Origin of the sequence: Ciceribacter thiooxidans (assembly GCF_014126615.1) — a bacterium.
Taxonomy (GTDB): domain Bacteria; phylum Pseudomonadota; class Alphaproteobacteria; order Rhizobiales; family Rhizobiaceae; genus Allorhizobium; species Allorhizobium thiooxidans.
Genome location: NZ_CP059896.1, coordinates 1686469 through 1743318 on the forward strand (window position 1 = coordinate 1686469; position 56850 = coordinate 1743318).

53 protein-coding genes and 2 pseudogenes (2 of these 55 cut by a window edge) are annotated in these 56850 nt (G+C 63.2%); 23 read left to right on the forward strand and 32 right to left on the reverse strand.

What is annotated here, in order from left to right:
* Positions 1–881, reverse strand: the 5' portion of a protein-coding gene (locus H4I97_RS07985; protein WP_148154618.1) for a two-component system sensor histidine kinase NtrB. Its footprint begins 259 nt before the window's first position; 881 of the gene's 1140 nt are visible here — the first part of the coding sequence; it begins with the start codon at positions 879–881; its stop codon lies beyond the left edge, outside the window.
* Entirely contained in the window at positions 881–1864 is a 984-nt protein-coding gene (gene dusB, locus H4I97_RS07990) for a tRNA dihydrouridine synthase DusB (protein ID WP_182307363.1), read from the reverse strand. The genes H4I97_RS07985 and dusB overlap by 1 nt, the downstream gene beginning before the upstream one ends.
* A 192-nt stretch (positions 1865–2056) precedes the next feature.
* Here dusB and H4I97_RS07995 point away from each other — a divergent pair, with 192 nt between their 5' ends.
* Together H4I97_RS07995 and H4I97_RS08000 are read left to right on the forward strand one after the other, a co-directional pair.
* Positions 2057–3268 carry a bifunctional 2-C-methyl-D-erythritol 4-phosphate cytidylyltransferase/2-C-methyl-D-erythritol 2,4-cyclodiphosphate synthase gene (locus H4I97_RS07995; RefSeq protein ID WP_182307364.1) on the forward strand — a complete coding sequence of 404 codons (1212 nt, stop codon included), beginning with the start codon at positions 2057–2059 and terminating at the stop codon, positions 3266–3268.
* Positions 3265–3768, forward strand: a complete 504-nt coding sequence (locus tag H4I97_RS08000; protein WP_182307365.1) for a CinA family protein — start codon at positions 3265–3267, stop codon at positions 3766–3768. The genes H4I97_RS07995 and H4I97_RS08000 overlap by 4 nt, the downstream gene beginning before the upstream one ends.
* A gap of 17 nt (positions 3769–3785) precedes the next feature.
* On the opposite strand, the gene H4I97_RS08005 is transcribed toward H4I97_RS08000, so the two are convergent.
* From H4I97_RS08005 to eno, 12 genes are all read right to left on the reverse strand, one after another.
* Positions 3786–4235, reverse strand: coding sequence for a type II toxin-antitoxin system RatA family toxin (locus tag H4I97_RS08005; protein ID WP_182307366.1), 450 nt, complete (start codon positions 4233–4235; stop codon positions 3786–3788).
* A gap of 9 nt (positions 4236–4244) precedes the next feature.
* Positions 4245–4817, reverse strand: coding sequence for a P-loop NTPase family protein (locus H4I97_RS08010; RefSeq protein ID WP_244658741.1), 573 nt, complete (start codon positions 4815–4817; stop codon positions 4245–4247).
* A gap of 72 nt (positions 4818–4889) precedes the next feature.
* Positions 4890–5855, reverse strand: coding sequence for a lipoyl synthase (gene lipA, locus H4I97_RS08015; RefSeq protein WP_182307367.1), 966 nt, complete (start codon positions 5853–5855; stop codon positions 4890–4892).
* Between the two features lie 92 nt (positions 5856–5947).
* Positions 5948–6196 (reverse strand): GlsB/YeaQ/YmgE family stress response membrane protein, encoded by a 249-nt coding sequence (locus H4I97_RS08020; protein ID WP_114363203.1) that lies wholly within the window; start codon positions 6194–6196, stop codon positions 5948–5950.
* A 66-nt stretch (positions 6197–6262) separates the two neighbouring features.
* The gene (gene lpdA, locus H4I97_RS08025) at positions 6263–7708 is read right to left on the reverse strand and encodes a dihydrolipoyl dehydrogenase (RefSeq protein ID WP_182307368.1); all 1446 of its coding nucleotides are present in this window, start codon (positions 7706–7708) and stop codon (positions 6263–6265) included.
* Between the two features lie 77 nt (positions 7709–7785).
* The gene (locus H4I97_RS08030; RefSeq protein ID WP_182307369.1) at positions 7786–8025 is read right to left on the reverse strand and encodes an HP1242/YdcH family protein; all 240 of its coding nucleotides are present in this window, start codon (positions 8023–8025) and stop codon (positions 7786–7788) included.
* Between the two features lie 91 nt (positions 8026–8116).
* Entirely contained in the window at positions 8117–8755 is a 639-nt protein-coding gene (locus H4I97_RS08035) for an SGNH/GDSL hydrolase family protein (protein ID WP_182307370.1), read from the reverse strand.
* A gap of 18 nt (positions 8756–8773) precedes the next feature.
* Positions 8774–10102: a pyruvate dehydrogenase complex dihydrolipoamide acetyltransferase gene (locus H4I97_RS08040; protein WP_182307371.1), complete on the reverse strand. Its 1329-nt coding sequence runs from the start codon at positions 10100–10102 to the stop codon at positions 8774–8776.
* A 15-nt stretch (positions 10103–10117) separates the two neighbouring features.
* Positions 10118–11509, reverse strand: coding sequence for a pyruvate dehydrogenase complex E1 component subunit beta (locus H4I97_RS08045; RefSeq protein WP_182307372.1), 1392 nt, complete (start codon positions 11507–11509; stop codon positions 10118–10120).
* Positions 11510–11526: 17 nt separating this feature from the next.
* Positions 11527–12576: a pyruvate dehydrogenase (acetyl-transferring) E1 component subunit alpha gene (gene pdhA, locus H4I97_RS08050; protein ID WP_182307373.1), complete on the reverse strand. Its 1050-nt coding sequence runs from the start codon at positions 12574–12576 to the stop codon at positions 11527–11529.
* A gap of 144 nt (positions 12577–12720) precedes the next feature.
* Positions 12721–13041 (reverse strand): FtsB family cell division protein, encoded by a 321-nt coding sequence (locus H4I97_RS08055; protein WP_182307374.1) that lies wholly within the window; start codon positions 13039–13041, stop codon positions 12721–12723.
* A gap of 144 nt (positions 13042–13185) precedes the next feature.
* Entirely contained in the window at positions 13186–14460 is a 1275-nt protein-coding gene (gene eno / locus H4I97_RS08060) for a phosphopyruvate hydratase (RefSeq protein WP_182307375.1), read from the reverse strand.
* Positions 14461–14760: 300 nt separating this feature from the next.
* Here eno and H4I97_RS08065 point away from each other — a divergent pair, with 300 nt between their 5' ends.
* Positions 14761–16758: a methyl-accepting chemotaxis protein gene (locus H4I97_RS08065; protein WP_182307376.1), complete on the forward strand. Its 1998-nt coding sequence runs from the start codon at positions 14761–14763 to the stop codon at positions 16756–16758.
* Positions 16759–16839: 81 nt separating this feature from the next.
* Here the strand turns inward: H4I97_RS08065 and kdsA are convergent, their stop codons facing one another.
* Positions 16840–17685, reverse strand: a complete 846-nt coding sequence (kdsA, locus tag H4I97_RS08070) for a 3-deoxy-8-phosphooctulonate synthase (RefSeq protein ID WP_182307377.1) — start codon at positions 17683–17685, stop codon at positions 16840–16842.
* Positions 17685–18581, reverse strand: a complete 897-nt coding sequence (locus H4I97_RS08075; RefSeq protein WP_182307378.1) for a VOC family protein — start codon at positions 18579–18581, stop codon at positions 17685–17687. Before H4I97_RS08075 ends, kdsA begins: the two co-directional genes overlap by 1 nt.
* 216 nt (positions 18582–18797) lie before the next feature.
* Here H4I97_RS08075 and lexA point away from each other — a divergent pair, with 216 nt between their 5' ends.
* On the forward strand, positions 18798–19511 hold the full coding sequence (gene lexA / locus H4I97_RS08080) for a transcriptional repressor LexA (protein WP_182307379.1): 714 nt from the start codon (positions 18798–18800) through the stop codon (positions 19509–19511).
* Here lexA and H4I97_RS08085 read toward each other — a convergent pair.
* The gene (locus tag H4I97_RS08085; RefSeq protein ID WP_244658742.1) at positions 19492–21984 is read right to left on the reverse strand and encodes a ComEC/Rec2 family competence protein; all 2493 of its coding nucleotides are present in this window, start codon (positions 21982–21984) and stop codon (positions 19492–19494) included. The two genes, lexA and H4I97_RS08085, sit on opposite strands and share 20 nt — an antisense overlap.
* Positions 21985–22262: 278 nt before the next feature.
* Between H4I97_RS08085 and gltA the strand changes: the two genes are divergently transcribed.
* Positions 22263–23552 (forward strand): citrate synthase, encoded by a 1290-nt coding sequence (gltA, locus tag H4I97_RS08090; RefSeq protein WP_182307380.1) that lies wholly within the window; start codon positions 22263–22265, stop codon positions 23550–23552.
* A 58-nt stretch (positions 23553–23610) separates the two neighbouring features.
* On the opposite strand, the gene H4I97_RS08095 is transcribed toward gltA, so the two are convergent.
* Positions 23611–26334, reverse strand: coding sequence for a cation-translocating P-type ATPase (locus H4I97_RS08095; RefSeq protein WP_182307381.1), 2724 nt, complete (start codon positions 26332–26334; stop codon positions 23611–23613).
* A gap of 169 nt (positions 26335–26503) precedes the next feature.
* Between H4I97_RS08095 and H4I97_RS08100 the strand changes: the two genes are divergently transcribed.
* From H4I97_RS08100 to H4I97_RS08125, 6 genes are all read left to right on the forward strand, one after another.
* Positions 26504–28390: a peptidylprolyl isomerase gene (locus H4I97_RS08100; RefSeq protein ID WP_182307382.1), complete on the forward strand. Its 1887-nt coding sequence runs from the start codon at positions 26504–26506 to the stop codon at positions 28388–28390.
* Between the two features lie 22 nt (positions 28391–28412).
* The gene (gene trpD / locus H4I97_RS08105) at positions 28413–29435 is read left to right on the forward strand and encodes an anthranilate phosphoribosyltransferase (protein ID WP_182307383.1); all 1023 of its coding nucleotides are present in this window, start codon (positions 28413–28415) and stop codon (positions 29433–29435) included.
* 9 nt (positions 29436–29444) lie between these two features.
* A complete protein-coding gene (gene trpC, locus H4I97_RS08110; protein ID WP_182307384.1) occupies positions 29445–30260 on the forward strand; it encodes an indole-3-glycerol phosphate synthase TrpC in 816 nt (271 codons plus the stop codon).
* Positions 30257–30745 carry a cyclic pyranopterin monophosphate synthase MoaC gene (gene moaC / locus H4I97_RS08115; RefSeq protein WP_182307385.1) on the forward strand — a complete coding sequence of 163 codons (489 nt, stop codon included), beginning with the start codon at positions 30257–30259 and terminating at the stop codon, positions 30743–30745. The genes trpC and moaC overlap by 4 nt, the downstream gene beginning before the upstream one ends.
* Entirely contained in the window at positions 30746–31969 is a 1224-nt protein-coding gene (locus H4I97_RS08120; RefSeq protein ID WP_182307386.1) for a molybdopterin molybdotransferase MoeA, read from the forward strand.
* A gap of 212 nt (positions 31970–32181) precedes the next feature.
* Positions 32182–33390, forward strand: coding sequence for a Tad domain-containing protein (locus H4I97_RS08125; RefSeq protein WP_244658744.1), 1209 nt, complete (start codon positions 32182–32184; stop codon positions 33388–33390).
* Positions 33391–33402: 12 nt separating this feature from the next.
* On the opposite strand, the gene H4I97_RS08130 is transcribed toward H4I97_RS08125, so the two are convergent.
* The 5 genes from H4I97_RS08130 to H4I97_RS08150 form a co-directional block, all read right to left on the reverse strand.
* Positions 33403–33837 carry a hypothetical protein gene (locus tag H4I97_RS08130; protein WP_182307388.1) on the reverse strand — a complete coding sequence of 145 codons (435 nt, stop codon included), beginning with the start codon at positions 33835–33837 and terminating at the stop codon, positions 33403–33405.
* Between the two features lie 130 nt (positions 33838–33967).
* Positions 33968–35596 carry a CTP synthase gene (locus H4I97_RS08135; protein ID WP_182307389.1) on the reverse strand — a complete coding sequence of 543 codons (1629 nt, stop codon included), beginning with the start codon at positions 35594–35596 and terminating at the stop codon, positions 33968–33970.
* Positions 35597–35741: 145 nt separating this feature from the next.
* Entirely contained in the window at positions 35742–36215 is a 474-nt protein-coding gene (gene secG, locus H4I97_RS08140) for a preprotein translocase subunit SecG (RefSeq protein ID WP_182307390.1), read from the reverse strand.
* Between the two features lie 91 nt (positions 36216–36306).
* On the reverse strand, positions 36307–37077 hold the full coding sequence (gene tpiA, locus H4I97_RS08145; protein ID WP_182307391.1) for a triose-phosphate isomerase: 771 nt from the start codon (positions 37075–37077) through the stop codon (positions 36307–36309).
* 141 nt (positions 37078–37218) lie between these two features.
* Entirely contained in the window at positions 37219–38097 is an 879-nt protein-coding gene (locus tag H4I97_RS08150; RefSeq protein ID WP_182307392.1) for an alpha/beta fold hydrolase, read from the reverse strand.
* Here H4I97_RS08150 and H4I97_RS08155 point away from each other — a divergent pair.
* The 4 genes from H4I97_RS08155 (at position 38090) to H4I97_RS08170 (ending at position 42361) form a co-directional block, all read left to right on the forward strand.
* Positions 38090–38284, forward strand: coding sequence for a hypothetical protein (locus H4I97_RS08155; RefSeq protein ID WP_182307393.1), 195 nt, complete (start codon positions 38090–38092; stop codon positions 38282–38284). The genes H4I97_RS08150 and H4I97_RS08155 overlap by 8 nt on opposite strands.
* Positions 38285–38300: 16 nt before the next feature.
* Entirely contained in the window at positions 38301–40361 is a 2061-nt protein-coding gene (parE, locus tag H4I97_RS08160; protein WP_182307394.1) for a DNA topoisomerase IV subunit B, read from the forward strand.
* 228 nt (positions 40362–40589) lie between these two features.
* Complete coding sequence (locus H4I97_RS08165; RefSeq protein WP_378143300.1) at positions 40590–41789, forward strand: AI-2E family transporter; 1200 nt, start codon at positions 40590–40592, stop codon at positions 41787–41789.
* Between the two features lie 161 nt (positions 41790–41950).
* Positions 41951–42361, forward strand: coding sequence for a hypothetical protein (locus tag H4I97_RS08170; protein WP_182307396.1), 411 nt, complete (start codon positions 41951–41953; stop codon positions 42359–42361).
* A gap of 5 nt (positions 42362–42366) precedes the next feature.
* On the opposite strand, the gene H4I97_RS08175 is transcribed toward H4I97_RS08170, so the two are convergent.
* Positions 42367–43539 (reverse strand): DUF2336 domain-containing protein, encoded by a 1173-nt coding sequence (locus tag H4I97_RS08175; protein WP_182307397.1) that lies wholly within the window; start codon positions 43537–43539, stop codon positions 42367–42369.
* Positions 43540–43618: 79 nt separating this feature from the next.
* Here H4I97_RS08175 and H4I97_RS08180 point away from each other — a divergent pair, with 79 nt between their 5' ends.
* Entirely contained in the window at positions 43619–44359 is a 741-nt protein-coding gene (locus H4I97_RS08180) for an aldolase/citrate lyase family protein (RefSeq protein ID WP_182307398.1), read from the forward strand.
* Positions 44360–44367: 8 nt separating this feature from the next.
* Here the strand turns inward: H4I97_RS08180 and H4I97_RS08185 are convergent, their stop codons facing one another.
* Both H4I97_RS08185 and H4I97_RS08190 read right to left on the reverse strand, forming a co-directional pair.
* Positions 44368–44982 carry a flavin reductase family protein gene (locus H4I97_RS08185; protein WP_182307399.1) on the reverse strand — a complete coding sequence of 205 codons (615 nt, stop codon included), beginning with the start codon at positions 44980–44982 and terminating at the stop codon, positions 44368–44370.
* Positions 44982–45566, reverse strand: coding sequence for a nitroreductase family protein (locus H4I97_RS08190; RefSeq protein WP_182307400.1), 585 nt, complete (start codon positions 45564–45566; stop codon positions 44982–44984). The genes H4I97_RS08185 and H4I97_RS08190 overlap by 1 nt, the downstream gene beginning before the upstream one ends.
* A gap of 110 nt (positions 45567–45676) precedes the next feature.
* On the opposite strand from H4I97_RS08190, the gene H4I97_RS08195 reads away from it, so the two are divergent.
* Positions 45677–46621 carry a hypothetical protein gene (locus H4I97_RS08195; RefSeq protein ID WP_182307401.1) on the forward strand — a complete coding sequence of 315 codons (945 nt, stop codon included), beginning with the start codon at positions 45677–45679 and terminating at the stop codon, positions 46619–46621.
* A gap of 98 nt (positions 46622–46719) precedes the next feature.
* On the opposite strand, the pseudogene thrS reads toward H4I97_RS08195, so the two are convergent.
* From thrS to H4I97_RS08215, 4 genes and pseudogenes are all read right to left on the reverse strand, one after another.
* Positions 46720–48707: pseudogene (thrS, locus tag H4I97_RS08200) on the reverse strand (threonine--tRNA ligase).
* Positions 48708–48823: 116 nt separating this feature from the next.
* On the reverse strand, positions 48824–49243 hold the full coding sequence (locus H4I97_RS08205; RefSeq protein WP_182307402.1) for a DUF2267 domain-containing protein: 420 nt from the start codon (positions 49241–49243) through the stop codon (positions 48824–48826).
* A gap of 58 nt (positions 49244–49301) precedes the next feature.
* Positions 49302–49634, reverse strand: a pseudogene (gene yidD / locus H4I97_RS08210) (membrane protein insertion efficiency factor YidD); the annotation flags it as partial.
* 234 nt (positions 49635–49868) lie between these two features.
* Positions 49869–50315 carry an iron-sulfur cluster assembly scaffold protein gene (locus H4I97_RS08215; RefSeq protein ID WP_182307403.1) on the reverse strand — a complete coding sequence of 149 codons (447 nt, stop codon included), beginning with the start codon at positions 50313–50315 and terminating at the stop codon, positions 49869–49871.
* Between the two features lie 278 nt (positions 50316–50593).
* On the opposite strand from H4I97_RS08215, the gene folE reads away from it, so the two are divergent.
* The 3 genes from folE to H4I97_RS08230 all read left to right on the forward strand — a co-directional run bounded on the left by folE (position 50594) and on the right by H4I97_RS08230 (position 52753).
* Positions 50594–51199, forward strand: coding sequence for a GTP cyclohydrolase I FolE (gene folE, locus H4I97_RS08220; RefSeq protein WP_182307404.1), 606 nt, complete (start codon positions 50594–50596; stop codon positions 51197–51199).
* A gap of 28 nt (positions 51200–51227) precedes the next feature.
* Positions 51228–51689 carry a phosphoribosyl-AMP cyclohydrolase gene (hisI, locus tag H4I97_RS08225; protein ID WP_182307405.1) on the forward strand — a complete coding sequence of 154 codons (462 nt, stop codon included), beginning with the start codon at positions 51228–51230 and terminating at the stop codon, positions 51687–51689.
* A gap of 104 nt (positions 51690–51793) precedes the next feature.
* Positions 51794–52753 carry a patatin-like phospholipase family protein gene (locus H4I97_RS08230; RefSeq protein WP_182307406.1) on the forward strand — a complete coding sequence of 320 codons (960 nt, stop codon included), beginning with the start codon at positions 51794–51796 and terminating at the stop codon, positions 52751–52753.
* A 19-nt stretch (positions 52754–52772) separates the two neighbouring features.
* On the opposite strand, the gene H4I97_RS08235 is transcribed toward H4I97_RS08230, so the two are convergent.
* Together H4I97_RS08235 and H4I97_RS08240 are read right to left on the reverse strand one after the other, a co-directional pair.
* Positions 52773–53207 carry a CBS domain-containing protein gene (locus H4I97_RS08235; protein ID WP_182307407.1) on the reverse strand — a complete coding sequence of 145 codons (435 nt, stop codon included), beginning with the start codon at positions 53205–53207 and terminating at the stop codon, positions 52773–52775.
* A gap of 170 nt (positions 53208–53377) precedes the next feature.
* A complete protein-coding gene (locus H4I97_RS08240; RefSeq protein WP_342344137.1) occupies positions 53378–54130 on the reverse strand; it encodes a rhomboid family intramembrane serine protease in 753 nt (250 codons plus the stop codon).
* A 324-nt stretch (positions 54131–54454) separates the two neighbouring features.
* Between H4I97_RS08240 and H4I97_RS08245 the strand changes: the two genes are divergently transcribed.
* From H4I97_RS08245 to H4I97_RS08255, 3 genes are all read left to right on the forward strand, one after another.
* On the forward strand, positions 54455–55066 hold the full coding sequence (locus H4I97_RS08245) for a PilZ domain-containing protein (protein ID WP_182307408.1): 612 nt from the start codon (positions 54455–54457) through the stop codon (positions 55064–55066).
* Positions 55067–55523: 457 nt separating this feature from the next.
* Positions 55524–56135: a transglutaminase-like cysteine peptidase gene (locus H4I97_RS08250; RefSeq protein WP_182307409.1), complete on the forward strand. Its 612-nt coding sequence runs from the start codon at positions 55524–55526 to the stop codon at positions 56133–56135.
* Between the two features lie 270 nt (positions 56136–56405).
* Positions 56406–56850, forward strand: the 5' portion of a protein-coding gene (locus H4I97_RS08255) for a hypothetical protein (RefSeq protein WP_244658745.1). 353 nt of this gene lie beyond the right edge of the window; only the first 445 of its 798 coding nucleotides appear in the window; it begins with the start codon at positions 56406–56408; the stop codon falls past the right edge of the window.

Below are 56850 nucleotides of genomic sequence, written 5' to 3' on the forward strand. Positions count from 1 at the left end.
GGCAGCGAGATCTTTTCTCGCGAACCGGCGACCGAGAGGCGGATCCCCGGCCGATAGGCGGTCGTCAGCTGGATTTCTCCGTCGGCGCGGTCGCCGATCGCCTCGGCCGCGTTCTTGACGAGATTGAGGAACACCTGCACCAGCTGGTCGCGGTTGGCATAGACCGGCGGCAGCGACGGGTCGTAGTTCTCGGTGATCTTGATATCGCGGGCAAAGCCCGCTTTGGCGATCGCCTTCACGTGGTCGAGCACCGAATGGATGTTGATCGGCTGCCGGTCCACCGGTCTCTCGTCGGAGAAGACCTCCATGCGGTCGACCAGCGAGACGATCCGGTCCGTCTCGTCGCAGATGAGGCGTGTCAGCGCCCGGTCTTCGTCGGTCACCGAGCTTTCGAGAAGCTGTGCCGCGCCGCGGATGCCGGAGAGCGGGTTCTTGATCTCGTGCGCCAGCATCGAGGCGAGCCCTGTCACCGAGCGGGCGGCAGCGCGGTGGGTCAGCTGGCGGTCGATCTTGTCGGCCATCGAGCGTTCCTGGAATACAACGACCACGGAGCCCGGATCACTCACCACCGGAGCGACGTAGAGGTCGACCAGCTTGTCCTCGCCGAGGCGCGGTGAGCTCAGGTCGACGCGGTATTCGTTGACCGGCGCCCGCCGCTCCCGCACCTGGTCGATCAGGGCGAGCAGCGGGCTGCCGAAGGGAATCAGGCTCGCCACCTGATGGCGGGCGAGATGGCTGGCGCTCGCGCCGAAGAAGGATTCCGCCTCCCAGTTGGCGAAGGTGACGAAACCTTCGGCATCGACGAGGATCACCGGATTTTGGATGGCGTTCAAAACAGTCAGGGCCAGGCCGTTGTCCCGTGTTTCCTGCGGTTGCGACATCAGGCGGCCTCCTGCCGGTCGTTTCTCTCGCTCGCCGCCTCTTCGAGTGCGCAAGACAGAGCCGCGACGACGAAGCGGGGATCGCGGGCCGTCATGATCTCCGCCTTGCGGGCGGGCGCGAGATCCGGCGCGAAGCGTTCGAGATACCAGCCCAGGTGTTTGCGGGCATGGCGCAGGCCGACATCGGTCCCGTAATGCGCCAGCATCATCTCGTAGTGCTCGACGGCGATCGTGGCGATCTCGGCGGCTTCAGGTGCACGGGCGCCGGCGAGAACGCCGGCCAGCCACGGCCGCCCCTGACAGGCACGACCTATCATGACAGCATCGGCGCCGGAACGCCGCAGGATTTCCTCTGCGTCCTCGCGGGTCGAAACGTCGCCGTTGGCGATCAGCGGGATCTTGACCGCGTCGCGCACCGCGGCGATCGCATCCCAGTCTGCGCGGCCCTCGTAGAACTGCATGCGGGTGCGGCCGTGGATGGCGACGAGCTGAATGCCCGCCCGTTCGGCGCGCGCGGCGATCTCCGGCGCGTTGATCGAATTCTCGTCCCAGCCGAGCCGCATCTTCAGCGTCACCGGGACGCTCACCGCCTCAACGGTCGCCTCGATCAGCGAAAGCGCATGGTCGGGGTCGCGCATCAGCGCCGAACCGGAATAACCGCCGATCACCTTCTTGGCCGGGCACCCCATGTTGATGTCGATTACGTCGGCGCCGTTCGCCTCGGCGATGCGCGCGGCTTCTGCCATCCAGTGCGCCTCGCGCCCGGCAAGCTGGACAACGTGCGGCCGCGCCTCGCCGTCGCGCAGCCGCATCCAGGATTCGGCTGCATTCAGCACCAGTTCCCGGCTCGCTACCATCTCAGTGACGACGAGCCCCGCCCCGAAGCGCCAGGCGAGCTGGCGGAACGGCAGATCGCTCACCCCGGACATCGGCGCCAGCGCGACGCGATTGCGGACGGTCACCGGCCCGATCTGAAACGGCATGTGAAGTGCTCTGGATTGCAAATGATTATCTTTCAGGCACGGAACGGGTTTGCACTATTTTTAGCCAGCCTTGATCGGCTTGCCAAGCGAAAACCGCCGGACGGAACAAAAATTCGGCGCGCTCTGGAAATATTGGCGTCGACGCTCTACTGCTCCCTTACGTGTTAATTGTGTCAGGAACAATCTCCGCGAATGGCAAATCTCGGGGCCTTTTCAATCGCTGTCATCGTGGTCGCCGCCGGGCGCGGCGAACGGGCCGGCGCTTCCGCGGAAGGGCCGAAGCAGTATCGCCGCATCGGCGGAAAGCCGGTGATCGCCCATACACTTCAACGCTTTGTCGACTGGCCGGCAACGGGTCCGATCGTCGCAGTCATCCATCCTGACGACGAGATGCTGTTTCGCGAGGCGTGCCGGCACCTGAACGGCGGGCGGGACATCGTCGTCACCTTCGGCGGACGCACGCGCCAGCAGTCGGTGGAGGCCGGGTTGAAGGCGCTTGTCGGCCGCGACGTCACCCATGTGATGATCCAGGATGCCGTGAGACCCTTTGTCGATACGGCGATGCTGGAGCGCATCCGCGCAGCCTTCGCCGATGGTGCCGCGGCCGTTCTGCCGGCTATTCCGGTCACCGACACGCTGAAGCGCGGCTCGGCCGAAGGACTTGTGGTCGAAACCGTTCCGCGCGCCGGGCTCTACGCCGCGCAGACGCCCCAGAGCTTCAGCTATCCGGCAATCATGGCCGCACACGCGCGCGCCGCCTCCGAAGGGCGGGATGATTTTACCGACGATGCCGCCATCGCCGAATGGGCCGGCATCCCCGTCCGGCTGGTCGAAGGATCGCCGGACAATGTCAAACTCACCGTCCAGCGGGATATCGCCATGGCCGACGCCAGACTCTCGTCTTCCGCCCTTCCCGACGTGCGCACCGGCAACGGTTATGACGTGCACCAGCTCGAGGCCGGGGTCGGCGTCACGCTCTGCGGCGTCTTCATTCCGCACGACCAGAAGCTCAAGGGGCATTCCGACGCCGACGTCGCCCTGCACGCGCTGACCGATGCGCTGCTCGCGACCTGCGGCGCCGGCGACATCGGCGACCATTTCCCGCCCTCGGACCCGCAATGGAAGGGCGCGCCGTCCCGCATCTTCCTTGCGCACGCGGCGAAGATCGTCCGCGACAATGGCGGCACGATCATGAATGCGGATATCTCGCTGATTGCCGAGGCCCCGAAGGTCGGGCCGCACCGCCAGGCGATGCGGGAGAAGCTCTCGGAAATTCTCGGCATTTCGCTCGACCGCTGTTCGGTCAAGGCGACCACCAACGAGACGATCGGCTTTGTCGGGCGCCGCGAAGGGATCGCCGCGATCGCCACCGCGACCGTCGTCTACGGGGGTGCGAAAGCATGAGCCTCTTTCCGCCAGCGGTCGAAACACTGGCCTCACGTATCGTCAGTCAATTTACGCAACGTAATTTGACGGTCGCCACCGCGGAATCCTGCACCGGCGGGCTGATCGCCGGGGCGCTTACCGAGATTTCCGGCTCGTCGGCGGTAGTCGACCGCGGCTTCGTCACCTATTCGAACCGGGCGAAGGTGGAGATGCTCGGCGTCGATGAAAAGGTGCTCGGCTCCTTCGGCGCCGTCTCCCGCGAAACGGCGTTGCAGATGGCGGCCGGCGCACTTCGCCATTCGGGGGCGGATCTGGCGGTCGCGGTGACCGGCGTCGCAGGCCCGACCGGCGGTACAGCGGAAAAGCCGGTCGGGCTCGTCCACATTGCGGCAAGGCGCCGCGACGGTCGCCTCATCCACCGTGAAATGCGTTACGGCGATCTCGGCCGTGACGGCATCCGCATGGCGACGGTGACGACTGCGCTCGAAATGCTCCTGGACCTGGCTGCCAAAGACTGAGTGTACGATTGCCGCGGTCAGGCCGTGTAGATCTCGTCGGCACGCTTTTCGAAGGCTTCGGAAAACATCCTGAAGGCGCGGTCGAACATCGAGCCCATCAGCGCGCCGAGGATGCGGCTCTTGAATTCGTAGTCGATGAAGAAATGCACGGAGCAACCGCCCTCTGCCGCCGGTTCGAAACGCCAGCGGTTGTCGAGATAGCGGAACGGACCCTCGATATACTTCACGTCGATCGCGCGCTCGGTCGGCGCCAGAAGCACCTGTGTCGTGAACGTCTCGCGGATCGCCTTGTAACCGACCGTCATGTCGGCGACGAGCAGCGTCTTGCCGTCCCGCTCCCGCCGCGAACGGATCGCGAGCGCCTCGCACAGTGGCAGGAATTCCGGATAACGCTCGACATCGGCGACGAGCGCGTACATCCGGTCGGGAGAGTGCTTGACGATACGGCGGGTTTCGAACTGTGGCATAAGTTCGACTTAAGCGGGGATCCCTGCGAGATCAAGGAGCTTGGCCATCTCGCCGTGTGATTTCAGCGTCAGCACGGGGACAGCGGGTCCATGCGTCCGGAGTTCATGGACAACTCTCGGCGCGAAGCGGCTCTCGAAGTTCCAGATGTACGAAAGGAATTCCCGGTCCGGCCATCGTTCGACACAACCGTCTGCCATCTCCGGCCGGTGCCGCCCGACATAGCGACCCGCGCGGCGATAGACGCCGAGAAGGCAGCGCCAGCGAGGGAGCCGCACCCAGACGACGAGGTCCGTGCGTGGCAGGCGAATGTCGAAGCTTGATGGATTGGTCCCGTCCATCAGCCAACTGTCGGACTGGACGATCCGGGAAATGATTTGCCTCTGCTCGACCCTCGGTCGCTGGGCCCAGCCGGGAAGCCAGAAGACTTCTCGATCCATGGAGAGATAAGGAAGGTTCAGAGCAGCCGAAATCTTCTGCGACAGCGTCGACTTTCCACCACCGGAACAGCCAATTATGCAGATCCTTCGCGCTCTTGCCAGAAGCGACGCCGCGCGGTGCATGTCATTGATGAACTCGGGCAATGCGGACCTCCGGCATGAAGCAGCCGGAGCGTGATACGGCATTTCTACGCACGCCAGAAGTGCAAAAAATCCTCAGCGCGCGGCCTGAAGCTTCTCCCGTGCCGCCCTCAGCCGCGCGAAGTCGTCGCCGGCGTGATGGGACGAGCGCGTCAGCGGGCTTGCCGACACCATCAGGAAGCCCTTGGAATAGGCGACCGTCTCGTAGGACTTGAATTCGTCGGGCGTGACGAAGCTCATAACCTGATGGTGCTTGCGGGTCGGCTGCAGGTACTGACCGATGGTCAGGAAATCGACGTCGGCGGTTCTGAGGTCGTCCATGAGCTGGAGGACCTCGTTACGCTCCTCGCCGAGGCCGACCATGATGCCGGACTTGGTGAACATGGTCGGGTCGAGTTCCTTGACCCGCTGCAACAGCCGGATCGAGTGGAAATAGCGCGCACCGGGACGGACCGTCAGATAGTTGCCGGGCACCGTTTCCAGGTTGTGGTTAAAGACGTCCGGCTTGGCGGCGACGACGCGCTCCAGAGCGCCCGGCTTCTTCAGGAAGTCCGGCGTCAGGATTTCGATCGTCGTTTCCGGCGAAGCGGCGCGGATCGCCCAGATCACCTTTTCGAAATGCTCGGCGCCACCGTCCTCCAGGTCGTCACGGTCGACGGAGGTGATGACGACATGGGTGAGGCCCATCTGCTTCACCGCCTTGGCGACATTCTCGGGCTCGTCCGGATCGAGCGCGTTCGGCTTGCCGGTCGCGACGTTGCAGAAGGCACAGGCGCGCGTGCAGATCTCGCCCATGATCATGAAGGTGGCGTGCTTCTTGTCCCAGCATTCGCCGATGTTGGGGCAGCCCGCCTCCTCGCACACCGTGACGAGCTTGTTGTCCTTCACGATCGAGCGGGTCTCGGCATAGCCCTTCGAGGTCGGCGCCTTGACGCGGATCCATTCGGGTTTGCGCAGCACTTCCGTGTCGGGCCTGTGGGCCTTCTCCGGATGCCGGACGCGCTTTTCCTCAGGGGTCATCCGGTCGAGGATCGTAACCATGTCTACCTGCCTTTTGCCGCTCCGGGCGGCTCCGAAACCCTTACTGCGACCCGGCACGCCACCATGATGGCGGCAGTGCCGGCGTCACCGTGTCAACGCCTGACGAGCTTGACGACGAACAAGAGGAGACTTGCGCCGAGGAAGCCGGTGATCAGATAGCCGAGCGCACCGCCGGCCACCGAGATGTGAAACTGCGCAAGCACGGCATTGGCGACCACCGAGCCGACGATGCCGAGCACGATGTTCATCAGGATGCCGAAGCGTGCGTCCATCAGCTTGCCCGCGAGCCAGCCCGCAAGACCGCCGATCACGATCGTCAAAATCCAACCCAAACCCTGCATTGCCCCAATTCCCTTATCGGTCAATATCGACTTTCATATACGATGCCGTCGCCGGCATCACAACACTCAGGCGTTCAACGCCCGGCCATAGGCATCGAGAACGCTTTCCTTCAGCGTTTCCGAAATGGTCGGATGCGGGAAGATCGTGTGCATCAGCTCTTCTTCGGTCGTCTCGAGGTTCATCGCGACGACGAAGCCCTGGATCAGTTCGGTCACTTCGGCACCGACCAGGTGCGCACCCAGCAGTTCCCCGGTCTTCTTGTCGAAGATGGTCTTGACGAGACCCTGGTCCTCGCCGAGCGCGATCGCCTTGCCGTTGGCGACGAAGGGGAAGCGGCCGACGCGGATGTCGCGGCCCTCGGCCTTCGCCTTGGCCTCGGTCAGGCCGACGGAGGCGACCTGCGGGTGGCAATAGGTGCAGCCGGGGATCTTGGCCTTGTCCATCGGGTGGACGTTCGGCAGACCGGCGATCTTCTCGACGCAGATCACCGCCTCATGCTCGGCCTTGTGGGCCAGCATCGGCGGACCGGCGACGTCGCCGATCGCATAGATGCCCGGCACGTTGGTGCGGCCATAGCCGTCGATCTGGATGAAGCCGCGGTCGGTCTTCACGCCGAGCGCCTCGAGGCCGATGTTCTCGACATTGGCCTGCACGCCGACGGCCGAAATCATCCGGTCGGCGGTAATCCTCTCGATCGAGCCGTCCTTCTTCTCGACATGAGCGGTAACGGAATTCGCGCCCTTCTCGACCTTGGCGACCTTGGCTTCGAGCAGGATCTTCATGCCCTGCTTTTCGAACTGCTTCTTGGCGAGCGCGGAAATTTCCGCATCCTCGACCGGCATGACCTGGCTCATCACCTCGACGACGGTGACCTCCACACCGAGCGTGCGGTAGAAGGAAGCGAATTCGATGCCGATCGCACCGGAGCCCATGACGAGCAGGGACTTCGGCATTTCTTCCGGCTTCATCGCCTCGAAATAGGTCCAGATCAGCTTGCCGTCCGGCTCGATGCCGGGAAGCGCGCGCGGGCGGGCGCCGGTCGCGACGATGATGTGCTTCGCCGTGTAAGTGCCCTCGCCGAGCGTGTTCTTCGGCAGCGGCGCCTGCGGCTGCTGGATCGCCTTCGTCGTCTTGGAGACGACGATCTCACCGGGCTTCGAAAGCTTCGCTTCACCCCAGATCACGTCCACCTTGTTCTTCTTCATGAGGAAGCCGACGCCGCCGTTCATGCGGGCAGCAATGCCGCGCGAGCGGGCGACGATCGCCTTCAGGTCGGGTGTAACCGTGCCTTCGATCTTCACGCCGTAGTCGCCGGGGTGCTTGGCGTAATGGTAGATCTCGGCGGAACGCAGCAGCGCCTTGGTCGGGATGCAGCCCCAGTTCGAGCAGATGCCGGCGAGGTGCTCGCGTTCGACGATGGCGGTCTTCAGCCCGAGCTGGGCCGCACGGATCGCCGCAATATAGCCACCAGGGCCGGAACCGATAATGATGACGTCATAAGCGTTGGACACGGGCCTTCATCTCCTCTTTGTCAGGAACGGGCTCCCCGATCGCGGGAAGCCCTTCCAAGGGACGAAGCCTCCGGCGATCACGCCTTCGTCAGCATCCCGTAAATCTCATCCTTCAGAACCATCCGCTGTTTGCGCATCGTTTCCATCTGCGCATCGCCGACCGGTTCCACTTCCGTCTCTGCCCGGTGGATCCCGCGATTGATCTCGCGATAGTCCTCGAGCAGTTGGGCAAAACGCTCGTCGCTCGCCTTGAGCTCGTGCATCTTGCCGACCAGTTCCGGAAACTCGTCCTGGATTTCGTGCGGCGTATTCGACATTACTTCTTCTCCTCGTGAGGGGGTTACGAAGTGAGCCATATACGCTCGTCAGCCGCTCTCCTTGATCTTGGTCAAATTTCTCCGACGATCTTCACAGGCCGAGCATCATCCGCACGACCGGTTCGATCGCGCGTCCGACGGCCCGCGTATTCTCCGCATCGAGATGGATACCGTCGAGCGGGGTCGTCTTCGCCGCCGAACCCGCGTCGAAGAAGCCGCAGCCGAGTTCATCCGCCATGTCGCGATAGAGGCTCGCGAGCATCGCCGACTCCTCGATCGCGCCCTTGAACATCGCGGCGAACGGCGCGTTCGCCGTCTCGCAGATCGGCGGCGGCGAAACGACGAGGATTTCCGGCGCCTCGAAATCGAAGCCCCAGTCGTGGAGACGGATCTGCTTCACCAGCCGCTCCATGCCCTTGACCGCGGCGATCGCCGTGCCGGCCACGCCCCGCTTCATGTCGTTGGTGCCGAGCATGAGGATGACGAGGTCGAGCGGCTTATGACTTTCGAGCACGCTCGGCAGCAGTTTCACGCCGTTGCGCTCGGCATCCGCCAGATGGTCGTCGTAAGCGGTGGTGCGCCCGTTCAGGCCTTCGGCCACGACCCGGACCCCGTGACCGAGCGCCTTCTGCAAAACGCTCGTCCAGCGGTCCTCATGGGCATGACGGCCGAGGGCTACGGGATCGTAGCCCCAGGTCAGACTGTCACCGTAGGCGAGAACGGATTTCATCGCGAACCTGCCTCCGCGTCAGACGAGCATGCCCATCGGATTTTCGATGTAGCGCTTGAAGGCGCCGAGGAGCTCGGCCCCGAGCGCGCCGTCGACGCAGCGATGGTCGGTGGAGAGCGTGACCGTCATGACGTTGGCGATCTTCATCTCGCCGTTCTTGACGACCACCCGCTCCTCGCCCGCGCCGACCGCGAGGATGGTCGCGTGCGGCGGGTTGACGACGGCTGCGAAGTGCTTGACGCCCATCATGCCCATGTTGGAGACCGCGGTGGTGCCGCCCTGGTACTCCTCGGGCTTCAGCTTGCGTTCCTTCGCGCGCCTGCCGTAGTCCTTCATCTCGTTGGAGATGGTGGACAGGCTCTTCGTCTCGGCCTTGCGGATGATCGGGGTGATCAGGCCGCCAGGGATCGAGACAGCGACACCGACATCGGCATGCTTGTGCTTGACCATGTTGCTTTCCGTCCACGAGACGTTGGCATCCGGAACGTCCCGCAACGAGAGCGCCAGCGCCTTGATGATCATGTCGTTGACCGACAGCTTGTAGGCGGGAGCGCCATCCTTGCGCGGAGCAGCATCGTTGAGCTGAGCGCGCAGGGCGAGCAGGGCGTCGAGTTCGCAGTCGACCGTGACGTAGAAATGCGGGATCGTCTGCTTGGATTCGACGAGACGCTTGGCGATCGTCTTGCGCATGCCGTCATGCGGCACGAGTTCGTAGGAACCCGGCTCGAAGAGCTTGAGCACGGCATCGTCTGACGGTGCCTTGGCGAGCGCCGGAGCAGGTGCGGCCTGCGCAGCGGCAGCGGGTGCTGCCTTGGCGACGCCGCCGGCAACCGCCTTTTCGATGTCGCTCTTCACCACACGGCCATGCGGGCCGGTGCCGGAAACGGCCGAAAGATCGATGCCCGCTTCCTTGGCGAGACGACGGGCGAGCGGCGAGGAAAAGACGCGGTCGCCGCTTGCCGCGACGGGAGCCGGTGTCGACGGCGCCGGTGCCTTGTCGGCAACCGGAACCGCGGCCGGGGCCGGCGTCGCCACCGGAGCGGCCTCGGCCTTCGGCGCGGGTGCCGCGGCGGCTCCGCTTGCGGCAGCCGCGCTCACATCCTCGCCTTCGCCGGCGAGGATCGCGATCAGCGCGTTGACCTTGACGCCCTCGGTGCCGGCCGGGACGACGATCTTCGCCACGGTACCTTCATCGACGGCTTCGACTTCCATCGTCGCCTTGTCGGTCTCGATCTCGGCGATGACATCGCCGGGGCTGACCTTGTCGCCTTCCTTGACCAGCCATTTGGAAAGATTGCCCTCTTCCATCGTCGGGGAGAGGGCCGGCATGGTGATATTGATCGGCATTTCCAAGCCCTCCCGTTACTTGTAGCAGACGGTCTTGACCGCCTGGACGACTTCGCCGACGTTCGGAAGCGCGAGCTTCTCGAGGTTGGCGGCGTAGGGCATCGGCACGTCCTTGCCGGCGACCGTCAGGATCGGCGCGTCGAGGTAATCAAAGGCCTGCTGCATGACGCGGGTCGCGATCTCGGTGCCGACGGAGGACTGCGGATAGCCTTCCTCGACGGTGACCAGACGGCCTGTCTTCTTCACCGACTCGACGACGGTCGGAATGTCCATCGGGCGGATGGTGCGCAGGTCGATGAGCTCGACGTCGATGCCTTCCTTCGCCAGTTCCTCGGCGGCCTTGACCGCATAGGTCATGCCGATGCCGAAGGAGACGACGGTCGCATCCTTGCCGGCCTTGTGGATGCGCGCCTTGCCGATCGGCAGGACGAAATCATCGAGTTTCGGCACCTCGAACGAATGGCCGTAGAGGATTTCGTTTTCGAGGAAGATCACCGGGTTCGGGTCGCGGATCGCAGCCTTGAGGAGACCCTTCGCGTCGGCCGCCGAATAGGGCTGAATGACCTTGAGACCGGGGATGTGACTATACCAGGCGGCATAATCCTGGCTGTGCTGCGCGCCGACGCGGGCGGCAGCCCCGTTCGGGCCACGGAAGACGATCGGCGCGCCCATCTGGCCGCCGGACATGTAGAGTGTCTTCGCCGCCGAGTTGATGATCTGGTCGATCGCCTGCATGGCGAAGTTGAAGGTCATGAACTCGACGATCGGCCGCAGGCCCGCCATGGCGGCGCCGACGCCGACGCCGGCAAAGCCGTGTTCGGTGATCGGCGTGTCGACGACGCGCTTCGGCCCGAATTCCTGCAGCAGGCCTTGGGTGATCTTGTAGGCGCCCTGGTATTCGGCGACCTCTTCACCCATGACGAAGACGTCCGGGTCGAGCCGCATTTCCTCGGCCATCGCCTCGCGCAGTGCCTCGCGCACGGTCATCGTGACCATTTCGGTGCCGGCCGGAATGTCCGGGTCGGCGGCGACGACGGGTTGTGCCGGAACGGGTGCAGACGCGGAACCGGTTTCGGTCGGCTTTTCCGCCTGCTCCACCTGCGGCGCGGCCGCCTGAGGTGCTGCCTCGGCCTTCGGCGCGGCGGCGAGATCGGCAGCGCTCTCGCCTTCCTGCAGCAGGATGGCGATCGGCGTATTGACCTTGACGTTCTCGGTGCCGGCGTCGACGAGGATCTTGCCGATCACGCCTTCGTCCACGGCTTCCACTTCCATCGTCGCCTTGTCGGTCTCGATTTCGGCGATCACGTCACCGGAGGAGACCTTGTCGCCTTCTTTCTTGAGCCATTTCGAAAGCGTGCCCTCTTCCATCGTCGGAGACAGGGCGGGCATGAGGATATTGACTGACATGGGCTAACCCTCCCCACTCACAACAGGATATCGGTGTAGAGCTCGGATACGTCCGGCTCCGGATCGGACTGGGCGAAATCGGCACTGTCTGCGACGATGTCGCGGACGTCCTTGTCAATCGCCTTCAGCTCGTCCTCGCTCGCCCAACCCTTTTCCATGAGCCGGTTCTTCACCTGCTCAATCGGGTCGTGTTCGGAACGCATCTTCTGCACCTCGTCCTTCGAGCGGTACTTCGCCGGGTCGGACATCGAGTGGCCGCGATAGCGGTAGGTCAGCATTTCGAGGATGACAGGCCCCTTGCCGGAGCGGGTATGAGCCGCAGCCTGCTCGGCCGCGGCCTTCACTGCGCGCACATCCATGCCGTCGACCTGGATGCCGGGAATGCCGAAGGAGACGCCGCGCTGCGAGAAGTCGGTCTGCGCGGATGCGCGCGAAACCGAAGTACCCATGGCGTAACGGTTGTTCTCGATCACGTAGATCACCGGCAACTTCCAGAGCTGCGCCATATTGAAGCTTTCGTAGACCTGGCCCTGGTTGGCAGCGCCGTCACCGAAATAGGCGACCGAGATATTGCCGTTCTCGCGATACTTGTTGGCAAAGGCGAGACCGGTGCCGAGCGACACCTGCGCGCCGACGATGCCGTGACCGCCGTAGAAATTCTTCTCTTTGGAGAACATGTGCATCGAGCCGCCCTTACCCTTGGACAGCCCGCCGCGACGACCGGTGAGTTCGGCCATGACGCCGCGTGCGCTCATGCCGCAAGCCAGCATGTGGCCATGGTCGCGATAGCCGGTAATGACCTGGTCGCCATCCTTCAGCGCCATCTGCACGCCGACGACGACGGCCTCCTGGCCGATATAGAGGTGACAGAAGCCGCCGATGAAGCCCATGCCATAGAGCTGGCCGGCCTTTTCTTCGAAGCGGCGGATGAGGAGCATTTCGCGATAGGCGTCAAGTTCCTTCTGGCGGTCGAATTCGGCAACCAGCCCCTGGGTCAATTCTTTCTTTGCGGCAGACTTGGTCGTCGGCTTGCGACCACTCGCGGTCGCAGGTTTTCGCGGCGCCATTCGTCCCTCCCTAAGTTTTGTCGAATTTACGTCGGCGCGAAGGATAGGCAAGAAACCGCGCGGCCGCAATGCCATAAATGCATAGCTCGCATTCACGACATCACATTGAAATATAATTATTATCAGCGATTAACCGACTTTCAGTTAATCCAAATGATTATTGAAAATCACAATTTCATCGGGGCGCGACACGTTGAGCTGGTAGCGCGCCTTCTCATCGATCATGTCGCGTACGAGCGATCCATCGCTCAGGAATTCAACCTGCCGCTCGAGCGACTTGCGGCGCGAAACGAGTTCGGCCAGTTCGGCACTCCGCTGGAACCGAAGCTTCTCGAATTCCTGCGTCGCGATAAGGCCGCGCTCGCCGTGGATCGAATGATAACCGAAATAGGAAAGGAATGCGACGGTCACGAGCGGAAGGACGAAACGTCCGAGTTTCCGGTTCTTGTGCTGCCTGGTCCACATGGAGCGACGCCCTGATACGCAAAACGATTTTGGATCAAACTAGCGGCGATTGCTTAATCGATCGTTGACCATAAGGGGCGCACGCAAAAAATTGGCCCGCGCCCCCTCTCGGAGGCGCGGGCCGATTAACGGAATCTTCGGGCGTCAGGCGCGCAGGATCGACGAGCCGGCGTAGCGGGCCTGCGGACCCAGCATCTCCTCGATGCGGATCAGCTGGTTGTACTTGGCGAGCCGGTCGGAACGGGCGAGCGAGCCGGTCTTGATCTGTCCGCAGTTGGTGGCAACCGCGAGATCGGCAATCGTCGAGTCCTCGGTTTCGCCCGAACGGTGCGACATGACGGCGGTGTAGCGGGCCTTGTGGGCCGTCTCCACGGCGTCGAGGGTCTCGGCCAAGGAGCCGATCTGGTTCACCTTCACGAGGATCGAGTTCGCGACACCCATGCGGATGCCGTCGCGAAGACGCGAGGAATTGGTGACGAAGAGGTCGTCGCCGACGAGCTGGCACTTCGAGCCGATCTTGTCGGTCAGGACCTTCCAGCCGTCCCAGTCATCCTCGGCCATGCCGTCCTCGATCGAGATGATCGGGTATTTGGCGGCCAGTTCGGCGAGATATTCCGCCATGGCTTCCGGCTCGAGCGTGCGGCCCTCGCCTTCGAGCACGTACTTGCCGTCCTTGAAGAACTCGGTCGAGGCGCAGTCGAGCGCGAGATACATGTCCTCGCCGGGGCGATAGCCCGCCTTCTCGATCGACTTCACGATGAAGTCGAGCGCTGCCGGCGCACTTTCGAGGCCCGGGGCAAACCCGCCTTCGTCACCGACATTGGTGTTATGGCCCTGGGCGGCCAGTTCCTTCTTCAGCGTGTGGAAGACTTCCGAACCCATGCGCACGGCGTCGCGCATCGTTTCGGCGCCGACCGGCATGATCATGAATTCCTGGAAGTCGATCGGGTTGTCGGCATGGGCGCCACCGTTGATGATATTCATCATCGGGACCGGCAGAACATGGGCGTTCGGACCGCCGACATAGCGATAGAGCGGCAGGCCCGAGGCTTCGGCGGCGGCCTTGGCGACGGCGAGCGAGACGCCGAGGATGGCGTTTGCACCGAGGCGCGACTTGTTCGGCGTGCCGTCGAGCTCGATCATCACCTTGTCGATCTGGATCTGGTTTTCCGCGTCCAGCCCGCCGACCGCGTCGAATATCTCGGTATTGACGGCCTCGACGGCGCGCTCGACACCCTTGCCGAGATAACGGCTACCGCCGTCACGCAATTCGACAGCCTCGTGTGCGCCGGTCGAGGCGCCCGACGGGACGGCCGCGCGGCCCATGCTGCCGTCTTCGAGATAGACATCGACCTCGACGGTCGGATTGCCGCGGCTGTCCAGAATTTCACGGCCGATGATGTCGGTGATTGCAGTCATGAGCGCCTCCCTGGTGCTGGGTGGGATTGAGGATGGCGCCTGTCTTAATCGAAGACGGGAAAAATACAATGCACGCAGTGTGACATCGCGAGGACGCACGCCCGGGAACGCGTTGCTTCAGGAAGACGAGAAGAAAATATATCGCTGGCCCTATGAATTAAGCGATCAGCAATCAGCATTGACTACATTGATCTGTCGGCCCTCCCAGCCACGGCGACAATCTCACGCAAAGGGCGAGAGGTCGTCTTTCTTGGAATGGGCGGCCCCAGTCACTCCATTGGTCGCTCTTGCGAGGAAACGATGAAACTCAATATCGCCCGTACTCTGGTCGTTTTCGGCAGCGTCGTCTGCGTTGCGATGCTTGCGTCCATCGGCATACAGACCTACGCCTTCAACAAGCTGAAGGTGAACGGACCCTCCTACCAGCAGATCGTCTACGGCAAGGACCTCGTCGCCGACATTCTGCCGCCGCCCCTCTACGTGGTCGAGTCCTATTCGCTCGCGCTTGAGGCCGCCGTGCATCCGGAGACCACGGAACCGAATCTGCGCCGCATAAGCGAAGTTCTTAAGCCAGCTTACGACGACCGGCGCGCCTACTGGAGCGAGACCGATCTCGCGGCTCACCTCAAGGAGAAGCTACTCGGCGATGTGGTCAATACGGGCGACGCCTTCTGGGCCGTGCTCGACCAGAAGGTGAAGCCGGCGCTGCAGCAGAGCGAACACGAGGTCGTCGTCGATGCCTTCGATCAGCTGAAGGACGCCTTCCACGCCCATGACCGTGCGGTCAACGAGCTGGTCGCCATGGCAACCGCCTTCCAAGCCGAGGCCGAAGCGACGGCGGCCGATGAGACGTCGTTTTTTACCACCCTTTCGTTCGCGGGCGCGTTCCTTGCAATCCTCATCCTGTTCGGCGGCCTCATTGCCCTTCGCCGGCGGGCGATCGTTCCTCTGACATCCATGCGGGACTATATGGCGGTGCTGGCGAGCGGCGATTATTCCCGTCCCGTTCCCTTCGACGGCCGCGGCGACGAAATCGGCGAGATGGCCGGCGCCGTCACCGTCTTTCGTGAAGCCGCCCTGGAGCGCTCGGTCAACCGCAAGCGCCAGGAAGAGATGCGCGAACGCCAGATCGAGGACGAGCGTCGCCAGATGGAAGCGAAGTCCGCGGCAGACGCCGAACGGGCGCACGTCATCGAAGACATCAGCGCAGGTCTCGATCGGCTCGCCGCCGGGGACCTCGCCTTCCGGATCGCGCGTCCTTTCGCGGCAGACTACGAAGCGCTCCGGAGCGCATTCAACTCCAGCATGGACGCGATGGCGGAAACCCTCACGGACATTTCGCGCGCAACAACGACGGTACGCAGCGGTTCTGCCGAAATCGCCTCCGCAGCCGATGATCTTGCCCGACGCACGGAGACCCAGGCGGCCTCCCTCGAGGAGGCTGCCGCCGCACTTGACCAGATCACCGCCACCGTACGGAGCGCGACCGAGCGCGCCCGCGAAGCCGGCACCATGATCGCCGGCACCAAGAAGAGCGCAGCCCATTCGTCCGCAGTCGTCGGCGAGGCGGTCGCTGCGATGGACAGGATCGCGGACTCCGCATCCAGAATCCGCCAGATCATCAATGTGATCGACGAGATCGCCTTCCAGACCAATCTTCTCGCACTGAACGCCGGCGTCGAGGCGGCTCGCGCCGGTGAAGCCGGCAAGGGGTTCGCCGTCGTCGCCCAGGAGGTACGCGACCTCGCCGGTCGCTCGGCGAACGCCGCAAAGGAGATCAAGACGCTGATCGAGACGTCGTCCACGCAGGTCGCCGCCGGCGTCGCCCTCGTCAATCGCACCGGTTCGGCGCTCAGCGAGATCGACACCCAGGTCAACGCCGTCGACGGATTGATTGAAACGATCGCGCAGGCTTCGTCCGAACAGGCCGCGGCGCTCAACGAGGTCAACTCGGCCGTAAACCGGATGGACCAGCTCACCCAGCAGAACGCCGCCATGGTCGAGGAAACGAATGCGTCCTGCCGAGAGCTATCCAAAGAGGCCGGACACCTCGACTCGTTGCTGGCACGCTTCGCACTCGGGCCCGGCACTGCCGTCCGGGCACACGCCACCGCAGCGGCCCTTCCGCCGGCATCGCGCCCCGCAACCGCACCCGCGGCTCGGAAGCCTGCAGTCGCCCTTCCCGGTGAGAAAACCCGTCCCACCCCCTCGCCTGCCCGAGCGCTCGGTCAGAAACTCGCCGGCGCCCTCGGTCTCGGCGGCGGTGCGGTTACAGGCGGCAACTGGGAAGAGTTCTGAAACCGCCCGCACAGAAAAAGGCGCCGATCGAAGGACCGGCGCCTTTTCTCATGTCATTCCGATCTTGCGCCTCGCGGTCGCTCAGCCCTTGGCGACGGCGTCGAAAGCGAGCAGCTTTTCGAGAAGCCGCTTCATCTGGTCGATCGGCACCATGTTCGGTCCGTCGGAGGGGGCGTTGTCGGGATCCTCATGGGTCTCAATGAAGAGGCCGGCGACGCCGACGGCAACCGCGGCGCGCGCCAGCGTCTCGACGAATTCCCGCTGACCGCCGGAGGAACCGCCCTGACCTCCCGGCTGCTGCACGGAATGGGTCGCGTCGAACACCACCGGAGCACCGGTTGACGCCATGATCGGCAGCGCGCGCATGTCGGAAACAAGGGTGTTGTATCCGAACGAGGCGCCGCGCTCGCACAACAGCACATTGGGATTGCCGCTGGCATTGATCTTGTTCAGCACATTCCTCATGTCCCAGGGGGCGAGGAACTGGCCCTTCTTCACGTTTATGGCGCGGCCGGTCTGGGCGGCAGCCACCAGAAGATCGGTCTGACGGCAGAGGAAGGCCGGAATCTGCAGGACGTCGACCACCGACGCGACCAGCCGGCAGTGTTCTTCCGTGTGCACGTCGGTCAGGACCGGAAATCCGTACTCCGTCTTGAGATCAGCAAAGACCTCCATCGCCTTGTCGAGCCCGATGCCGCGCTGCGCGGACAGCGAGGTGCGGTTCGCCTTGTCGAAGGACGACTTGTAGACGAGGCCCACGCCGAGCTCGCGGCAGAGCTCGGAGAGCCTTCCGGCGATCATGAAGGCATGATCGCGACTCTCCATCTGGCAGGGACCGGCGATCAACGAGAAACGCCTGGAATTGGAGAAGACGACCTTCGTGCTACCTTCGCCGACGACGACTTCGGAATTGGTCGAAGTGCTCATTATTCCTCCTGGAAAACGAAATGCGCGCCCTGCCCCGCTTCACACGGTACGATCAGGCGGCCATCCTTGCGTGTATGGCGAACGCCATTAGCAGCCAGCAGGCGTTCTGTCACGCCGATATCCCCGGTCCGGAAGACGATCGCCGCACCGACGAGGCCGCGGCCGGCATTTCGCGCGTCGAGCCCGAAATAGCCCGCAAGGCCGGCGGGCGTCAGCACCTCGATCTTCGCGTTTACCGAAGGCACGACGATGCCGAAGGAATGCGCCTCGATCTCACGCTGGTGGAAGACGGTCTCCAGCATCTCCTGGAAGTCGGAGGGATTTTCTTCGGTGAGCACGACGGCGGAGATGCCCGTCACACCGTTCTCGTGGCGTTCCAGCGCGGCGCGATCCGCCGGTAGCGGATTGGCTCGTTCGCAGGAGAAGAGGAGAAAATCGGGCGCGCGCAGGTCGGCGGCGAATGCAAGCCTGAACGAGGCCGTTGCCTCGGTGCCATCCGGCAATCTCAGCGGCCGCGAGAAATGCAGGATTTCGCCAGCCGACAGGCCGTGCTCGACATAGACCTCGTGGTCCGCCGCCGCATCCGTTGAGGCAACCGCGACCCCCGACAACCCCTCACCGTCCGACGCGCGGAAACGGAAGGCGCGATCCCGGGCGACGAAGACATTGCCCTTGCGGACGGCCTCTTCGCACGTCTCGCGACTCGCCACCGCAAGCGGCTCAAGATAGGTCTTGTCGGAGAAGAAGACGCAGGCGTTCTCAGTGCCGAAGGGATGCAGCGCATCGGCGGCGACCGTAAAACCCAGCGCCCCGAGCCGTTCGCGTGCGGGCTTCAGCCCGTGCACCGGCAGAACGATGTGATCGACGCCGCGCGGCGTCTCCATGGCAGTGGACATCCCGCGCCCTCCTTGTCGACCGCGTCTGGTTTGCGCGATTTGCGGGCGCTTTGCAAGGCGGCTGCGGCCTCATCCCATCGGCGTTCGCCGGGATGCGAACGCAGGCGAAAATTCCACCGAACGGCCAACTGCTTACCAATATTTAGGGACTTGCGGAACACATATGGAACAGATAGTGTATGTTCTGGATTTGTTTCACACGACGGGGCTCTGGACATGTTGACGCGCAAGCAACAGGAACTGCTTCTCTTCATTCACGAACGGATGAAGGAATCGGGCGTGCCACCGTCTTTCGACGAGATGAAGGATGCGCTCGACCTCGCATCGAAATCCGGTATCCACCGCCTGATCACGGCGCTTGAAGAGCGCGGTTTCATCCGGCGGCTGCCGAACCGGGCGCGGGCGCTGGAAGTCATCAGGCTGCCGGAGGCCTATTCGTCCAGCCTGCAACCGCGCCGGGGTTTCTCCCCGAGCGTGATCGAGGGAAGCCTTGGGAAGGGCCAACCTGCCCCTGCGGCCAAGCCGCCCGCGGAAGAGCGTTCGAATTCGGTCGCCGTCCCGGTCATGGGCCGGATCGCGGCCGGCGTGCCGATCTCGGCAATCCAGCACAACACCCACGAAATCACCATCCCGGCGGAGATGCTCGGATCGGGCGAGCACTATGCGCTCGAGGTCAAGGGTGATTCGATGATCGAGGCCGGCATTCTCGACGGCGACACGGTCATCATCCGCAACGCCAGCAACGCAACGCCCGGCGACATCGTGGTGGCACTCGTGGACGACGAGGAAGCGACGCTGAAACGCTTCCGCCGCCGGGGCGATTCGATCGCGCTCGAGGCAGCGAACCCGGCTTATGAGACGCGCATCTTCGGCCCTGATCGTGTGAAGATTCAGGGCAAGCTCGTCGGACTTATCCGCCGCTATCACTGACCTTTGCGGCGTTCGCACCCGCTGCGGGCTCCCCGTCGGCGAAGCTGTCGGTCCGCCAGTCGTAAAGTCGATGCCGCTGCCACGGCCTGTCGAGAGTGGTGTATGCGGTGCGCTGACGGATATCCCGATCGTCGTGATTTCCAAGATAGAACTCGGTTGCGCCCGTGCGGCGCAGCACTTCCGCATCGATCATATTCGCGCCGGAGCGACAGCTACCGAAAGGTGAACGGCGCGGCGTGATCACGAAATCGGCAGTATCGCAGGCGGCGCCGAGAAGTGCCGGGTCCTCGACGGTGGCGATCCGCCACCCTTTCGACAGCCGGACGATGCACCAGACTTTTCCCGTACAGAGAAATCGGCCGGAGGGTGACGCTGCGAACTGTCGCCGCATCATCTCGCGAACGGTCCTTATCTGTTCGACGGACAACCGGTCCGCTCCCTCCGCCCGAGTGCCGGCGACGGCACCGTCCTCGCTGCGGAGCGGGCCGAGATGATCCGGACGCGCAAGCGCGTGCTGCCATTGTGAGAAGAGGAAGTCCGACGGTTTGTTGCGGTTCGTCGCGATCGTCCTGCCGTCCGGGCCGGGCAGACCCGCCAGGCGTCCGTCCTCCGAGACGATGAGGTCGGCAGTGTCTTCCGGCGGCAGGAGGATCGCAAGTCCGATCGCCACGACGAGGATGACAGCGCCGATCCACCGAAGGCGTGTGTGCAGCAAGGTGAGTAACAACAGTCCGACGCTCGCGAGCGGCAGGAACCATGCTGCAAGCCGTCCGACGGACGTGCCCTCACTCCAGCTCGCGACCGTGGTCGCGATCACGATGACGATCTCAAGCCCCTCGCCTGCGAGGATGAGAAAGGGCATATCGAGGCCGAACGGCATGAGCAGCATTGCCGCAAGTGCCGCCGGCATCACCACCACAGAGATGATCGGCATTGCCGCGAGATTCGCGACAAGACCGTAAGGTGCCAGTCGATGGAAATGGGCGACGGCGAAGATTGCCGTCGCCAGTCCTCCAATCAGCGACGTCAGGAAGGTGCCGGCCGCGAAATTCCACAGGAAGGAAAGGATCCTCCGGCCGGGAAAGTCCGGCGCATAGCGCGATTGCCGTGCCGCGCGCCGGCGCCAGCCGTCGTAGCCGGCAATCAGTCCTGCGGTGGCGGCAAACGACATCTGGAAGCTGGCACCGAGCACCTGTGATGGCCAAACAACGAGAATGACGATCGCCGCCAGTGCGAGGTTGCGCAGACTGATCGCCGGGCGGTCGAACAGGACGGCAACCAGCATGATCGCGGTCATCAGAAAGGCGCGGATGGCGGAGACCTGCGAGCCGGAGATCATCAGGTAGAGGAAGGCAGCGGCCAGCGCGGCCATGGCAGCGATCTTCTTGATCGGCCAGGACTGGGCGATCGCCGGCGAGAGGCTGAGCAGCTTGCGCAGGCCGACAAAGAAGATGCCGGCGGCGAGCGCCATGTGGAGGCCGGAAATCGCGGTGATGTGCGCCAGTCCCGAAAGCCGCAATGCCTCGGTCGTCGCCGCCGACATCGATCGACGGTCGCCGGTGAGGATCGCGGCGGCAAAGCCGCCGGCGTCGCCCGGAACTGTTCTCCTGATTCGCTGGGTGATGCCGTCGCGGACAATAAGAAGCGTCTGCTCGGCGGCCTCCCACCATGGGCCGGTACCGCTCACCGCCGATCTTTCGACATGCGTCGGCGCTCCGAGAAAATAGCCGACGGCGCCGATCCCGCCGAAGTAGCCGGAGAAGGAGAAGTCGTCGAGGCCGGGCAAAGCCGGTCCGGAAGGTGGCGAGAGCCGTGCCTTTCCCCGCAGCACCTCGCCGAGGGCGAAAGGCTCGTGTCGGGCGCGGGTCATGAGCACGACCTCTTCCGGCGCACGCCTGATCCGCGGCTCCGCCGTCGCCTCTACGCGGACGAGGTAGCGCCATTCGCCGGTCGCCCCCGCCTCCCGCCGAAGCACCCTTCCCGTCACTTGTGTCGTGACCGGCGTATCGAGAAGGACCGTCTGCATCCTGCGGGTCTCGAGATCCGCAAGAAGCATTCCGATGGCACAGAGCGCCAGCGCCGACCATATCCGATGTGCCATGGGGCTGCCGAAACGCGAGAGCACCGCAAAGACGGAGGAAACAGCAAACAGGAACACCGGCGCTACGATCGGCAGGGTCTGCGGCAAGGCAAACCAGAGGACGGCACCGGTCCCCAGTGCGACGGGCACGAACAGGAAGACGCGCCCGAACGCCTCCTCGCGACCAATCGCCGCGTGCGCCGACTGCGCGATCAACGCCGCAGAACGGGAAATACGGTCAACAAGACATTCCCCACCGGTCGCCTGACGGACGACGAGTGCTCCAGCCGAGCGCGGTTGCGCGACGACAATCGCGTCGAGGGGGATAGTAATGGCGAGCGTCGGCCCTTCCCCTGCTCCGTTCCCGGCGCGGTCTTCCGCGATCTTTTCCAAGATGGCCCCAGCCCCGATCGGAGGACCGGACGCCGACGCTGCGGCATCCGCCTCACCGGCAAACTGTAGCAATCAATGCGCGCGAAAGAAAGCCTGAAACACTTCATGATGGCACGGAGATAAGCTTCGGAAATCACGATGTGTTGCTGGCATTTCGCGTCGCACAATTTGCCCTTTGGCTAGCTTGGCATTAACGTCGGGATCATATAGCTAACTCGGGACGCTTAACCTGCGACGCCTTTTCGAAGGCGCCGGACCGCCAATTTCGGAGGATTAGCATGACGGAAAAAAGCGCAGCACTGGCACTCGGCGACAAGAAGGTCGACCTTCCGGTGAAGGAAGGAACCATCGGGCCGAGTGTCATCGACATCGGAGCCCTCTACAAGCACACCGGCTCCTTCACCTACGATCCGGGCTTCACCTCGACTGCGTCCTGCGAATCCAAGATCACCTATATCGACGGCGACGAAGGCGTATTGCTGCACCGCGGCTATCCGATCGAACAGCTCGCCGAGAAGGGCGACTTCCTGGAAGTCTGCTATCTGCTTCTCTACGGCGACCTGCCGACCGCCGCCCAGAAGAAGGACTTCGACTACCGCGTCACGCACCACACCATGGTGCATGAACAGATGAGCAAGTTCTTCTCCGGCTATCGCCGCGACGCCCACCCGATGGCCGTCATGGTCGGCACCGTCGGTGCGCTCTCCGCGTTCTATCACGACTCGACGGACATCACCGATCCGCATCAGCGCATGGTTGCGTCGCTGCGCATGATCGCCAAGATGCCGACGATCGCCGCGATGGCCTACAAGTACCATGTCGGGCAGCCCTTCGTTTACCCGAAGAACAATCTCGATTACGCGGCGAACTTCCTGCACATGTGCTTCGCCGTACCCTGCGACGACTACAAGGTCGATCCGGTACTCGCCCGCGCCATGGACCGGATCTTCATCCTGCATGCCGACCACGAACAGAACGCCTCGACGTCGACCGTTCGCCTCGCCGGCTCGTCGGGCGCCAACCCGTTCGCCTGCATCGCAGCCGGCATCGCCTGCCTCTGGGGTCCGGCCCACGGCGGCGCCAACGAAGCAGCCCTCAACATGCTGCAGGAGATCGGCTCCGTCGACCGCATTCCGGAATACATTGCGCGCGCCAAGGACAAGAACGATCCGTTCCGCCTGATGGGCTTCGGTCATCGCGTCTACAAGAACTATGATCCGCGCGCGAAGATCATGCAGAAGACCATGTACGAGGTCCTCGAAGCGACCGGTCACGGCGACGACCCGCTGATGAAGGTCGCACTCGAACTCGAGAAGATCGCCCTCAACGACGAATACTTCATCGAGAAGAAGCTCTATCCGAACGTGGACTTCTACTCCGGCATCACGCTGCGTGCGCTCGGCTTCCCCACGACGATGTTCACGGTTCTCTTCGCGCTCGCCCGCACCGTCGGGTGGATCGCCCAGTGGAACGAGATGATCGAGGATCCGCAGCAGCGCATCGGTCGTCCGCGCCAGCTCTACACCGGCGCACCGAAGCGCGACTACGTGCCCGTATCGCAACGCTGAGAACGCCGTCACGGCAGTAACACAGGGCCCGGCAGACCAAGGTCTTCCGGGCCTTTTTTTATTGCGCTTTGCTGTCGTCGTTGCCGCGCTTCATCGACTCCTGCCGGCGCAACAGCCATTTGTCGATTTCGCTGACCACGAGAACCGATGCGGCGGCCGCCAGCAGCAACAGCCACTGCTCCAGCGAAATCGGCGCGATTTCCAAGAGATCGTTCACCCCCGGCACGTACATCGCGCCGATGTGCAGGGCCTGGGAACCCAGGACGCCGAGCAGCAGGAACGGGTTCGAGACGTGCGACTGCCGGAAGACCGAGCGGCGCTCGGAGCGGCTGTTGATGCACTGGAAGTTTTCGAAGAGCACGAAAAGCAACAGCAGCAGGTTGCTCGCCGCAAAATGCGAGAGACCGGACGCCGTCGCCCAGTAGAAGAAGGCGAAGCCGCCACCCCCCATGACCACGGTCGCCAGAACGATGCGTCGAAGCATCAGCCGGTCGAAGATCGGCTCTCCCGGACGGCGCACCGGCGAACGCAACTCGTCGCCTTCCGCAGGCTCGGTGACGAGCGCCACGTCCTGTACGCCGTTGGTGACGAGATTGAGCCAGAGAAGCTGCACCGCCGTCATCGGCATCGGCGCGCCGAGCACCATGGCGAGCAGGAAGAGCAGGACCTCGGCGGCGCCCGTGGAGATCTGCATGAAGATCACCTTGCGGATGTTGTTGTAGGCGACACGGCCCTCCCGTATGCCGGCGACAATCGAAGCAAAGTTGTCGTCGGTGAGGATGATGTCCGCGCTCTCCTTTGCAACGTCGGTTCCACCGTGGCCCATCGCCACGCCGACATGGGCGTGCCTGAGCGCCGGTGCATCGTTGACGCCGTCGCCGGTCACGGCAACATAGTGGCCGTTGCGGGCGAGCGAGCGGATGATCGCGAGCTTCTGGTCCGGCTTCACGCGCGCGAAAATGCTTCCGTGCCGGGTGAGCCCGTCGAGCACGCTCTCGCCGGCAGCGATGGCCCCCGCAATCTGGTCGCCCGTCACCACGTCCGTCTCGGCAAATCGCATTCCCGCCTGACGGGCGATCACGCTCGCCGTGGTCGGATCGTCTCCCGTGACGACGGCGACGGCGATGCCGGCCTGGCGGCAGGAGTCGAGCGCCGCGGGCACCTCCGGACGGATCGGGTCCTGCATGCCGACGAGGCCGAGAAAGTTCAGGTCGATCAACAGATGCCCGCCGTATTCGCCGTCGCCGGAAACGCCGATCTCGCCGGCGGCGAAGGCGAGCACTCTCAGCCCAGCGCGGGCCATCTCCTCCATCTGGCGGCGCACATGGGCGCGGTCGATCGGGACGGCACCCTCGGCCGTCTCCATCGTCTTGCACATCGACAGCAGCAGTTCCGGCGCGCCCTTGACGAAGGCGTGCATACGATCCTCGACCTGGTGGAAGGAGGCGGCGTATTTCTGCTCAGGTTCGTATGGAATGCGCCGTTCGAGCGGAAATCTCTCGAGAAGGCTCGATCGGCTGATGCCGGCCTTGTGCGCCGCGGCAAGCAGTGCCACGTCCACCGTATCGCCGACCGGTCGCCAGGTTTCGGCACCGTCGACACTGATCTCTCCCTCGTTCGGCAGGCTGCCGACGCCAAGCAACCGCCGCACGGCCGCGTTCGGGCCATTCTTGCCTCCGTCACGGCTCTTGATGCCGCCCGAAAGCGGATGCGGCCCGGCCTCCAGAATCCAGTGACTGTCGTCGGGCAGGCGAATGTCCGTCACCGTTAGTTCGTTCAGCGTCAGGGTACCGGTCTTGTCGGTCGCGATCATCGTGCAGGAACCGAGCGATTCCACCGCCGGGAGATTCCGAACGATGACGTTGACACGAGCCATGCGCCGCATGCCGATCGCAAGTGCGACCGAGATGGCGATCGGCAGCGCCTCCGGTATTGCGCTAACGGCGAGGCCGATCGACATGGTAAAGAGATCGCCCGCCGGCATCGCACGCCACCAGCCGACCGCGAAAAGGAAGAGGATCGCAACGCCGACGGCGAGCGCGATCCTCCGCGTGAATTCTTCCATGCGGATCATCAAGGGCGGCTTGGCGGTCACGCGCTCTCGGATCGCGTCCGCGATTCTGCCGAGTTCGGTCCTGTTGCCTGTCGCCGCCACGATGCCCTCGGCCCGACCGCGGGTCACGATCGTGCCGGCGAAGACGGAATCGCCCTCGGACTTGTAGATTGGACGCGATTCTCCCGTGTGGGTCGCCTCGTCGCATTGCAGGTGGTCGGACGCGTCGAGCAGGATGTCTGCGGGAACGCGCTGCCCGGATTCCAGCAGAACCCGGTCGCCGGGAACAAGCCCGGTGGCGTCGATGACCTGACGCACTCCGTCCCTGACGACGGTCGCCTGCGGTTCCTCCAGCGCACGAAGCGCATTCGCAGATTGTCCCGCCGAGTACTCCTGCACCGCCCCGATGATACCGTTGATCACCAGCACGACCGCGATGAACAGCGCGTCGGTGATCTCGCTGACGAAGGCGGAAACCACCGCCGCGACCATCAGGATATAAATCAAGGGGCTGAGGAACTGCATGACCAGCACCTTGAGGAAGGACGGCGGCTTGCCGACCGGCAGGACGTTGGCGCCATGGACTTCGAGGGCCGCCGCGACCTCCTGCGAGGTCAATCCTTCTCGTCGGATGTTCGCCGATATCTCTGTCTGTGCTGTCAAGTCGGTTCCCCGTTCGCTAGTCCGCGCCTGCACACCACTATAGGAAGAGGTCCGGGCAACGAACATTGATATTTGTCATACGCAAGCACTGACGGTCGTTGATGCCGCGAGACTCGCGCCGCGCGGCCCGGGGCCAGAATCGCGAGATCACGCCTTCATTTCCTTGCGGGTTTGATTTATGGAACGTCATCTGCTTCGCCGACTGGCGAGCAACAGAAATGAGGTTTGCGTCCCGATGCTCGTCGTCATGCGAAAGGCCGCCCGGACTTGGGTGGCGAAATTCCTTCTGCTCATTCTCGCCGTTTCCTTCGGCATCTGGGGCGCGTCGCGATCCTTGATGAACGGTGTTTCCGAGACGGTCGTCGCCGTCGGCGACCAGAAGGTCACGGTGAACGAGTTCCGCCTCGCCTATCAGCGGCAGCTTGCCGATCTCGGCCGCCGCTTCGGCACGCAGATCACCTCCGAACAGGCGCGCGCGCTCGGCATCGAGAACCAGGTCTTCGCCCAGCTCGCCGCCGGTGCTGCGCTCGACCAGCTTTCGGAAAAGATGAACCTCGGACTTTCCGAGGACCGCCTCGCCAAGCTGATCGCCGATGATCCGGCTTTCCACTCGCCATCGGGCCAGTTCGACCGCCAACTCTTCACGTCGCGACTGCGCAATGCCGGCCTGCGCGAGGCCGACTACATCAGCGAACGTTCGAAGGTTGCCGTCCGCAGCCAGATCGTCGAAGCGACGGCCGACGGCTTCGAGCCGCCCAAGGTGCTCGTCGACGCGCTGAAGAGCTACCGCGACGAAAACCGCTCGCTCGATTACCTCCTGCTGACCAAGGCGAACATCGACCCCATCACGGCACCGGACGAAAAGACGCTCGGCGACTGGTACGAGACGGTCAAGAGCCGTTACCGGGCGCCCGAATACCGTAGCTTCTCCTACGTGAAGCTCGAGCCGTCCGATATCGCCGATCTCGCCTCGATCTCGGAAGAAGCGATCAAGCAGGATTACGACGCTCATAAGAAGAACTATGAGATCCCCGGAACGCGCACGGTCGAGCAGTTGACCTTCGAGACCCGCGAGATGGCAGAGGCCGCGCAGGCCGAACTGGCTTCTGGGACTCCGTTCGACCAGTTGGTCACCGACCAGGGCAAGACCGCCAGCGACGTGCTGCTCGGCGACTTCACCCGTGAGCAGATGCCCGACCAGACCCTTGCCGAGGCAGCCTTCGCCGTCACCAAGGAAGGCGGCACGACGCCGGTCGTCGAAGGGACCTTCGGGCCGGTCATCCTGCGCGTCACCAACATCAAGGAAGGCCGCACGCGCAGCCTTGACGAGGTGAAGGACGAAATCCGCAAGGCACTCGCCGAATCCGCCGCCCAGGAAGACATCATGACGATCCATGACCAGTTCGAGGATCTGCGCGCCTCCGGCTCCACGCTCGCCGAGGCCGCGACCCAGCTGAAACTGAAGCCGGTCAGCGTCAAACCTGTGGACCACCGCGGCCGCGACATGTCGGAAGCCGAAGTCACGCTTCCGTCCCGCGATCAACTGCTGGCCGAGGTGTTCAAGACGGATGTCGGCATCGAGGCCCTGCCGCTCAACATCGGCACGGACGGCTACCTGTGGTTCGACGTGACCGAAGTCGTGCCCGAACGCGACCGCACACTCGACGAGGTGCGAGAGAAGGCAATCGCCGACTGGACCGCCGAACAGCAGAAGATTGCTCTCGGCGCCAAGGCGGAAAGCCTCAAGGATCGTCTCGCGAAGGGTGAAACCATTGCAGCGCTCGCAACTGAACTCGGCCTCGCCGTCGAAACCAAGACCGGCATTCGTCGCGCGAGCGACGACCCGATCCTCGGCCGCGCGGCCGTGGCCGCAGCTTTCTCCGGTCCGAACGGCACCGTTGCGGCAGCACCCGGCGCCGACCCGGAAACACAGATCCTGCTCAAGGTTACAGCGGTCAGCGAACAGCCGACGACCAACGTTCTCGGCAACGATGATTCCCAGGTACTCGCGCTTGCCAAGGCCGCCGGCGACGATATCCTCGACCAGATGGTCAACCGGCTGCAGACCGAATACGGCGTGACCATCAATCGCACGCTCGCCGAGCAGGCGATGGTTCGCTAGGCCTTTGGGGGAAAATAACAGCATGTCCGGACTGAAACCATTTATCGCCAAGGTGGCGACTCGACAGGTGCTGAGCCGCATCGAGGCGAGCGACGCCTTCGAAGTCATGATGTCCGGAGAGGCCAGCATGGCCCAGATCGGCGGCTTCCTGATGGCGCTGCGTGTGCGCGGCGAAACCGTCGACGAAATCGCCGGTGCCGTTTCGATCATGCGATCCAAGATGGTTCCGGTCGAGGCTCCCGAGGACGCCATCGACATCGTCGGCACTGGCGGCGACGGCACCAATACCTACAACATCTCGACCCTCGCCTCGCTGATCGTCGCAGGCGCGGGTGTTCCGGTCGCCAAGCACGGCAACAGGGCGCTGAGCTCGAAGTCGGGAACTGCCGACGCGCTCTCGCAGCTCGGCGTCAAGCTCGACATCGATCCGGAAACCATCTCGCTCTGCATTCGCGAGGCGGGCATCGGCTTCATGTTCGCCCAGCTTCATCATCCCGCCATGCGTCATGTCGGTCCGGCGCGTGTCGAACTCGGCACCCGCACGATCTTCAACATCGTCGGCCCGCTTTCGAGCCCCGCGAGCGTCAAACGGCAGCTGTTCGGCGTCTATTCGCCCGAATGGCTCCTGCCCGGCGCCGAGGCGCTCCGCGATCTCGGACTGACGAGCGCCTGGGTGGTGCACGGAAGCGGCCTCGACGAGGTCACGACGACCGGCCCGACCATGGTCGCGGCCCTGAAGGACGGCGAGATCACCACGTTTGAGCTCACGCCGGAGGATTTCGGCGTTCCGGTCGTTTCGCTGGAGGCGATCCGCGGCGGTGACGGCGTCGTCAATGCCGCCGCGCTGCGTGACGTGCTTGCCGGTGCGCGGACCGCCTATCGCGATGTCGCGCTCTGCAACGCGGCCGCGTCGCTCGTCATCGCAGGCAAGGCGGAGGACGTCCGCGAGGGCATGGCGCTCGCCGTCCGGTCGCTGGATACGGGTGCAGCGGCGGCGGCGCTCGACAAGCTGATCGAGGTTTCCAATTCCGTCGCACAGGGCTAAGCTCACGCCATGACCGATATCCTGAAGCGCATCGAGGTCTACAAGCGCGAAGAGATCGCCGCCGCGAAGGCAGCGATTCCCTTCGCGGACGTCAGGGCTATGGCGGCCGACCGCGAACCGCCGCGCGGTTTCTTCCGTGCGCTTGCCGAAAAGCGCGCGTCCGGCCTCTTTGGACTGATTGCCGAGATCAAGAAGGCGAGCCCTTCGAAGGGCCTTATCCGCGCCGATTTCGATCCTCCGGTGCTGGCGTCAGCCTACGAGGCCGGTGGAGCCGCGTGCCTTTCCGTGCTCACCGACACGCCGAGCTTCGAGGGCAGACTGGAGTTCCTCCAGGCTGCTCGGGATGCCTGCGCACTGCCGGCGCTGCGCAAGGACTTCATGTTCGATACCTATCAGGTGCACGAGGCCCGCGCCTGGGGTGCGGATTGCATTCTTCTCATCATGGCATCGCTCTCGGATGCCGATGCGGCGATGCTCGAGGCCGAGGCGATGGCGCTCGGCATGGACGTGCTCATCGAGGTCCATGACGAGGCAGAGCTCGAAAGAGCATTGAAGCTCACCTCGCCGATGATCGGCATCAATAATCGCAATCTCAGAACTTTCGAGGTTGATCTCGCCGTCAGCGAGCGGCTCGCGTCGATGGTCCCGGACGAGCGGCTGCTGGTCGGAGAAAGCGGCATCTTCACCCATGCCGACTGCATGCGGCTCAAGGAAAGCGGCATCACGACCTTCCTGGTCGGAGAGAGCCTGATGCGCAAGGATGACGTCACCGCGGCGACAAGGGCGCTGCTCGGCAACGGCGCCGGGATCATGGCAGCGGAATGACGGGCGGCCTGACGCACATCGCAGCCTCGGGCGAAGCCCATATGGTCGACGTAGGCGGCAAGACGGAGACCGTGCGGGTCGCAGTCGCCGAGGGCCGGATCAGGATGAGGACGGAAACGCTCGCGCTGATCCGCGAGGGCAATGCCAAGAAGGGTGACGTCATCGGCACCGCGCGCGTTGCCGGCATCATGGCGGCGAAGCGGACATCCGACCTGATCCCGCTCTGTCACCCGCTGATGTTGTCCAAGGTCACCGTCGACATCGACGAGGAACCGGAACTGCCGGGCCTCAGGGTCACGGCGACCGTCAAACTCACCGGACAGACAGGCGTAGAGATGGAGGCTCTGACCGCCGTGTCGGTCACATGCCTCACGATCTACGACATGGCGAAAGCCGCCGACAAGGGCATGGAGATCGGCGGTATCCGGCTGATCGAAAAGACCGGCGGCAAATCCGGTCACTATCGCAATCCCGAGGCCCTGTAGATGAGCCTTCTTTCGGTCAGTGAAGCGCGTTCCAGGCTGCTCGATCCGGCGGTCCCGATCGGCCGGACCGAAGTTCTCGACCTCCATAGTGCCGCCGGCCGCGTGCTCGCCGAAGACCTTGCCGCGAGACTGACGCAGCCTCCGTTCGATGCATCCGCCATGGATGGCTATGCGCTGAGGAGCGAAGATGCCGCGGCGCCGGGTGCCATCCTTCGCGTGATCGGCACGGCCTCCGCAGGGCATAGTTTTGACGGGACGGTCGGCGAAAGAGAAGCCGTACGGATATTCACCGGTGCGCCTGTGCCGACGGGTGCCGACGCAGTCCTGATCCAGGAAGACACCGAGAAGCTCGAAGACGGTCGCATCCGCACGACCTTTGCGTCGGCTCCGGGCCGCCATATCCGGCCGCGCGGGCAGGACTTCGCCGAAGGCGAGACGGTCCTGTCGGCCGGGCAGTCCCTGGACTTCACCCGCCTGACGCTTGCAGCAGCTCTCAATCATGGAAACGTCGTCGTCTACCGCAAGCCGCTCGTCGCCATTCTGGCGACCGGTGACGAGCTCGTGCGGCCTGGAGAAAATCCCGGTCCGGACCAGATCGTCGGCTCCAACAGCTTCGGCGTCGCCGCGCTCGCGCGCGAGAACGGGGCGGACGTTCTCGATCTCGGCATCGTGCCCGACGACACCGCACAGATCACCGCCGCGGTCCGCAAGGCGCAGGACGCGGGCGCCGACGTGCTCGTGACGCTCGGCGGCGCGTCGGTCGGCGACCACGATCTGGTTCAAAGGACACTGGTCGGCGCCGGCATGCAACTCGACTTCTGGAAGATCGCCATGCGGCCGGGCAAGCCGCTGATGGTCGGTTCGCTTGCCAACATGCACGTGCTCGGCCTGCCCGGGAATCCGGTTTCAAGCATGGTCTGCGGCCTGCTGTTCCTCGAACCATTGGTCTGCAAGCTTGCGCGCCGCTCGACGCGCAACCGAGAAGCGATCGCGAAGACGGCAAATCTCCTGCGCGCCAACGACCGGCGGCAGGACCACTTGCGAGCACGCCTTACCCGGGACGACGAAGGTCATCTCGTCGCGGAGCCGTATGAAAAGCAGGACTCTTCCATGATGAAGATCTTCGCCAATTCGGACTGCCTGATCGTCCGGCCGCCGCAAGCGCCGGAACTCGCCCCCGGCTCCCCCTGCTCCGTTCTGCTCCTGAGGCCGTTCGAAGGCTGACGAGAAAACGCTTCGGAGAGCGAAGCCTTTGAGCCGTCGGGCCCTCATATCGTTCAATATCGATAACCATATATCTTTAGGGGATTTTCACGAGCATCTGTCAGGCTGTGAGAATGATCTCCGGGACTCATGCCACCGGCGCTCATCTTTTCATGAATGACTTTGTAGATAGCAAGATAATGTCGACGAACAGACTTTCGGTTCCTTTTCATGTGTTTAAAGGATTTCTCAGGAACCGCTCCGGGAACTTCGGCATCATAACGGCCCTCCTGGCGACCGTGCTCCTGCTGGTTGCCGGTGGTGCGATCGACGTGGCCGGCGCCTATGTCGAGAAGGAGCGATTGCAGGGCCTGCTCGACAGCGCAGTGCTCGCGGCCGTGCACGAGACGGACGCCAGTCGCCAGTTTGAGACCGCCAAGCAGTTCCTTGCTTCGGGAGGAGACACGGGCGTCGATTATGGCAAGGCCCTGACACTCACCAGAAACGGCGATGGAAGCCTGACCGGGCTCTACTCCGGCCAGAGCGAAAGCCCTTTCCTCAGCCTCGTCGGCCTTTCATCGCTCAACGTCTCGGTCACTTCTACTGCGATCGCAAATACGTCGGCTGCTGCCGGCGGCGCCTGCATCTACGTCCTCGCCAGTCGAGGTCAGGACGTGCTGATCAACTCGGGTGCCAACATCACCTCCAAGGCCTGCGAAATCCACGTCCATTCGAAGGCGGCGCCTGCCTTCATCATGAATGCGGGTTCGACGATCGATACTGCCAAGTTCTGCGTGAAAGGCACCAACTACATCAAGAACGGCGGGACGATCTCCAATATGCAGGTCGGCTGTTCCGTCGATCCGGATCCCTATGCCGGCGCCCTCCCCGAGCCGAGCGTGCCTGCAAACTGCACCAGCAGTGGTTGGATCAACGACCAGGTGGTCTCGCTGAAACCCGGCCTCCACTGTGACACCGGCTTCAACGGCAGTCCGACGATCACTTTCGAACCTGGCCTGCACATCATCCGGGGCCGGATGATCATCAACAGCAACGCGACGGTGGTCGCCGAGGGCGTCACCTTCTACTTCCCCGACGTCTACAGCGAAATCCGCATCAACGGAGGCGTCAAGTTCCGCGGCATCGCACCGACCAGCGGTACCTACAAGGGTATCCTGATGTTCGAGAAGACGAGCGACCCGGCGAACAACCTCTATTCGCAGCAGTACATCTTCAACGGCTCGCTCGGAGAGACGCTGGAAGGCATCATCTACCTGCCGAACCGCGATGTCACCTACAACTCCACCACCAATCAGGTGAACCGGATTTCCATGGTCGTGAACAGCATGATCATGAATTCTGCCAACTGGCAGATCGAACCTTATACGTCGTCGGGCGGAGGTTCGGGCGGAGCCGCGTCGGGAGCCCGGCTGGTCAATTGACGCGCGGCGGCGTCAGCGGTGATCGCCGTCAACGACGATCTCCGCCGATGTTCCACCGCTCGCGCCTTCGAGGCCGAGCTGCCGTTTGACGGCTTCCTCTATCTCATCTTCGATCGCCTTGCGCTGATCGTCCGGCAGCGCAGCAAGCTGCTCTTCGGTCAGATCGTGGTCGGAAAGCCAGGCCGCGCGAATCCTCTCGGCGAACGTCATCTCCGAATAATCCAGGAACTGCGAAATGACGTCGGCCCGGGCGGCGCTCTTTTCCGCCTTCTGCCTAGCCTCGTGTTCATTCTTGCGCGCCTCGAGATCCTCTTCGCTGATAAACGAGCGAGGATTGCTCTTCTCATCCAGAAGCGCGAAGAAATCGGACTTTCCCGAAGTCCGGGATACACCCGTCGCGCCATGAGTGTCCCGCGACGAATACATGGGCATTGCAGCAATACGCATGACGACCTCCAAGAATTGCGCGCAGAGTGGCGCAGGAGGCTTGTACGGACCTTGGCTCCGATGAGCGAACAATAGAAAACCCGGCTGTCGCAGCCGGGTTTTGTCACAGTCTCAGCAATATGGCCGCTCGTCAGACCAGGCGGCTCTGCTCGACCGCCGCTTCTATGAAGCTCGCAAACAGCGGATGCGGATCGAGCGGACGGCTCTTAAGTTCCGGATGGTACTGCACGCCGATGAACCACGGATGATCCGGATACTCGATCGTCTCCGGAAGCAGTCCGTCCGGCGACATGCCGGAGAAGACGAGCCCGCATTCTTCCAGCCGGTCCTTGTAGTCGACATTGACCTCGTAGCGGTGGCGGTGACGCTCGGAAATCTCGGTGGAACCGTAGATCTCGGCAATCTTCGTGCCCTTCTTGAGGGATGCCTTGTAGGCGCCGAGCCGCATCGTTCCGCCGAGATCCCCGGAGGCGGCACGCTTTTCCAGCTGATTGCCCTTCATCCACTCCGTCATCAGGCCGACGACCGGGTCCGTCGTCGTACCGAATTCGGTCGAGGACGCCTTTTCGATCCCTGCGAGGTGACGGGCCGCTTCGACGACGGCCATCTGCATGCCGAAGCAGATGCCGAAATAGGGCACCTTGTGCTCGCGGGCGAACTGCGCCGCGTGGATCTTGCCTTCCGAGCCGCGCTCGCCGAAGCCGCCCGGCACCAGGATACCGTTGACCTTCTCGAGATAGGGCGCCGGGTCTTCCTTTTCGAAGACCTCCGACTCGATCCATTCGAGCTTGACCTTGACGCGGTTGGCGATGCCGCCGTGGTACAACGCTTCGATCAGCGACTTGTAAGCGTCCTTCAGGCCCGTGTACTTGCCGACGATCGCGATCGTCACCTCGCCTTCCGGCGTGCGGATGCGGTTGCAGACCTCTTCCCAGGCTTCCAGGCGCGGCTTCGGCGCCGGCTCGATACCGAAGGCGGCGAGCACCTCGTTGTCAAGACCTTCCTTGTGATAGGCCATCGGCACATCGTAGATGTTCGCGACGTCGAGGGCTTGGATGACGGCCGAGGGACGGACGTTGCAGAAGAGCGACAGCTTGCGGCGCTCTGCTTCCGGGATCTCGCGGTCTGCGCGGACGAGCAGGATATCGGGATGGATGCCGAGCGCCTGCAGTTCCTTGACCGAATGCTGGGTCGGCTTGGTCTTCAGCTCGCCGGCGGCCGGGATATAGGGCATCAGCGTCAGGTGAACGTAGACGGCGGTGCCGCGCGGCAGCTCGTTGCCGAGCTGACGGATCGCCTCGATGAACGGCATCGCTTCGATGTCGCCGACGGTGCCGCCGATCTCGCAGATCACGAAATCGTAGTCCTCGTTACCTTCGACGACGAAGTCCTTGATCTCGTTGGTGACGTGCGGGATGACCTGAACGGTCGCGCCGAGATAGTCGCCACGACGTTCCTTGTCGATGATGTTCTTATAGATGCGACCGGTGGTGATGTTGTCTGTCTTCGTGGCCGAACGCCCCGTGAAGCGTTCATAGTGACCGAGGTCGAGGTCGGTTTCCGCCCCGTCATCAGTGACGAACACTTCGCCGTGCTGCGTCGGGCTCATCGTGCCCGGATCGACGTTGAGATAGGGGTCCAGTTTGCGCAGGCGCACGCGGTAGCCCCGCGCCTGCAACAATGCTCCGAGTGCCGCGGCTGCAATGCCCTTGCCAAGAGAGGAGACCACGCCGCCTGTGATGAATACATATCGCGCCATGGGAGTCACCGGATACCTTTTCGAGACTGATTCCGCCAGCCAAAAACGATCGTGTCCCGTCTTTTTTTCTGGGACGAGGCGGAATACTTGACAAAAGAAATCCGGCGGACCCGAGAGCCCGCCGGAGTGGAAATCGTGAATCCGATCAGTTGCCGGTCGGAACGGCGTTCGGATCGGCCGGCTTCTGGGCCGGGGCTGCACCCTGCGTGCCTGTGGCAGGCGCCGGGGCGCCGGCAGCCGGAGCTTCCGCCGGAGCGGTTGCACCCGAAGCGGGAACCTCGGCCGGGGCCGTCGCGCCCGAAGCGGGAGCCTGCGCCGGCGCACCGCCGAGCTGGTCGAGAACGTTGGAGCCGTTGGAGGTACCAGCCGGAATGCGGTCGAGGATGTCGGTCGGCTTCGCCTCGTAGCGGGCAAGAACGCCAAGGCCGAGCGAGGTGATGAAGAACAATGCCGCCAGGATTGCCGTCGTGCGGGTCAGCGCGTTGGCCGTACCGCGTGCCGACATGAAGCCGGAGCCGCCGCCGATGCCGAGGCCGCCGCCTTCGGACCGCTGGATGAGCACGACGCCGACCAGCGCCAGCACGATCATGAGATGAATGACAATCAAAACGGTCTGCATGGATGTTCCATCCTGCCCATGGGCAAAATCTGAAAGGATTGGCGGCTCTTTACATGAGAGGTCGCGTCAAAGAAAGCCCCTCGGCAGCAAATCAGGCGAGGAGTTCACCATAGACGCCGTATATGGCGAGGAAGTCGGCAGCCTTCAAGCTCGCCCCGCCGATCAGCGCGCCGTCGACGTTTGCCACCGCCATCAGTTCGCTGGCGTTGGAGGGCTTCACGGAGCCGCCATAGAGGATGCGCATCTTTTCGCCCTCGCCGCCGAAGCGCTTCACGAGCTCGGCACGCATGAAGGCGTGCGCCTCCCGGACGTCCTCGACGGTCGGTGTCAGCCCCGTGCCGATCGCCCAGACCGGCTCGTAGGCAATAACCGTGTTTGCCGCCGTTGCGGCATCCGGGAGCGATCCGGCAAGCTGGTTCTTCAGCACGTCGAGGGTGCGACCGGCCTTGCGCTCCGCTTCGGTCTCGCCGATGCAGACGATCGCAACGAGTTCGGCGGCATGGGCGGCTTCGGCTTTCGCGCGAACGAGATCGTCGGTCTCGGCATGGTCTGTGCGGCGCTCCGAGTGGCCGACGATGACGTAGGTACCGAAACAATCCGCGATCATCTCAGCCGAGATGTCGCCGGTATGGGCACCGGATACGTTCTGGTGGCAGTCCTGCGCGCCGATCGCCAGCGGGCTGTCGTCGCAGAGCGCGGTCGCGACGTAGAGCAGTGTCGCCGGCGGGCAGATCAGGCTTTCGACCTTCTCCGACAGGGGCGATTTCACGCCTTCCGCAATCGCCTTGATCTGGTCGAGCGAGGCACGCGTGCCGTTCATTTTCCAGTTTCCGGCGACAAGCGGACGAACATTCGGTGTCATGGCAAACTCCTACCCCTCTCTAACGTCCCTGCCCGACTAGCAAATGCCGCCGCGAAAGGAAAGCGGGAACGCCTGTTTTGCCGGGACAAAGCAGGCTGACCTTTCGACACGGTCCGGCTGAGAACACGGGTGCCATCACGGTCAGTGGACAAAAATCCAGTTGAGAATTTCCCGCCAGTCGCTCATCCGCACGGGGGTGCCGTGGGAGCCGGTTTGAAAGAGCGTGAAGCGTGTCGGATATTTCTCGCCATGCAGGCGCCGGTAGAGCGCGATCTGGTCATCGGCCGCATAGACGCTGTCGCGGCTGCCATGCGTGAAGAACAGCGGAAGCTTGTGCTTATAGGCGGCGCTGCCGATGAAAGCCGGATCGGTCGCGCCGCCGAGGATCGCCATGCCTGCGAGCTTCTCGACGGTTGCCGCATCGCGGGCGATCCCCCAGCAGATGAAGCTGCCCATGGAGGCGCAGGCGAGCACGACCGGCTTGCCGGAGGACTGCGCCGCGCTGAAGCGGATCAGATCGGCGATCGCCGCAACGCCGTCGCTGTCGAAAGAAGGAACACTCGGCGAATAGTAGGTACCGCCATTTTCGACCGCGAGGTTTTTCAGCCGGTTGAAATTGCCGCCGAAGGTGAAGTCATTCGCGCCCAGCCTGCGGTCGCCGCCGCGCCCGTGGACGAAGATCACGGTGAACCGGCTTCCTTCGGCGGCACCGGTTCGCGTCACCGCGAGCTTCCGCGTGCCGAGATCAAGGGTCTCGTCGACCTGTTGGCGCCGGACCCCGAGCGAGACATAGGCCGATTTCACGCGCCGTTCCGGGATCTGGTCGCGACCGTTGATGTCACGCATCTCCTGATAGTCGACGACCTTGAAGTCGCCGCCGTCGCCGCTCTCGACCACCGTTTGGCTGGAAAAGAGTTCATCCTTGAAGGGCTTGAGCGCTTCGGAATCAGCCCTCGTGGCACCTGCAAGGACCAGCAATGTGCCGAAAGCGAGGGCAAGGCGGAAATGAGCTGTGGACATCTCGACGACCGTCGCCTCCTTGCCGGAACGCGCCTTGCCATTGCCGGCCGGCGACCGCAAAGCTTGCCTGAACGAACGCGGCGCCGGTCCGGCCAAGTCGCGCCTGCGCCGCCTTTCTGGCACAATTCGGGTGATTCGCAAGGGCGATCAGGTGTGGACGCCATGCTGGTTCCGCCCGACGAAATAGATTATTGAACGACGCCATGGACGACAACAACGATCTCTTTGCGGGCATGCCGCTCACCCCGAGGCCCGAGCAGACCCCTGCTCCGACCACGCCATCCGAGCCTTCGAGCGAGGTCGCGAAGCCGCGCGCCGCGCCCGCTTCTTCGACCGATAACGAGTACGGCGCGTCCTCGATCCGCGTGCTCGAAGGACTTGAGCCGGTGCGGATGCGTCCCGGCATGTATATAGGCGGCACCGACGAAAAGGCGCTTCATCACCTCTTCGCCGAAGTCATCGACAACTCGATGGACGAGGCGGTGGCTGGCCATGCCGACTTCATCGACGTCCATCTAGACGCCGAAGGCTTCCTGACCGTCACCGACAACGGCCGCGGCATTCCCGTGGAGAACCATCCGCAGGTGCCGGGCAAATCGACGCTCGAAGTCATCATGACCAAGCTGCATGCCGGCGGCAAATTCGACGGCAAGGCCTACGAGACGTCCGGCGGTCTTCATGGTGTGGGGGTTTCCGTCGTCAACGCGCTTTCCGATCTGCTTGAGGTCGAGGTCGCGCGCAATCGCAAACTCTATCGGCAACGCTTCTCCCGTGGCGTGCCGCTCGGCGGCCTGGAAGAACTCGGCGAGGTCCACAATCGCCGCGGCACACGGGTGCGCTTCCATCCCGACCCGCAGATCTTCGGCGACAAGGCACGGTTCGAGGCGGCCCGCATCTTCCGCATGGCCCGCTCGAAGGCCTATCTCTTCGGCGGCGTCGAAATCCGCTGGAGCTGCGATCCAAGTCTCGTGCCGGAAGGTGGCGACATCCCGGATAAGGCAGTCTTCCATTTCCCCGGTGGTCTCAAGGACTATCTCGCTGCGACGATCGGCAAGGATTTCACCGTCACCCGCGAGATCTTCGCCGGGCGGACGGAGAAGACCGGCGGCCACGGCGCGATGGAATGGGCGGTCACCTGGTACGGCGGTGACCCGGCGCTGCACTCGTACTGCAACACGATCCCCACACCCGAAGGCGGCACGCACGAAGCGGGCCTGCGCATCGCGCTCACCAAGGGGCTGAAGAATTATGCCGAGCTGACGCAGAACAAGCGCGCGCAGCAGATCACCACCGACGACGTGATGATCTCGGCGGTCGGCATGCTCTCCGTCTTCATCCGCGAGCCGGAATTCGTCGGCCAAACCAAGGACAAGCTCGCGACCGTCGAAGCCCAGCGCATCGTCGAGAATGTGCTGCGCGATCCCTTCGACCACTACCTCGCCGACAATCCCGCCGAGGCGGCGAAGCTGCTCGACTGGGTGATCGAGCGCGCCGAGGAACGGCTCCGGCGGCGCAAGGAAAAGGAAGTCAACCGTAAGACCGCCGTGCGTAAGCTGCGCCTGCCCGGAAAACTGGCCGACTGCGCGCAGAACACCGCGGAGGGCGCCGAGCTCTTCATCGTGGAAGGCGATTCGGCCGGTGGCTCGGCCAAGCAGGCGCGCAACCGCGCCAATCAGGCGATCCTGCCATTGCGCGGCAAGATCCTGAACGTCGGCAACGCCAGCCGTGAAAAGCTGATGGCCAACCAGCAGATCGCCGATCTCGTCCAGGCACTCGGCTGCGGCACCCGCACGAAATACCGCGACGAGGACCTGCGCTACGAACGCATCATCGTCATGACCGATGCGGACGTCGACGGCGCGCACATCGCCTCGCTGCTCATCACCTTCTTTTATCAGGAAATGCCGGAGCTCATCCGCGGCAATCACCTCTACCTCGCCGTGCCGCCGCTCTATGTCATCCGCCAGGGGGCGAAGACGGTCTACGCGCGCGATGACGCCCACCGGGCGGAACTGATGGAAACGGTCTTCAAAAGCAAGAAGGTCGAGGTCGGCCGTTTCAAAGGCCTGGGCGAGATGATGCCGGCCCAGCTCAAGGAGACGACCATGGACCCCGCCAAGCGCACGTTGCTGCGGGTCGAGATCGACGACGTCGATTTCGAGGGCACCCGCGACGCGGTGGACGCACTCATGGGATCGAAGCCGGAGGCGCGCTTCCGCTTCATTCAGGAGCGCGCGATCTTCGCCGAAAACCTCGACATCTGACGACGGGAGCCGCGAGGCTTCTTGATGACCTCAACGCTTGCGGTTGCGACGGAGATGTCATTAGGCAGACGCAAACATCCCTGATATAAGGGCGGCAGTCGTCGCCCGGCGTTCGCAAAGAACGGCCGGGAGATCCGTTGATTTTGGTGCACCCGCCCGCATATCGGCGGGCCACGGTCGCGGCGCTTATCGCCGCCCGGACAGATCGAGTAGCCTATCGTCGTGAGCATGAACGAAAACAACAAGAAACCGAACGCACCACGTTGGCTCGGGCCGGTGGCGCCGAGCCGGACGGCGCTTATTCCGCCAATTTCCGCAGCCCGCTGGCTCCTCGTCCTGATCGTGATCGCCGGCATCTATTTCTTCCACGGCTTCGTGGTGCCGGTGCTTGCGGCACTGGTAATCGCCTTTGCAAGCTGGCCGCTCTACAAGGAACTCCTGCGCCGGATCGGCGGCAACACCACCATCGGTGCGACGCTCGCCATCCTGTTCATCGTCGCCTTTCTGGTCGTGCCGATCGGTATCGCCGTCAGCTACACGATCGGCGAAGTACGCCAATGGATCGGCTGGGCGCTCGAGGTCAACCGCTTCGGTGCGCCGCCGCCGGACTGGATCACTGCGCTCCCGGGCGTCGGGCCCTGGCTCGGTGAAAAGTGGCAGGAGCACATCGGTTCTCCGGGGGCCATCGGCTCCCTTATTCAGATCGTCAGTGGCGCCAATATCGGCAACATCTACCGGGCACTGATCGCGGCGGGTGACGGCGCCTTCCACCTGATTTTGACCCTGCTCTTCATGCTGATTGCGCTGTTTTTCGTCTACCGGGACGGCTCGAACTTTACCCGCCAGCTCGATCTGCTCGGCGAGCGCATCCTTCCGACCCGCTGGGAACGCATTTCCCGTGTCGTGCCGGCGACCATCAGCTCGACGGTGACCGGCATGACGCTGATCGCGATCGGCGAAGGCATCGTGCTCGGCACAGCCTATTGGCTGGCTGGGGTCCCCTCGCCGGTAACGCTTGGGGTCCTGACCGGGATGATGGCCCTGGTGCCGGGCGGAGCGCCGCTTTCGTTCACCCTCGTTTCCTTCTATCTGCTCGCGCGTGGCTCCTATGTCGCCGGCATCGGGCTGCTCGCCTGGGGCACGGTCGAACTCTTCATCGTCGACAAGACCGTTCGGCCGCGCCTCGTCGGTGGGCCGATCAAGTTGCCGTTTCTGCCGACTTTCTTCGGCCTCGTCGGCGGTGTGAAGACCATGGGCTTCCTCGGCCTTTTCATCGGCCCGGTGCTGATGGCGCTTATCGTCTCCATCTGGAGGGAGTGGATGCGCGAGGTCGAGCTGTCCGAGCCGCGCGATGGCGACGGCATTGAGCCGGTGATCGGCGAACTCCCGCCGGAGACATCGCTGATCCGCAAGGCGTCCGTTCCCTGAGGACGGCGCCCGATCTACGGTCCTCGTGCCTCCTCGACCAAGTAACAACTAAGCCAGGCGTCGTGCATTAAATTCCGTTCAGGATCGGCATTCGCCATGGTGTCGCTCGAATGCCGGCGTTAACAGATCTTCGCGAGATGCAGATTCGGGGGATCAGCCGCATGAAAACCGCCGCCATCATGATGACCATTCTCGGCTGCGACGACAGCGTCAGCCAGTGCCATTACATCGACACGGCCGACCAGAAATGGGTTTCGATCGAGCTTTGCCACGCAGCGTCGGAGCAGGTGCTCGAAGGCTATACGGGCGCCAACTACCCCATGGTGATCGCCGTTTGCCAGCCTCCGGAGAATGCCGGAAACGAGGCCGCGACCGCCCCACAGGCAACCGAAACGCCGCCGGCCGAGGCGGCAAAACCGCCCGTCGAGGAACAGGAAAGTCTTGCGGCGAGAGCCGTCGCGAGGATCCGCGGCGTTCTGCCCGGAACCGAACGGATCAAGATGGTGTTCGAGACACCGCTCCACGTGGTCGCAGACGGCTATTCCTGGGTCGCGAAGAGGCTGACGCCCTGAGTTTTTCAGGCCGCGGTGAGCGCGAGCCCGGTCGCGTAGTCACGCGCGAGACGACGCTGATCGATGATCGCGAGTTTTTCGACCGTATCGAGAAGCGCTCTTGCGGTCTCGCTTTCCGGCGGTTCCTTGCGATAACGCTCGATCAGACGGGCGGAAACGCTCTCCATTTCGCTGCCACAGGCCGCCTGGATCGCGTTCCGCCAGAGCATGATTGCCTCGACGAAAACCGGGCTAACTTCCCGCGGCAGCCCTGTCGTTTCGAGAAGCGCGCGAACCGCATGGAAGCGTCCCGTCGCGAGGATCGACCGCACACGCCGTTCATCGAGCCCCGACAGGCTCACCATGCCGGCGGCGAAGAAGTCGGTGCGACCGGAACACAAAGCATGCATGAGAAAGGCTGGCGTCAGCCGCCCGGTGTCCCGCAAATGTTCGACAAGCGCGGGCAGTTCATCCGGCAGGACATTGGCGGCGATGGTGATGGTGGCGCTGGCACCGGCCTCGCGGATCAGGTGTTCGATGCGGCGGCTGTCGACCGCCGCCCTGACGAGGCCGAACCTGGCAAGCGCCTCCGTCACGTGCTGGACGAGCAACTGGCGGGCATCTGCCGGCAGGTCGTCGCGTTCAAGCAGCTGCGCGCGGACGTTTTCGTCACCGCCGTGCCGCTCCGCGATGCGCTTCAGGGTGAAGCGGGCGATATCGGCAGCAGAATTTTCGAGCAGCACCACCGTTTCGTCGGCATCGCCGATCTCGGCGAGTGCGGCAGCAAGTCCGCGCCCTACATACGGACGGGCGGCGATCAGCATGCGCGTCGCAGTCGATCCCCGTCCGGCGAGGTCGACGAGATCCGATTCACTGAGAACGGGTGAGCGGAGGATCACTTGCGAGGCGATCTCCAGCTGGTCCTCGGCGAGCGAGATCATCAGCGCACGCGGCGCCTCCTGCGCGTCGGCAAGTGCCTCGGCGAGCGCGAGGCGTACCCGCGGAGACGGATCGTCCAGCAGGTAGGTCATCGCCACCTTGGCGGCGCGCCGCTCTTCGGCGGCCATGGTCGAGCGCAGGAACGCCCGTGCAAGGGCATTGGCTGCCCGCGCCCGGTCGCCCGCCCTTGCGGTCTCAACCCAACGAAGAAATGTCTCTACGATCAATTCCAGCCCCAGCGGATGCAAGCGAGTCCCCATGGCCTGTCAGCCACGGTTTCACACTATCGCCAAAGTGTTTAAGATTGGTTCACCATATCCGTTAACCACGAGGTTTCCCTTGAAAACATATGGGCTGTTTGAGCTCGGCGGACGGCGCGTCCGATCCGTGCTTCTCGTTGGGCTTTTCGATGAACAGGACATCGCGGGTGCCGATGCCGTAGCTCTCGACCTCCGTGCGGATCGCATGAAGAACGCGGCAATTGCGCCAGCAACCGTTAGGGCTTTCACCCAGCGGATCGGAAGAAGCCAGACGCCACCGGCCCTTCTCGCGCTTGTCCCGCCGCCCGTCGACACGGACGCCCTCGCCCTTGCGCTGTCGCTCGTCGTCCCTCACCGACCGGACGCGATCGTGCTCAGCGGCGCGACCTGCGGCGCGGATGTCCAGAAGGCCGATGTGATGCTCTCGGTGGAAGAAGCAAAGGCGGGCCTGACGGTCGGCCACATCGCGATCCTTGCGCTTGCCGGCGACAATCCGGCGGGTGCTTTGTCGGCCGCGAGCCTTGCCGGAAAATCGAAGCGCCTGGCGGGGCTCGCCTGGAACCCGGCGGCGCTTGGCGAAAGCCTCGGGATCTCCGCCGCCATCCCCTCCCCGCGCCTTCCCTGTGGTCTGGCAACCGCGCGCGGGCTTATCCTGCTCGGCGCAGCATCAGCTAGCGTCGCAGCGGTCGACTGGCTCGGAGCGGAGACCAACGAGGACAGTGTGTCCGAGACGTGCCAGACCGCGTTGCACGATGGCTTCTCCGCCATGATCTGCGAGCGACCGGAACAGGTCGCCACGGTCAATCGCCTCTTCTCGTGAAGGCTGCGTCAGGTTTGCGAGGGCGGCGTCGGGCGCAGGAGTTCGAATGTCTCCGAAGCCTCGGCGTAATCCATATAACCCATCCGCGCCATCGGCCTCGCCAGCGCTGCATCGAAGCGGCCGTCGCGCAAGACCCGCTCGTCAATGTGGATGCCGACGACCTCGCCGAAGACAGCATAGCTGTCGGAGAAGCCGCCGGCAGCCGTCTTCAGGCGATGGATCTCCGTCACCTTGCATTCGAACGCAGCAAGAGCCTCACCGACATAAGGCGCATCGACCAATTCCCCCGTTCGAGCCGTGAGGCCGGCGATCGAAAATTCATCGACACCGTAGGGCACGACGACCGACGACTCGTTCATCGGCTTCAGGATCTCGGCGCCGACGAAACTGGTGGTGAAGACACCGGTCTCCTCGACGTTGCGCAATGTGTCCTTTCGTCCGCTCGACGAGAACATGACGATCTTCGGCCGGTCGCTCACGGCGTTGAAGAAGGAGTACGGAGAAAGATTCCTCGAGCCGTCCTTCCCCTTCGAACCGATCCAGCCAATCGGCCGCGGCGTTACGATCGCCTTGAACGGGTCGTGCGGCAGGCCGTGGAGGTTCGTATCCGTGGTGTAGAACATCATTCGTCTCCGCCGACCCAACTCACGACGTCGCTGATCGCCGGGCGCGGGCGCTCGGTGACCGGGAAGGTCGTCGAACCTATATGGATGAAGCCCGCCACTTTTTCTTCCGGAGCGATTCCGAGCAAGGGATAGGCACGCTCGTCATAGGCGAACCACTCCGTCAGCCAGTTGGAAACGTAGCCGTGGGCGTTGGCCGCCATCAGCAGGTTGAGGCAGACTGCACCCGCCGACATCAGCTGTTCCCATTCCGGGATCTTCTGATGCGGCGCAGCGCGGCTGACGACGGCGATCACGACCTGCGCCCGGGTAAATCGCGTCTTCTCGACCGCCTGCATTTCACCACTCAAGTCCGGGTTCTTCTCCATCGCCATCGCAAGCAGCGCATCGCCGATCCGCGCCCGTTCGGCGCCCCGATAGACGATGAAGCGCCACGGCGCGAGCTTGCCATGATCCGGAACCCTGACGGCCAGCGTCAGAATCGCTTCGATCTCCTCCCTCGACGGGCCGGGTTCACACATCTGAAAGGCCGGCACGGAACGGCGAGTCGCCAGATATTCGGCAAGGCGGATGTCGTTTTTCATGGTGATTTGCTTTCCCTTCGGCTGGAGCGACAGACAAAGTCTTGAAATTGCCATCGCATTCGGATTGAAGTTGCTTCCATTGGTGAGGAAGTCAACTGATTGTGCATTCCATGAGAGTTCATCGTTTTGTCACCCGCCTGGCCCTCATGCTGGCGGTCAGCCTGCCGGCGATGCCGTCGATGGGAGCGGACGATGCGTTCAAGTCGTTCAAGCAGCTCGACAGCACCACCAAGATGCCAAAGCTCAAGGCCTTTTCACCCGACTTCGGTGAGACGCTGAAACCGCCGGTCGCGAAAAACATCGTCTTCGAAGCCAAGCTGACAGGAAACGGCGATCCCGTTCAGCAGGGTCTCTCCTGGCGCGTCTTCAGCCCGATTCCCGCCGACGACGGCAAGCTGCCGCTCGTCGCGAGTTCCGAAGGCGGATCGGCCGACTTCCAGCTTTCGCCCGGCGACTATTTCGTCAACGTTTCGTTCGGCCGTGCCGGCGCCACCAAGAAGCTCACGGTTCCGGAGAGCGGCGACGTCGAAAAGCAGGTGCTGGTGCTGGATGCCGGCGGCATGCTGCTCAACGCCGTCTCGGGCGACGACACACGCATACCGACGACCGACCTGAAATTCAGTGTCTATTCCTCGGAAACGCAGGAAGACGGCGAGCGCGGGTTGGTGATGGCCAATGTCAAGCCGAACACTATCGTGCGGCTCAACGCAGGGACCTACCACGTCGTTTCGGAATACGGCTCGGTCAATGCCGTGGTGCGCGCCGACCTGAAGGTCGAAGCCGGAAAACTCACTGAAGCGACGATCCAGCACCGCGCCTCGCAGATCAGCTTCAAGCTGGTATCCGAAGCCGGCGGAGAAGCGATCGCCGATACCGCCTGGTCGATCCTCACGGGCTCCGGTGACGTGGTCGCCGAAAGCGTCAGTGCCTTCCCGGTCATGGTCCTCGCCGAGGGCGGTTATACGGCGATCGCCCGTAACAAGGACAAGATCTACCAGAAGGACTTCACCGTCGAAGCCGGCCACAACATCGACGTGGAACTGATCCTGAACTGACGCGCCTGCCGCGGCGCTCCCGCTCATCCCAAACCGCACGAAAGAAAACCGGCGGGCTCCGAAGAACCCGCCGGCGCTCATTCGCGATCGCGTACCAATCAGGCGCGGGCGTTCTTCGCCTCGACCTTGCGCTTGACGTCGGGCGCCGTTGCTTCCCACGAGAGCGCCGAAACGGCCTCGTCGAGCGACATCGACACCTGCTCCTGCGATCCGAGGCGACGGATATTGACCGTCCGCTCTTCCGCCTCGCGCTTGCCGCAGACGATAATCACCGGAACCTTGGTCACCGAGTGCTCGCGGACCTTGTAGTTGATCTTCTCGTTGCGGAAGTCGGTCTCGACCGTCATTCCGGCCTCGCGCAGGGCTTCCGCCACTTCGTTGCCGTAAGCGTCGGCATCCGAGGTGATCGTCGCGACGACCACCTGGACAGGCGCGATCCAAAGCGGCATGTGACCGGCGAAGTTCTCGATCAGGATGCCGAGGAAGCGTTCCATCGATCCGCAGATCGCCCGGTGGATCATCACCGGTTGGGTCTTCTCCGAGTTCTGGTCGATATAGAAGGCTCCGAAGCGTTCCGGCAGGTTGAAGTCGACCTGGGTCGTACCGCACTGCCATTCACGGCCGATCGCGTCCTTCAGCGTGTATTCGAACTTCGGCCCGTAGAAGGCGCCCTCACCCGGCAGGATGCCAGTCTTGATGCGACCGCCCGACTGTGCCTCGATCTTCTGCAGGACGTCCATCATCACGCCCTCGGCACGATCCCAGAGATCGTCCGAACCGACGCGCTTCTCCGGACGGGTCGAGAGCTTCACGACGACTTCGTCGAAGCCGAAATCCTTGTAGACCGAGAGGATCAGGTCATTGATGCGCAGGCATTCGGCCGCCATCTGCTCGTCGGTGCAGAAGACGTGCGCATCGTCCTGGGTGAAGCCGCGAACGCGCATCAGACCATGCAGTGCGCCGGACGGTTCATACCGATGAACAGTACCGAATTCCGCAAGCCGGACGGGAAGTTCGCGGTAGGACTTAAGGCCATGCTTGAAGATCTGCACGTGACCCGGGCAGTTCATCGGCTTCAGTGCGAAGACGCGATCGTCGTCGGTCTCGTCCCCGCGACCGTCACCTTGAACATGTTGTCGCGATACCAGCCCCAGTGGCCGGAGATTTCCCAAAGCGACTTGTCGAGCACCTGCGGCGCGTTGACCTCCTGGTAAGTGCCGGAAAGCCGGCGACGCATGTAGGAGACCAGCGTCTGGAACATGCGCCAGCCCTTGCCGTGCCAGAACACGACGCCGGGACCTTCCTCCTGGAAATGGAAGAGATCCATTTCGCGGCCGAGCTTGCGGTGGTCGCGCTTTTCGGCTTCGGCCAGGATGTGCAGGTAATTGTCCAGCTCTTGCTGCTCGGCCCAGGCGGTACCGTAGATGCGGGTCAGCATGGGATTGTTCGAGTCACCACGCCAATAGGCGCCGGCGACCTTCATCAGCTTGAAGGCCGTTCCGATCTGGCCCGTAGAGGCCATGTGCGGGCCGCGGCAGAGGTCGAACCAGTCGCCCTGATAGTAGATCTTGAGGTCCTGATCTTCCGGGATCGCATCCACGAGTTCGACCTTATAGGCCTCACCCTTGGCGGCGAAGACCTCCTTGGCCTTGTTGCGTGGCCAGACTTCCTTTGTGAACGGCTTGTTGCGCTGGATGATCTCCTTCATCTTCTTCTCGATCTTCGGCAGATCGTCGGGCGTGAAGGGTTCGTCCTTGGCAAAGTCGTAATAGAATCCGTTCTCGATCACCGGACCGATCGTCACCTGGGTTCCCGGCCAGAGCTCCTGCACGGCCTCGGCCATGACGTGGGCGGCATCGTGACGGATCAACTCCAGCGCGCGCGGATCACTGCGGGTGACGATTTCGATCTTCGCACCGTCGGTGACCGGATCGGCAAGATCGGTCGTCACCCCGTTCAGCGTGACGGCGACAGCCTTCTTGGCCAGCGACTTCGAGATCGACTCGGCGACGTCCCGACCGGTCGTGCCGGCAGGAAAGCTGCGCTCGGAGCCATCGGGAAATGTGAGGGAAACGGAAGCAGACATGATGTTCTCCTTATCCAGTCCCGCCAACGAATGCGGGTGGTGAAAGGGCCGGATTCGACCGGCCGTAACGTCGGCGTGATATCGGGAAATCGGCCGGGAGTAAAGGCGATTGCCGGCTAGTCGAGCCAGAAGCGCTTCGCCTCTTCCGGCAGGCCGGAGAGCGCCTGTTCCATCACGGCCGTACCGAGCATTTCGCGAAGAACGGACGCCACAACGCCGATCGCGTTCTCGGTCGAGAAATTGTGGTCAGGCCGCAGGGCCTTCACCTCCAGCGTCATCGCCTCCCTTGTACCGAAGGTCTTCCGCGGCTCGTGAAGGTCCCAGTCGCGAATGAAGAGCGCGCGCAGACAGGCAGGCAGCATCTGCGCAAAGGCAATCGCGTCCGCCGGCTCCAGACGTCGCCGGAACGTGCGAAGCACGCCATCCACCATGGTGAAGGCCTGGTTGCTGGTGGCGAGGCCGGCGCGGTCGCGCACGGCGGTCAGGAAGTTCTCGAAATCCCGCGTAGCCTGCCGGTATTCCATTGGAACCGTCATGACGCAGCGTCTCCCTCTCTCACGGCGCAGCCTCACGCACGTGTGCCACCGCCGTCTCTCAGCGATTGATGTCCGAGCGGTGCAAACCGGCCCGCCAATAACGCCACGGCGCCCACCAGCGAAAGCGCTCGTCCAGCCTCTCCGGTACGGGATCATAACCCCAGGTGCCGCCTGGACCACACCGTCCGACCCGGAAGAGCGTCAGAAACCCACCCGCCCAAAGGCCGTGCCGGGCGATCGCCTCGTAGCCGTATTCCGAACAGGTCGGCATGTGGCGGCAGGAATTGCCGACGAAACCGGAGAGCGTCAGTTGATAAAGGCGGATGAACCCCATGCCGAGGAGCCGGCCGGGCGTCCTGGCGAATGGGCCGGACCAGTTGCGCGAGCGTCGTGTTTGATACCCCCTCTGTCACTTCGTGACATCTCCCCCTCAAGGGGGGAGATTGGAGAAGATGCCACAGTATCCGGCTCCTTCCTTTCGTCATCTGACGCTGAACAGTTCTTGCACATGATGCGCTACGCTCGCGCGACTTGGCGAGTTTCGCCCGCGCATGGAACACCCGATCTCCCCCCTTGAGGGGGAGATGTCACGAAGTGACAGAGGGGGTAAGCTTATCGGTCAAGATCAAGCCTCTACCGCTTTCGTCTGCTTCGCCTCGATCTGTTCGATCGCGTCCACCACGGCGTCGAAGGTCAGCATGGTGGAAGCGTGCCGCGCCTTGTAATCCTTCACGGGTTTCAGGAACCGCATGTCCTCGAAACGACCTGACGGTCCGTCCCCATCGGCCTTCAGCATCGCAAGCATGTCTTCCCTCGCCCGGCGAAGCTCGTCCGCCGTCGCGCCGACGACGTGGCGCGCCATGATCGACGACGAAGCCTGTCCGAGGGCGCAGGCCTTCACCTCATGGGCGAAATCGGTGACCACACCGCCATCCATCTTCAGGTAGACCCTGACCTTCGAGCCGCAGAGCTTGGAGTGCTTTTCGGAAACCGCATCGGCATCCGGCAAGGACCCTATCCGCGCGATATTGCCGGCAAATTCAAGGATCTTGCTGTTGTAAATGTCGTCCATGCGCTATCGAACCTTAGAATACGATGCTAGAAGCGGCCCGTTCCGGGCAACTGTCGACGCCACGGTAACAGTGTGTCGCACCGTCGTTCCTTCACATGCCGCGTCGGGCTCACTATATAAGAAGTGCAAACGCGGTCCAAAGAAAACAAGTGCCTTGTCGCGTACCGCCACGGACAATCGAGAGATATGGGCTTGCTATCATGAGCCGAGTTACGCATTTACAGGCTGGAAGAACACAAGACCCCGTCGGGCCGTCGACGGACCGGGAGACCGAAGGCATGGATGCATTCGCCAAGAAACTGTCGCAGGAGAGCACTCGGCCGACCCGCGAGGAAGCGGAGGAAGCCGTTCGCGTGCTGCTGCGCTGGGCCGGCGATGACCCCACCCGCGAAGGATTGCTCGACACTCCGAAACGCGTGGCGAAGGCCTATAGCGAGCTTTTCGCCGGCTACGATGCCGATATCGACGACGTGCTGGGCACGACTTTCGAAGAGGTCGCCGGCTATGACGATATCGTGCTCGTCCGTGACATTCCGTTCTTTTCCCATTGCGAGCATCACATGCTGCCTGTGATCGGCAAGGCGCACATCGCGTATCTGCCGTCCGGCCGCGTACTCGGCCTTTCCAAGATCGCCCGCATCGTCGAGGTCTTCGCCCGCCGTCTGCAGACACAGGAAGCGATGACTGCGCAGATTGCCGACGCGATCAACCAGGGCCTCAGCCCGCGCGGCGTCGCCGTCTTCGTCGAAGCCGAGCACATGTGCATGGCCATGCGCGGTGTCCAGAAGTCCGGCTCCACGACGCTCACCACCACCTTCACCGGCAGCTTCAAGGACAGCGCCGCCGAACAGGCGCGCTTCATGTCCATGGTGCGTGGCCGCTGACCGCCTTAAACCCTCCGGAAGACAGGTCATGACCATCATCTTCGAACGTCCCCCGGCAGACAAGGACGCGCTGGAGGCGGACGGCGCTTTCACGCCGAAATTCGACGCCAACGGCCTCGTAACCGCTGTCGTGACCGACGCGAGAGACGGCGAGCTTCTGATGGTCGCCCACATGAATGCCGAAGCGCTCGGCCTGACGCTGGAAAGCGGGATCGCGCACTATTTCAGCCGCTCCCGCAACAAGATATGGAAGAAGGGTGAAACCTCCGGTAATCTCCAGCACGTAAGGGAAATGCGCGTCGATTGCGATCAGGATGCCGTCTGGCTGAAGGTCGAGGTCGCCGGGCACGACGCGACCTGCCACACCGGCCGTCGCTCCTGCTTCTACAGGCGTGTGTCCTCGGCCGGCGGCGAAGCTCGACTTGAGATAACCGATCATCACCGGCATTTCGATCCAGACACGGTCTACGACGACGCGACAAAGGGCTGACTTCGACCAGCAACGGCACAACGGCGCCCTTTCGCTAAACGATTTGGTAAGTCTCCGGTGCGTTAATCGAAGCATTGGGAGCGTTCAGCTCGAGGTGTGCGTAAATGCTGAACTGGAATATGAGGAACAATCCGTCTGCTGCCGGGACTGGCCAGGGTAGCGGCCAGGAGCCGATTGTCGTGGATCCCGGCCCTGTTCCCTCACCACCAAAGAAGGCACCGATCGCGCTTGCGCTCGGCGGCGGCGCCGCCCGTGGCTGGGCCCATATCGGCGTGCTTCGCGCACTCGATGAAGCAGATGTCGAGGTCAGCATGATCGCCGGCACGTCGATCGGTGCGCTGGTCGGCGGCTGCTATCTCGCCGGCAAGCTCGACGAACTCGAGCTCTTCGCACGCTCGCTGACGATGCGGCGCATCGCATCCCTGCTCGACCTCACGATCGGCGGCGGCGGCTTGCTCGGCGGCATGCGCCTCACCAAGCGGATGCAGGAGCATCTCCAGGGGCTGGCAATCGAGGATCTGCCCAAGCCCTTTGTCGCCGTCGCTTCGGAGCTCAACACCGGTCACGAGGTGTGGATCGACGGCGGCCCGCTGATCACGGCCCTGCGCGCCTCCTACGCCCTTCCCGGCATCTTCGAACCGGTTCTCTGCAACAACCGCACGCTGATCGACGGAGCACTGGTCAATCCGGTGCCGGTTTCGGTCTGCCGCGCCTACGAGCAGCCGCTGGTCATGGCGGTAAACCTCCACTACGACCTTTTCGGCCGGTCGGCCGTCGTCAAGCACAAGGCCGGTGAAATGGTGCCGCCGGAGGGCGAGACACAAAAACATCACGGCCGTCTCGGCATGACGGGCGTCATGGTGCAGGCCTTCAATATCATCCAGGACCGCATCTCGCGCGCGCGGCTTGCCGGAGACCCGCCGGATCTCGCGCTGCAACCGCGCGTCAACGACATCGGCCTTTCGGAATTCCACCGCGCCGGCGAAGCGATCGACCGCGGCTACGAGGAGGCAAAGCTCCGCATTGGCGAGTTGAAGCGAATGCAGGACTCCTTCGCCCGCTGAACGCCGCCGAGGACCGCCGTTATCCGGCGATATAGGCCTTGATCTGTTCCGCTTCGTTTTCGATATCGCGGATACGGGATTTCACCACATCCCCGATCGAAATGATCCCGGCGAGCTTGCCGTCCTTTTCCACCGGGACGTGACGGAAGCGCCGTCCGGTCATCACTTCCATCAGTTCGTTGACCGTCGTGTCTTCGCTGCAGCGATGCACGTTCTTGGTCATGACGGCGGCCACAGACTGGCTCAGGCTGATCGATCCAGTACGGCCGATCGCACGCACCAGGTCGCGTTCGGTGAAGATTCCGGCGATCTGCCCCCCGGCATCGCAAACCACGGCGGCCCCGATATGGTTTTCTTCCAGGATACGCGCGGCGTCGGCAAGGGTTGTATTGGGGCCGATCGTAACGACGTTTCGGCCCTTCTCTTCGAGTATGCTCCTGACCGTTGCAGACATGGCTCCTCCTTTTCCAGATCGCTGGCATTCAACGGCCCGTCACCAGCCCCTCCCGGCGGCGGCGAACCATTGAAAAATGGTGCCCTTATTCAACGAAGTTTGCAACAAGTTCGACGGCGCGGCCAACCCTGCGAAACAATGGGTTTGCGCCGCCGTCTCTCCAAACAGGCTCAATCGCGCCGCTGCGGGCGATCGAAGACGGCAAACCCAAGGAAGCCGACGAGGAATCCGCCAATATGAGCGTCCCATGCGACGGCTCCGGAGAGCGCACCGACCAGCGGCATCCCGATCGCGATCACGAGGTTGCCGAAGAGCCAGACCGCGATGAACACGACCACCGTCCGCTGCCGGAGCGCTGTCAGTACCGAAAGCCTCGGAAGCGGCCGATCGGGCTGAATGCGAACCGATCTGCCCGGTCCGAAGGCGAACCGGCACGCGGCCCCCATTAGTGCGGAGATGACGCCCGACGCGCCAATCATCAATGTCGGCTGCCCCCAGTTTACCAAGGCATGCAGCAGCGCTCCGCCAGCGGACGACACCACCCACAGAGCCGCAAAGCGCCACCCGCCGATCCGCCGCAGCACCGGCGTGCCAAAGGCCGCCAGCCACAGGCCATTGAAGGCAAGGTGTTCGAGACTGCCGTGAAGGAAGGAGTATGTCAGCGGCGTCCAGAGCCACTCGTAACCCTGCTCGGAAAAGCCGTAGACGTAGCGCAGCGGCGAGAAGCCGAACTCGATGACGAGCCATTCGGCAAGATTCGGCGACAACAATGTCGATTGCACGAAATAGATGACGGCAAGCCCCGCGAGACAAAGCAAGATGCCGGCCGGCATGTTGAAGACCGGCGCGCGCCTGGAACCGTCCTCGGGGGAATCGCCGCCCGGCCAATCGTCGCCCGAGGGCCGTGTCGGCATTTCATCCATGTCAGGCATATCCCTGTGAGCGCTCAACTACCCGGAGCCTTATCGCAGACAGAGGGCAAAAAAAAGCCGTCCGGCTGATATCCGGACGGCCAATCGAATGCACGGGAAAGCCGCGCCCGACAGTTGGTGCCGAAGGAGGCCCTTCGAAATCAATAGGCACGATGTGCCACAGCCATAATTAGCATGCAATCAAGTTTAGAAAACAAGATTAACCGCGGCGCCCTCAGCCCTCCCGCTACGGATTGGCATAATATTCGCAAAACTTTCTGTTAACCGCTCGCAGGTAAGGATTTAACCATAGCTGAAGGGTCAAGAATCGACACCATGTTCACGTCGCAGGCATCCCAGACCGGTAGTGCAGTTTCTCCCGCCGGGCGTCGGGCCTTCCAGCGTGTCAGCGTCAGCCTTCAGGGACGGCTGATGCTCGCCAATTACGACGAGTACGTTTGTCAGGTCGTCGACATGTCGCCCGGCGACGTGCGATTCGCCTGCGCGGGCCGGCCGGCTCCTGGCGAAAAGGTCATCGCCTACATCGATCACCTCGGGCGCCTGGAAGGCAGCACGATCAAGCTCACTGAAGACGGCTTCGTCATGTCGATCGTGGCCACAGGCCGCAAACGCGAGAAGCTTGCCGCACAGCTCACCTGGATCGCCAACAAGCACGAACTCGGCCTGCCAGAGGATCGTCGCCACGATCGCCTGACACCACGTCAGACCCGGACCGAACTCGTCCTGGAAGACGGACGGCGCTATCCTTGCCGCCTGATGGACCTGTCGCTCTCCGGTGCGGCGGTCGACATCGACATTCGCCCGCCGATCGGAACGGCGGTGCGCATCGGCAATATGCGCGGCCGGGTCGTCCGCCACTTCGTCGAGGGTGTGGCAATCGAGTTCCTGACCCTACAGTCCCGCGAAGCCCTGACCGAATTTCTCTGACGGACGGTAGAGCCTTGCGCTCCCGCGGCTTGACCACCGACCAGAGCTCGCATTCCCGCCACTTTCGATTACGCTGAAGAAATTCTGAATGCGCCGGCGTGCGCGCGTCATGCGGTTCCGCGCGCAAAACTGCCTCCCACGTCGCGTAAAGAACGCCGCAAGCTCGGGCCGGCCGTCAGAGCGGCCGCAGCGAAGTCGGCCGAAACCCGGCACCTCATCGGAATTTCTCTTTTCTTTTCAGCATCATGCCATACGACGGCGACCATTTCGGCGCGATGCGGGGCAGCAAATACGTACAATTTTACGAAAAATTTCGTCAAATACATCTACAATTTTATTCTTATTCAATTCTATTTTTCGTCCGATTATACTCAAGTAATCCGCGTATTTTACTTCGCGTTTTTGCGCGGAGTAAAACCGCACCTGTCATTGTCTTCCCAACACGGGGAGACGAAAAATGACCAAGAAAAGAAGCCTGAGCGTTGGAGTTTTGATAGCTCTGCTGAGCAGCGCCATCGCGCTGCCGGCCGCAGCAATGCCGTCGAACATGAACGTGGTCGGCAAGGCGAACCCGCCGATCGGGCATTACGAGTTCTGCCGCAGCTACCCGGACGAATGCCGCAGCAAGACCGGCGATACCGGTCCGGCCGCTCTGACCGAGGACGCCTGGCGAACCATTCTCGACGTCAACTACACCGTCAACTCGTCCATCGAACCGATGACGGACGAAGAAATCTACGGTGTGGAAGAGCGCTGGGCCTATCCGCGTTCGGTCGGAGACTGCGAAGACTACGCACTTCTGAAGCGCAAGCTGCTTATCGACCGCGGCTTCTCTCCGGCCGACCTGCTGATGACCGTCGTGCTGCAGCCGAACGGCGAAGGTCACGCCGTCCTGACGGTTCGCACCGACCGCGGCGACTTCATTCTCGACAACATGCGCAACAAGGTCCTGCTCTGGTCGGACACGGAATACACCTACCTGAAGCGCCAGTCGGCAGACGATCCCGGTCGTTGGGTCAAGCTGCAGGACGGCCGCGCAACCGCGGTCGGCAGTGTCGGCTCCAACTGACGCCTCGATCACAATCCGGTTCGGTCATCCCCCGTCCCTTGACCGAACCGAAGGCCGGTCCCGCCCCGCGGGGCCGGCTTTTCCTTTTCAGCTGCAACCGGCGCCACTGCGCATTGCGACATTTACCCGCCATTAACTATCAGTCGACTATCCGTTGGTTGTTACATCATTCGCAGCGCCCGATGCGCCTCGCCTCCGACGGCCGGCGAACGTCTCCTCCAGTTCCGCGTGACAGACCCTATCGACGACTGCCGGCGGACGGAACGAGAGATGAAAAAGTCGGCTGCACCCGAACACGCCACCGAACACTTGCCGCTGATCTCCAATCGGTTCGTCTATATGGCGACGGCAATGGTCGCATTTCTGGCCCTGCTCTCCGTCGCCATCAACCTCGGCGGCCGCAAGCTCGGCGCCGAAATGGCACTGGCCGGACACAGCGACAGCACACAGGACTTCCTTGTGACGATCGGGCAGGACCACCTCCGCCTCGTCGCCAACACGCTTCGATTCGAAACCCAGCGCCGCGATGGCCCGGCGGAGCGCGCCGACCTCTACTTGTTGTGGCCGGAAATGTCGGGGTATCGCAGCGAATTGCGGACGCGGTTCGATGATATCACCCGGTCCGACGGGCTCATCTTCATTCAGCTGTCGCAAAGCACGATGTCCCGCGACATGTCCGGCCGCGTGGAGCCGATCTACAGTCACCTGTTCGACG

Bases quoted from the DNA above. Each gene is read 5' to 3' on its own strand.
- dusB (WP_182307363.1), bottom strand. From the start codon at position 1,864: ATGCCGTTTCAGATCGGGCCGGTGACCGTCCGCAATCGCGTCGCGCTG.
- H4I97_RS07995 (WP_182307364.1), top strand. From the start codon at position 2,057: ATGGCAAATCTCGGGGCCTTTTCAATCGCTGTCATCGTGGTCGCCGCC.
- H4I97_RS08000 (WP_182307365.1), top strand. From the start codon at position 3,265: ATGAGCCTCTTTCCGCCAGCGGTCGAAACACTGGCCTCACGTATCGTC.
- H4I97_RS08005 (WP_182307366.1), bottom strand. From the start codon at position 4,235: ATGCCACAGTTCGAAACCCGCCGTATCGTCAAGCACTCTCCCGACCGG.
- lipA (WP_182307367.1), bottom strand. From the start codon at position 5,855: ATGGTTACGATCCTCGACCGGATGACCCCTGAGGAAAAGCGCGTCCGG.
- H4I97_RS08020 (WP_114363203.1), bottom strand. From the start codon at position 6,196: ATGCAGGGTTTGGGTTGGATTTTGACGATCGTGATCGGCGGTCTTGCG.
- H4I97_RS08030 (WP_182307369.1), bottom strand. From the start codon at position 8,025: ATGTCGAATACGCCGCACGAAATCCAGGACGAGTTTCCGGAACTGGTC.
- H4I97_RS08035 (WP_182307370.1), bottom strand. From the start codon at position 8,755: ATGAAATCCGTTCTCGCCTACGGTGACAGTCTGACCTGGGGCTACGAT.
- H4I97_RS08040 (WP_182307371.1), bottom strand. From the start codon at position 10,102: ATGCCGATCAATATCACCATGCCGGCCCTCTCCCCGACGATGGAAGAG.
- H4I97_RS08045 (WP_182307372.1), bottom strand. From the start codon at position 11,509: ATGTCAGTCAATATCCTCATGCCCGCCCTGTCTCCGACGATGGAAGAG.
- pdhA (WP_182307373.1), bottom strand. From the start codon at position 12,576: ATGGCGCCGCGAAAACCTGCGACCGCGAGTGGTCGCAAGCCGACGACC.
- H4I97_RS08055 (WP_182307374.1), bottom strand. From the start codon at position 13,041: ATGTGGACCAGGCAGCACAAGAACCGGAAACTCGGACGTTTCGTCCTT.
- eno (WP_182307375.1), bottom strand. From the start codon at position 14,460: ATGACTGCAATCACCGACATCATCGGCCGTGAAATTCTGGACAGCCGC.
- H4I97_RS08065 (WP_182307376.1), top strand. From the start codon at position 14,761: ATGAAACTCAATATCGCCCGTACTCTGGTCGTTTTCGGCAGCGTCGTC.
- kdsA (WP_182307377.1), bottom strand. From the start codon at position 17,685: ATGAGCACTTCGACCAATTCCGAAGTCGTCGTCGGCGAAGGTAGCACG.
- H4I97_RS08075 (WP_182307378.1), bottom strand. From the start codon at position 18,581: ATGTCCACTGCCATGGAGACGCCGCGCGGCGTCGATCACATCGTTCTG.
- lexA (WP_182307379.1), top strand. From the start codon at position 18,798: ATGTTGACGCGCAAGCAACAGGAACTGCTTCTCTTCATTCACGAACGG.
- gltA (WP_182307380.1), top strand. From the start codon at position 22,263: ATGACGGAAAAAAGCGCAGCACTGGCACTCGGCGACAAGAAGGTCGAC.
- H4I97_RS08095 (WP_182307381.1), bottom strand. From the start codon at position 26,334: ATGTTCGTTGCCCGGACCTCTTCCTATAGTGGTGTGCAGGCGCGGACT.
- H4I97_RS08100 (WP_182307382.1), top strand. From the start codon at position 26,504: ATGCTCGTCGTCATGCGAAAGGCCGCCCGGACTTGGGTGGCGAAATTC.
- trpD (WP_182307383.1), top strand. From the start codon at position 28,413: ATGTCCGGACTGAAACCATTTATCGCCAAGGTGGCGACTCGACAGGTG.
- trpC (WP_182307384.1), top strand. From the start codon at position 29,445: ATGACCGATATCCTGAAGCGCATCGAGGTCTACAAGCGCGAAGAGATC.
- moaC (WP_182307385.1), top strand. From the start codon at position 30,257: ATGACGGGCGGCCTGACGCACATCGCAGCCTCGGGCGAAGCCCATATG.
- H4I97_RS08120 (WP_182307386.1), top strand. From the start codon at position 30,746: ATGAGCCTTCTTTCGGTCAGTGAAGCGCGTTCCAGGCTGCTCGATCCG.
- H4I97_RS08130 (WP_182307388.1), bottom strand. From the start codon at position 33,837: ATGCGTATTGCTGCAATGCCCATGTATTCGTCGCGGGACACTCATGGC.
- H4I97_RS08135 (WP_182307389.1), bottom strand. From the start codon at position 35,596: ATGGCGCGATATGTATTCATCACAGGCGGCGTGGTCTCCTCTCTTGGC.
- secG (WP_182307390.1), bottom strand. From the start codon at position 36,215: ATGCAGACCGTTTTGATTGTCATTCATCTCATGATCGTGCTGGCGCTG.
- tpiA (WP_182307391.1), bottom strand. From the start codon at position 37,077: ATGACACCGAATGTTCGTCCGCTTGTCGCCGGAAACTGGAAAATGAAC.
- H4I97_RS08150 (WP_182307392.1), bottom strand. From the start codon at position 38,097: ATGTCCACAGCTCATTTCCGCCTTGCCCTCGCTTTCGGCACATTGCTG.
- parE (WP_182307394.1), top strand. From the start codon at position 38,301: ATGGACGACAACAACGATCTCTTTGCGGGCATGCCGCTCACCCCGAGG.
- H4I97_RS08165 (WP_378143300.1), top strand. From the start codon at position 40,590: ATGAACGAAAACAACAAGAAACCGAACGCACCACGTTGGCTCGGGCCG.
- H4I97_RS08170 (WP_182307396.1), top strand. From the start codon at position 41,951: ATGAAAACCGCCGCCATCATGATGACCATTCTCGGCTGCGACGACAGC.
- H4I97_RS08175 (WP_182307397.1), bottom strand. From the start codon at position 43,539: ATGGGGACTCGCTTGCATCCGCTGGGGCTGGAATTGATCGTAGAGACA.
- H4I97_RS08185 (WP_182307399.1), bottom strand. From the start codon at position 44,982: ATGTTCTACACCACGGATACGAACCTCCACGGCCTGCCGCACGACCCG.
- H4I97_RS08190 (WP_182307400.1), bottom strand. From the start codon at position 45,566: ATGAAAAACGACATCCGCCTTGCCGAATATCTGGCGACTCGCCGTTCC.
- H4I97_RS08195 (WP_182307401.1), top strand. From the start codon at position 45,677: ATGAGAGTTCATCGTTTTGTCACCCGCCTGGCCCTCATGCTGGCGGTC.
- H4I97_RS08205 (WP_182307402.1), bottom strand. From the start codon at position 49,243: ATGACGGTTCCAATGGAATACCGGCAGGCTACGCGGGATTTCGAGAAC.
- H4I97_RS08215 (WP_182307403.1), bottom strand. From the start codon at position 50,315: ATGGACGACATTTACAACAGCAAGATCCTTGAATTTGCCGGCAATATC.
- folE (WP_182307404.1), top strand. From the start codon at position 50,594: ATGGATGCATTCGCCAAGAAACTGTCGCAGGAGAGCACTCGGCCGACC.
- hisI (WP_182307405.1), top strand. From the start codon at position 51,228: ATGACCATCATCTTCGAACGTCCCCCGGCAGACAAGGACGCGCTGGAG.
- H4I97_RS08230 (WP_182307406.1), top strand. From the start codon at position 51,794: ATGCTGAACTGGAATATGAGGAACAATCCGTCTGCTGCCGGGACTGGC.
- H4I97_RS08235 (WP_182307407.1), bottom strand. From the start codon at position 53,207: ATGTCTGCAACGGTCAGGAGCATACTCGAAGAGAAGGGCCGAAACGTC.
- H4I97_RS08240 (WP_342344137.1), bottom strand. From the start codon at position 54,130: ATGGATGAAATGCCGACACGGCCCTCGGGCGACGATTGGCCGGGCGGC.
- H4I97_RS08245 (WP_182307408.1), top strand. From the start codon at position 54,455: ATGTTCACGTCGCAGGCATCCCAGACCGGTAGTGCAGTTTCTCCCGCC.
- H4I97_RS08250 (WP_182307409.1), top strand. From the start codon at position 55,524: ATGACCAAGAAAAGAAGCCTGAGCGTTGGAGTTTTGATAGCTCTGCTG.